Source organism: Rhizobium atlanticum (genome assembly GCF_030182485.1).
Lineage (GTDB): Bacteria > Pseudomonadota > Alphaproteobacteria > Rhizobiales > Rhizobiaceae > Rhizobium.
This window is the reverse complement of sequence record NZ_JAQJCJ010000011.1, coordinates 113,487-169,822: the sequence shown is the minus strand read 5'-3', so window position 1 is coordinate 169,822 and position 56,336 is coordinate 113,487. Positions and strand designations below refer to the sequence as shown.

The following is a 56,336-nucleotide window of genomic DNA, read 5'->3' as shown; positions in this document are numbered from 1 at the left end:
AGCTTCACGCTGAATTATGCGGCCTATGAGGCTGAAGTGCTGCGCGGCGCGCTGCTTGCCGTTCCCAAGGGCGAGCTCGAGGCCGGCCGCGCCTTCGGGCTGTCGCCCTGGAAGCTCACCCGCCGCATCTGGCTGCCGCGCGCCCTTCGCATTGCCCTCCCGACCATTGCCGGAGAGATCGTCATGCAGTTGAAGGCGACGCCGCTCGCTTTCACGGTGACGGTGATGGACCTCTATGCCGTCGCCAATAAGGTTCGTCAGGACACGCTGCTCGTCTACGAACCGCTCATCGTCGTCACTCTCTTCTATCTCGCCCTGACTGCCGTGATCGCCCGCGTCTTTCGAAGTCTCGAAGCGCAGGTGCCGGTTCGCCGCTAGGCGGAGCTCGCCATATGTTTTGAAAAGCCCGGCGCCGGTAACGGCGCGACAGCCTGAATGGAGACTACCTCATGAGCACAACGCGAATTCTCGACGGCGGCATGAGCCGCGAGCTTCTGCGGCTAGGCGCCGAACTGAAGCAGCCGGAATGGTCGGCGCTGGCGCTGATGAATTCGCCTGAGGTCGTGCGGAAGGTGCACCAGGAATTCATCGCCGCCGGCTCTGAAATCATCACGACGAACAGCTATGCGCTCGTGCCCTTCCATATCGGCGAAGACCGCTTCCAAGAGGAGGGGCCGGCGCTGATGCGACTTGCAGGTCGTCTGGCGCGGGAGGCTGCCGATGCCGTGACCGGCCGGAAGGTGCTCGTCGCCGGATCGCTGCCGCCAATCTTCGGCTCCTACGAGCCTGAGAATTTCCAGCCTTCCCGAGTGCAGGACTATCTCGAGGTGCTGGTCGAAAACCTCGCTCCCTTCGTCGACCTATGGCTCGGTGAGACTTTGAGCCTGATTGCCGAGGGCGAGGCCGTTCGCAAAGCGGTGGCGGCATCGGGCAAGCCGTTCTGGATTTCCTTCACATTGGCGGATGACGAGGCGGCGATCAGGGGTGGCGCACCGAAACTCCGCTCCGGCGAAAGCGTCGAGGATGCCGCGTCCTGGGCGGTGTCATCGGGTGCGGCGGCTTTCCTGTTCAATTGCAGCAAGCCTGAGGTCATGCAGGGCGCGGTCGAGACGGCGGCACGGGTGTTCCGGGAGAGGAACGCCCAGATCGAAATCGGGGTCTATGCCAATGCCTTCGAAGGAGAAACCGGCGAGCAAGCCGCCAACGAGGGCCTGCACGATACACGTGACGACCTGAATGACGACGCCTATTCGCGCTTTGCCTGCTCCTGGGCCGAAGCGGGTGCCACGATCATCGGCGGCTGCTGCGGCATCGGCGCTGCTCATATTCATCGCCTCAACGGGATGCTTTCGCGCTGAGGTGATATCTTGGCCGCGAGTAATCGTCGCCGTGCCGCTGCTCAAACCTTCATCGTTTGGAGATATGTGACCATGGCGCAAGTCGCTCATTCCGCCTTCGGCGACGGGCGTCTGTCATTTCTTTTGCGAAGCTTGCCGTTCTCCTATTCACGGCTTATATAGTCATAATAGTCATTCTGGTCAGGAGGTGGGCCATGCAGTCATCACGGCAAGGCGACGAAAGCTGGACCGTGGCCAGCGCGAAAGCGAAGCTTTCTGAGGTGATCGAACGCGCGCAAGCCGCGCCGCAGACAATTACACGCAACGGCAAGCCGAGCGTCGTCGTTGTCTCTGCGGAGGAATGGCAACGCAAGACCGCCCGCAAGGGGACGCTGGCCGAATTTCTGATGGAGTCACCGCTGCGTGGCGCCGATCTGGATCTCGAGCGTGAACGCGACGAACCACGCGATAGCGAACTGTGAGACTTCTGCTGGACACCAATGTCCTGTCCGAGGTCACGAAACCGAACCCCGATGCGCGCGTCCTGGGGTGGCTGGATGGGCTCGACGAGGATCGCTCCTTCATCAGCGTCGTGTCGGTCGCAGAAATCCGCCGCGGTGTCGCCCTCATGGACAAGGGACGAAAACGTGACGTGCTGGCCGATTGGCTTGCTCGCGATCTGCCGCAGCGTTTCGAGCGGCGCATCATCCCGGTGGACGAAGCGGTGGCCCTGGCTTGGGGAGATCTGATGGGCCACGCAAAGCGGAGCGGCCGTGGCTTGTCATCGATGGATGGGCTGATCGCTGCGACCGCGGTTGCTCACGATCTTACCCTTGCGACGCGCAACACCAGGGATTTCCAAGGTTTGGGAATCGAGCTCGTTGACCCATGAGTCGGGTGAAATGCTGCTGATCCGTGGGCTGATGCAAAGGTTGCTATAGAGCCGGCGGCACGGGCCGCCCGCAAAGCATCCGTCAATGCAATCCAAACAGGGTCAGCAGCTCTTCACGATGACGAACGAATTCCGGCGCGCTGCGGTCGCGCGGACGCGGCAGATCGATGTCGATCAGACGTGGCTCGCCTCCCCTTTCCCGCGGCAGGATCAGGATTCGATCGGCGAGATAGATCGCCTCCTCGAGATCATGTGTGACGAGAATGGTGGTCACGTCCTCGTCACGCCAGATGCGTGCGAGCTCCTGCTGCATGCCGATCTTTGTCATCGCATCGAGCGCGCCGAGAGGTTCATCGAGCAGCAATATCTCCGGCTGGACGGCAAGTGCCCGGGCGATGCCGACGCGCTGCGCCATGCCTCCCGACAGTTGCCGGGGATAGGCGGTCTCGAACTGCTGCAGGCCGACGAGCTTGACATAGCGGCGCGCCCGCTCCCTCGCCTTTTCACGCGTCAGACCTCTCGTTTCCAGGCCGAAAGCCACGTTATCAAGTACGGTGAGCCAGGGAAGAAGGCGCGGCTCTTGGAAGATGACGGCGCGCTCGGCGCCGACGCCTCGTATCGCCTTGCCGTCCACCAGCACCTCTCCGCCGTCGGATTCCTCCAGACCTGCCAGAACCCGCAGCAGCGTGGTCTTGCCCGATCCGCTGGCGCCGACGATGGCGAGGCTTTCGCCGGAGCGGATATGGAGATTGATATCCTTCAGAACCTGCAGCGGTTTGCCGTTCAGCTTGTAGGATTTGGAGAGGCGACGGATCGTCACCTCCCCGCGGCGAATGTCCTCAGCGACGCTCATCACGCCTCCTCAATTGCTCGCCGGTTTTGCATCGGCCGTATACAGGATGTCCTTGGCCGCCAGTTGGCCCTGCTTCAGCTTGCCTTCGCGAACCAGCACGTCGATCCAGAACTGGATGTCGCGCTCGACCGGGAGACCGCCGGCGCGCACGCCGTAGCCACGGAAATACTGCGCAATATCAGGATTCTCGCCGCGTTCGGCCAGCGCCTTGGCCAGGATCTTCTTGGTTTCCTCGGGATGCTCGCGGGCATAGTCGAGGGCGCGGGCTGACTGTTCGACGAAGATTTTCGAGGCTTCCGGATGTTGCTTGATGAAATCGCGGCGCAGGACGACGAAGCCGCCGGCAATGTCTCCCAGCACGTCGGTATCATCGAAAACCGGGCGCAGGCCGCCGTTCTTCAGCGCTGCACCCTCGAAGGTTGTTTGCCAATAACCGAAGGCGGCGATATCGACCTGCTTGGAGCGCAGTACCTGCTCGAGCTGCGGCCCGGGAACGACGACCTGGTTGGCGGAGTCGCTCGGCAAACCGACCGAATGCAATGCCTCGCGGATCGTGTAGTCGAGATGCGCGCCGAGCGTGTTGACCGCGATGCTCTTGCCGACGATGTCCTTGATCGTTTTGATCGGGCTGTCTTCCAGCACGTAGAAGGTCGACTGCACCTCGTCATTGATGCCGTTTGACGGATAGGCGGCGACGAAATCATTGCCGCCGATGATCGAATTGAGGACGGCGGAGGTGGCGGCGCTGCCGATCTCGACGTCGCCGGATGCGAGAGCGATGAGAGACGCAGGGCCGCCCTGGGCATAGCCGACATTCTCAAACGTGATGCCGGTGTCTTTGAAATAGCCGAGCGCTTCGGCAAGTTCATGGGCGGCAAGACCGCCCTGGCTGGCGAGGTAGCGCAGCTTCACCGTGTCGGCGGCTGCGGCCGGCGTGGCAAGACCGAGAGCGATCACAGCCGGCAGGAGAAGATTGCGGGGATGGAATGTCATGGAATGTCCTTTCGGAAGAGGAAAATCGGGGGAAGCGGGTTACGTGCTCGGCTGAGACCAGCGGCAGAGACGGCGCTGCAGGAGAACGAGCAGGGCATTCGCGGCAAGCCCCAGAAAGGCGAGCAGCAGGATCGCCGCAAACATCAGCGGGATCTGGAAATTGTACTGGGCGTTCATCACCTGAAAGCCGATGCCCTTATTGGCGCCGATCATCTCGGCAGCGATCAGCAGCAGAAGCGCCGTCGTCGCCGAAAGTCGCAAGCCGACGAAAATCGCCGGGACGGAGGCTGGCAGAATGACGCGGCGAAAGACGGTCAGCGGTCCGGCGCCATAGGTGCGAGCCATTTCTATGAGTTTCTTGTCCACTTCCTTGACGCCGCCGATCGTGGAGAGCAGCACCGGAAACAGTGTCGCCCAGAAGATCACGAATATCTTGGAGGTTTCACCGAGCCCGAGCAGCAGGATGAAAACCGGATAGAGCGCCAGCGCCGAGGTCTGCCGGAAGAGCTGCAGGATTGGGTCAAGCGCCTGTTCGACCAAGCGAAACTGGCCCATGAACAGACCGAGCGGAATACCGACAAGGACGGCGAAGGCGAAGGCGGATCCGGATCGCTGCAGGCTGATGGCGATATCATCGAGCAAGGCGCCATTGGCAAGATTGGTCCACAGCGCCGACAGGATTACGTTCAAGGGCGGGAAGACAGCGGGATTGATCCAGCCCCTGGTGCTCGACAGCTGCCAGAGCACGAGGAAGCTGATGAGCAGACCGTAGCGCGGCAGAAATGCCGCGAGCACTCCGCGTATATGGGAGGCCAGAGCGGAACTATTGCTTTTGCTGCTTTTCAGTCGGCCGAAGCTTCTCGGAAGAGCCTGGTTGATTTCGTAGGCCATGGGTTTCTCCTCACTCCGCTGCCTCAAGGACGGTGCGTCCGGCAGCCCAGCGGTTTGTCGGGAAAGGCAAGCCGAGATTTTCCCGGAGCGTCTTGCCTTCATAGGCAGTGCGGAACAGGCCGCGGCGCTGGAGTTCCGGGATGACGAGATCGACAAAGTCGTCGAGCGCCGTCGGCAGCCAAGGCGGCAAAATGTTGAAGCCGTCGGCCGCTTCGTTCTCGAACCATGTCTGCAGCGTATCGGCGATCTGCTCTGCCGTGCCGACGATGGTGTAGTGGCCGCGGGCCGATGCGATCCACTGATAGAGCTGGCGGATGGTGAAGTTGTTTTCGTCTGCGATCTGGCGGATCAGGGCCTGGCGGCTCTTCATGCCTTCCGTCGGCGGTGCAGGCGGCAGCGGCCCGTCGAGATCATAGCCATGCAGGTCGAGCGTGCCGCCGGTCAGGCCGTTGAGGAGGCCGATTCCATCTTCTTCGAGGATGAGCGAGGTCAGGCGATCATACTTCTCGCGTGCCTCCGCCTCGGTCCTGCCGACGAAGGCGGATACGCCGGGCATGACCAGGATATGATCGGGATTGCGGCCGAGTCCGCGGGCGCGCGCCTTGATATCCCGATAGAACTCCTGGGCGGTTTCGATATGCTGATGGGCGGTGAAGATGACTTCAGCCGTCGCGGCGGCGAGTCCCCGGCCGTCCTCCGATTGGCCGGCCTGCACAATAACGGGATGCCCCTGCGGCGAGCGCGATACGTTGAGCGGGCCGCGTACGCTGAAATGCTCGCCACGGTGGTCGGTGTCGTGCAGTTTCGCCGGATCGAAGAAGACGCCGGTCTCCTTGTCGCGGATGAACGCGTCATCCTCGAAGCTCTCCCAGAGTTTGCGGACGACGTCGACATGCTCGGCGGCGCGGCGATATCGTTCGGCATGCGGAAGCTGGGTTTCTCGGTTGAAGTTTTGCGCCGTGAGGTCGCCTGTCGTGGTGACGACATTCCAACCGGCGCGCCCGTTCGAGATCAGATCGAGCGAAGCGAACTTGCGGGCTGTCGTATAAGGTTCCTCATAGGTGGTCGAGGACGTCGCGATGAAGCCGAGATGGGTGGTGAGAGGCGCAAGGGCGGAGAACAAGGTGACGGGCTCGAAGCCGGCCACGCGGGCGTTGCCGCCTTCACGCGCTCCACCGAAGCCAACGGCCAATCCATCGGCCAGGAAGTAGGCATCGAAGAGGCCGCGTTCCGCCGTCAGGGCGAGCTGCTTGTGAAACTCGAAACTGGTCGCACCGTCGACCGGCTGATCGGGATGCCGCCACGATGCAACATGCTGTCCACCGCCGGGAAGAAATGCCCCAAGCCTGATTTTCCGCGTCATTTCGCATCCTCTCCGTTCGTCGTTGGCCGTCGGAATATTAATTACGTACTCTATAAATTTAATAGAGAAACATCATTTCGTAGTTTCGGGGGAAGAGTGAATAGATTTGCGGGATTGGGCTCAAACTGGAAATCAACATCGAAGAGCACAACGAGGCATAGCTCGTCCTGCAGCGGCTCTTCGATGTGCACGCGGGCAGAGCCCAGCGAGCGTGCTAAGATTTAAGGAAGCACGTGGCTCGGCGCGAGTTCCCGCAGGAAGTGTCGGCGGCGATCAATGCGCGTCGTGTACGGGTATCAGCCCCGTTTCGGCCGAGCCGGGGCATGCTCCAGGCCAGTGGCGGCTTTCTTCAGGCAATCGAGGTAGCGGTCGCGGTTCGCAATGCCGTCGTCGCGCGGCGTGACCAGGCAGAGCGTTGCGGCCGCATGACCCTCCTCGCCCCGCACCGGCACGGCGAAACAATGGGTAAAGCTGTCGACGATGCTGTTGAACGTGAAGAGACCTTCTCGCTCGGCCTGGCGGACCTCGACGATGAAGCTTTGCGGATCGAGCCATTCGCCGTTAGGCAGACGAAAATCCTGCGACGGAATGAAGTTCAGAATTTCCTGATCCGACAGATGCGCGACCAGCAAGCGCCCGGAGGCCGTCCACGGGATCGGCACCGACTGGCCGATATCCGTCGAAATGCGGAACGGCCGCGCGCCTTCGCGCATGCGCACGACCGTATATTTGTTTCCGTCCAGCATGCAGAACTGCGCCGTCTCCCGCGTTTCGTCGGCGAGCTGTTCCAGCGCGGCCTCGCATTCGCGGGTGAAATCGAAATGGTTTTCATAGGCGGCGCCGAGGAAATAGAGTTTACGGCCGAGATAAACTCGCCCCTCGCCGCCCGTGAATTCCAGAATGCCATTGCTCAGCAACAAGTTGACAAGCTCGTAGACCGATGAGCGCGGTGCGCCGATCTGCGCTGCTATTTCATTCGGCTTCAAAGCCTGTCGCTTCTGGCGCAGGAAATCGAGGATTTCGAAGGCCCGGTCGAGCCCGCGGGCACGCTTGCCGATCGCTTCGTCCTGAATTGCGTCCATTGCTGTCGATCCCAATTTCTGTTCGGCCAAGCTTTTCAAACCCTCTGCCGCATCTGTCAACCGATCCTTGTAGTTCCCGGTCGACGAAAATTTTTTTCATCCCTCTTGCGAGGCGGAAAAATCCGCATAAGATCAACGCGTCCGGTATTTAGATCATATGTACATTATATTGGACAAAAACAGATGGCAAGCATTAACGCTGCCACACAAAAGGGGATCGACATGAAAAATTCTGAAAACAGCATTTCCGCCCCGCGTCGCCGTCGCCTTCTCGCCGGCGCTGCCGCTGCTGCCACCCTGTTCGTTCTTTCCACCGGCTCGGCCTCGGCTGCCGCCAATTGCATCAAGGGTGACAGGAAGGCGCCCTTCACGATCGGCTGGGCGAATATCTATTCGGTGCCGACCTGGATGAAACAGACCGAAGGCACGATTACGGCCGAAGTGGAGGAGCTGAAGAAAGCGGGCCTGGTGAAGGACCTGATGATCACGGATGCGCAGGGCAACGCCCAGACGCAGATCCAGCATATCCAGTCTATGATTGATGCCAATGTCGACGCCATCGTCGTGATCGCCGGTTCCTCCACGGCGCTCGACCGCGTCATATCGGATGCCTGCGACAAGGGTATCGCGGTGGTGAATTTCGACAGTCTGGTCAATACCGACAAGGTGACGGCGAAGATCAACACCGATTCCAACGAATGGGGCGCGACGGCGGCCAAGTGGATGGTCAGCCAGCTCGGCGGCAAGGGCAAGATCATCGTCATGAACGGCCCGGCCGGCATTTCGGTGAGCGACGACCGCCGCAAGGGCGCCCAGCCGGTTCTCGATGCCAATCCCGGCATCCAGGTGATTACCGAAACCAACACGGAATATAATGTCGCGCCGGCACAGGAAGCGATGACAAGCCTGCTTTTCGCCAATCCGGAAATTGACGGCGTGCTGTCGCTCGGCGGCGCCTTGTCGGCCGGTTCCGTTCTTGCCTTCGAGCGTCAGGGCCGCGATCAGGTGCCGACAACAGGCGAAAATGCCCGCCAGTTCCTCGAGCTCTGGAAAGAGAAGGGATTGAAGGGCTGGGCGACGATGCAGCCCAACTGGCTCGGGGCGCTCTCCGTCTATACGGCGGTCCAGGCGCTGCAGGGCAAGGATGTCCCAGCCTTCGTCAAAGTGCCGCTGCCTGTCATCGACGACAGCTCGATCGGCAGCTATCTCGCGCGCGCCGACAAGTTCCCGGCTGACGGCTATATCTACTCGGACTATGACAAGGCACTCTTCGACAAGCTGCTGAGCAAGTAATCCGCGTTGGGGAACGTCGTCATGACGGAAGAAAGCCCCCTGCTGGAAGCCCGGCAGGTGTTCAAGGGGTTTTTCGGCAACCCCGTCTTGAAGGGCGTCGACATCGCCCTTCGGCCGGGCAGGGTTCATGCCCTGCTCGGCGAAAACGGCGCCGGCAAGTCCACGCTGATCAACCTCCTGTCCGGCGCGCTCCAGCCGGACGGCGGGTCAATCCTGATAGACGGCCAACCGGTCGGCCGTTTCAGCCCGGCGGCGGCCCGCAAAGCCGGTATTGCCGTAGTACAGCAGGAGCTGAGCCTGACTGCCAGTCTCTCTATTGCCGAAAATATCGGACTCGGCGCCTTTCCGCGCCGGTTCGGCCTCATCGATTACCGAGCGCTTTACCGCGGCGTGCAGGAGGTGTGCGACGTGGTGGGGCTCAGCGAGCCGCTCGACATGCCGGTCGCCGATCTCGCGCTCGGTCGCCGCCAAATGGTGGAGATCGCCAAGGCGCTGTTTCGCAAGCCGCGCGTGCTCATTCTGGACGAGCCTACCTCGTCGCTCTCGGCCCATGAAGCCGGCGTCCTCGCCCGATTGATCGAGACGCTCAAGGGGCGCGGCATGGCGCTCCTCTATATTTCCCACCGCCTCAACGAGGTGCAGGCGCTCTGCTCGCATGTTACGGTGCTGAAAGATGGTGGCGTCACTGCAGATCAGTCGCTTTCCGGCATCGATGGCGAAGGGCTGGTGCGTCTCATGGTCGGCCGCGAGCCCGGCGACCTGTTCCCGCCGCGCGGGGCCGCCACGCCCGGTGTCATGCGCATCAGCGTCGAAGGCTTTTCCGCTGGCATGGTGCAAGACATCGCCTTCTCCGCCCGCGCCGGCGAGATCGTCGGCATCGGCGGGCTTGTGGGTCAAGGGCAGGAAGATCTGCTGCTTGGCCTCTACGGCGCCATTCCGGCCGCAGCCGCCCGGGCGGATGTCTCCGGCAAATCGGGCCTGCCCGCCGATGTCGGCGAGGCGAATGCCGCGGGCATCGTCTATGTCCCGGCCGACCGCAAGCATGAGGGGTTGGTGCTGCCGCATTCCATCACATCCAATCTCATCCTGCCTTCGCTCGGACGGCTTGCCGCCAAGGGCCTTCGCGACCGGCAGGCGGAAACCGGCCTCGTCGCCGATCTCGCGCGCCGGCTGACGATCAAGGGTGATACGGCCCGCCCGGTGCAGGCGCTTTCCGGCGGAAACCAGCAGAAGGTGGCGCTTGCCAAATGGCTGCCGCTCGATCCGTCCGTTCTGCTGCTCAACGATCCCACTCGCGGCGTCGACATCGAGACCAAGCGGGAGATCTATCTCATGCTCCGCGCCTTCGCCGCCGAAGGGCGGCTCGTCATCCTCGCCAGTTCCGATACGCCCGAACTCGTGCATCTCTGCGATCGTGTCGTTGTTCTCCGCGAAGGACGCGTCGCGGCGATGCTGTCGCAGGATGAGATCAGCGAAGGAGCGATCGTCGGTGCGGCCATGGGCGTCACGACCAAGGCACAGGGAGAGGCGGCATGAACACCAATTCCCAATCCCGGCTCTATCCCTCGATCCAGATGCGCCGCAATCGCGGCCTCGCCGGCCTCTACCTTGTCGTCACGGCCTTTCTCATCCTCTATGCGATGCTCTTTCCCGGCATCCTTTCGATCGGCGGCTTCTCGAAGTTCACGCAGAACTGGTTCCCGCTCGCACTCGTCACCATGGCGCAGGCGCTGCTCATGCTGAACGGCGGCATCACATTGGCGATCGGGCCGCTCGTCAGCCTCGGCGCGGTGATCGCCGCGACGACGATGGAAGGGGCGCTTGGTGTTCCGGGTGGCATACTCGCGGTCGCCGCCGCCGGCCTCGCGATCGGCGCCGCCACCGGCGCCATCGTCACCTATTTGAGGCTTCCTGCGATCATCGTCACGCTCGCCGGCTCCTTCATCATCAGCGGCGTCGCCCTCATCCTGCTGCCGCGGCCAGGTGGCGCCATTCCCGACTGGTTGTCTACGGTGCTGGCCGGCCATACACCCATCGCCTTTCTGATGCTCGTGGGGATCCTGGCGCTGTGGAAGCTGTTTCTCGCCACGCCGCTCGGCCTCGGCATCTATGCGGCCGGCGACAACCCGGTCGGCGCATTCCGTTCCGGCGTGCCGGTCGAACGGGTGAAGGTCACGGCTTTTGCGCTCTCCGGTCTGCTGGCAGCGCTGACCGGCCTCTTCGTCGCCGCGCAGACCGGCTCCGGTGATCCTGTCATCGGCACGCCCTTCACGCTGAACTCGATCGCTGCCGCCGTGCTCGGCGGCGTCGGCTTCCTCGGCGGCAAGGGCACGATGCGCGGCGCGGTTTGCGGCAGCCTGCTCCTCTCGGTCATGATCAACGTCATGTTCTTCCTCGGCTTCCCGCCCGTCGCGCAATATGTCGCTCAAGGCCTGATCATCGTCGGCGCGGTCGCCGTTCCGGAACTTCTCGGCGCGTGGAGGGCAAGACGTTGAACATCATCCGATCGACGTTCCGCAACCCGCCGCTGCTGACATTTCTTCTGGTGGCCCTCGTCTGGATCGTCGCAAGCTTGACGCTGCGCGGCTTCGGCGCCTACGGCCATTTGCGCTACCTTCTCGAGCTCGCCGCGGTGATCGGCATCGTCGCCGCGGGGCAGACGCTCGTCATCCTGATGGGCGGCATCGATCTTTCCGTCGGCGCTGTTATTACAGTCACGGCCATCCTGCTGCCGCTGATTTCGCCGGCATGGGATCCGACCGGCCTTGCCGGCATCGCGGCGGCGCTTGCCATCGCCACCGGCATTGGCTTGATGAACGGCGCAGGTGCCACCTATCTCCGCGTCCCGCCGATCATCATGACACTTGCCATGGCGACCTTCCTGCAGGGCCTGCTCGTCATCGTCGCCGGCGGCAGCGCCGTCACCGTCAGCAATCCCGCAGTCATCATGCTCGGGCAGTCGCGGCCGCTCGGCATTCCCTCCGGCATCCTTCTGTGGCTCGCCGTGGCGGTCGTCGTCCTGCTGCTCGTCCACCGCATGCCGATCGGCGCCCGTTTCCTCGCGCTTGGAGCCAACCCGCTGGCGGCCCGGCTTTCCGGCGTCAGCGTCACGCGCAACACACTGATTGCCCATACCCTGTCGGGCTTTTTCGCAGGGGTTGCCGGCATTCTGGTGCTCGGCATGAACCGGCAGGGTTATGTCGGCATTGGCGATCCCTATCTGTTGACCTCGATCGCCGCCGTCGTGCTCGGCGGCACTTCAATCCTCGGGGGGCGCGGCACCTATGCCGGGACCATTCCGGGAGCGATCCTGCTGGTGACGGCGACGGCGCTGATCACCGTCGTCAACGCCTCGCCCGGCTGGCGGTCGATCATGTTCGGCACGCTGATCCTGGCGCTTCTGCTCGTTTCGGGTCGCGAGGCGCGCCGATGACGGGACGCTACGATGGGCCGGTGATCGACCCGCACCACCATCTCTGGGATCTCGGCCTGCAGCGTCATCCCTGGCTTCAGAAAGCGCAGGAGACCGGTGAAGAGATGGTGTTCGGGAGCTTGGCGCCGATCCTGCGCGACTACGGCATCGACGATTATCGCGCCGACGCCGCTCGTCAGAACATCGTTGCGACCGTCCATGTCGAGGCCGGCTGGTCCGTTGCCTACCCGCTGGAGGAGAGCCGTTGGCTGGATGGCCTCGACCGCGGCTCCGGGGTGGCGCACCGTTATGTCGCCGGCATTGCCCTCGACCGGCCGGACGCCCTGCGCCTGATCGAGGCGGAGGCTGAAAATCCCAATGTCGTCGGCATCCGCGATATTCTCAGCTGGCATGCCGATGCAGCGAAGAGTTTTGCGTCGAGTCCGGATCGCATGAGCGATCCTGTCTGGCGGGCGGGGCTTGCGCATGCCACGCGGCTGGGGCTGGTCTTCGACCTGATGCTTTATCCCTGGCAGATGGATGAAGCGCTTGAGCTCGTACAGGCCTTTCCGGAGACGCTTTTCGTCCTCAACCACGGCGGAAGCCCCGTCGACCGGACGCAGGATGGCATGACGCTCTGGCGCCGCGGCCTGCGGGCACTCGGTAAAGAACCCAACATGCGCCTGAAGATTTCCGATCTCGTCGCCTACGACAATAACTGGACGCTTGAGAGCCTGCGGCCGGTGATCGAGCATTGCCTCGATTGTTTCGGGCCTGAACGTTCGATGTTTGCGAGCGATTTTCCGGTCGCAGGTCTGCACGCCTCTTTCGACGAGGTCTATGAGGTTTTCCGTACGGTCGCCTCGCGGCTTTCTCCGGACGACCAGCGCGCCCTGTTCTTCGCCACCGCCAACGATACCTACCGTCTCGGGATCGCCGACCCGGCCGACGCCGGGAGGGGCTGCCATGTCTGACCTTCATGCTGTGTGGGAAAACGTGCTGATCGATGAGCGGGTGCGGGGCTTTCCGCCGGGTCATCCACCGCTTCCGCTCTCGGAAATCGGCAAACAGGGCTGGAAGCCTTATGACGGGAGGATGGCTCTGCCGCTGATCTCGCTCGACCGGCAGGCCTTCTCTGCCAATGTCGACCTGATGATCGCTTATGTAAAAAGCCACGCTGCCGAAATCGCGCCGCATGCCAAGACGCCGATGTCGACGGCGCTCGCGGACGCGCTTGTGGCGGCTGGCGCCTGGGGCGCCACGGTCGCCGATATCCGCCAGGCCGCCGTGCTGCTCGAGGCGGGACAACGCCGCCTGATCCTTGCTAACGAGATCGGCGGGGCGGCAGCCGCCCGACGGCTCGCGGCTTTGCTCGGCCGGTATGCCGATGCCGAACTCCACATCTTCGTGGATTCGGCAGCACTCGTCGAAGCGCTCCGGTCGGCGTGGCGAGAGCGTACGGACCTGCCGCCTCTGGGCCTGCTGGTGGAGCTCGGCGCGGGTCGGGCCGGCATCCGCAGCGCCGCTGCCGCTGAGGCAGTTCTCGATGCAATTCTTGCCGCCGAGACGTCGACCTTCCGGTTGAGCGGCATTGCTGCCTATGAAGGTGCTGCCGCGACCGCCGATGCGGCAGAGACAATTGTTCGCATCGAGGCTCTGATGGCAATGACGGCGGATTTTCTGTCGAAGGTGCGCGCCCGCACAGGCCCTGACCGACCGCTTCTTGTGACATCAGGCGGCTCGGTGTTTTTCGATCTCGTGATCGCCGGGCTTTCAGCCGCGGTTGCCGCCGATCCGGCCTGCCGGCTGATCCTGCGAAGCGGCGCCATCTTCTTCCACGATCACGGCGTCTACGAGCGCGGCCTTGCCGGCCTCGATGCGCGCGGCGGCTTCCGTATCGGCCGCGAGACGCTTTCGGCGGCGGCGGGTTTTCGTCCGGCGCTGCGAGTCTGGGCGGAGGTCCTGTCGCGGCCGGAGCCGCGGCTTGCGATCGCAGGCATGGGCCTGCGCGACGTGGCGATGGACCAGGGGCTGCCGCGGCCGCTGGCGCTCTATCGCGATCGGTCATATCTCGGCGACCTCAAGGGCGCCGAGGTTTTCCGCCTCAACGATCAGCACGCCTTCGTCGCTCTTCCCGAAGGGAGCGACGTCTGCGTCGGCGACGTCATCGAGTTCGGCATCTCGCATCCCTGCACCTGCCTTGACCGCCACGCCATTCTCTATGGTCTCGAGCCAGACCATTCGGTGACGGCCGCCTATCTCACAAGCTTCGGCTGAATTCTCCCTTCAAAAGCAAGAAAAGGAAAACCTGCCCATGATCCAACGTTATCAGAAAGGTTCGCGAATGAGCCAAGCCGTCAGCTATGGCGGTCTCGTCTATATTGCCGGCCAGGTCGCGGAAAATCGCAAAGCTGGGATCGAAGAGCAGACTCGCGATGTGCTCGGCAAGATCGACGCTCTTTTGAAGGAAGCCGGTACGGACCGCTCGCGTCTGATCGCCGTCAATGTTTTCCTGCCGGCAATCGTCGATTTCGAGGCGATGAACGGCGTCTATGACGGCTGGATCGACATCGAAAACCCGCCGGCGCGCGCCTGCACCGAAGCACGCCTCGCCGATCCCGATTTGCGCGTCGAAATGACCGCGATCGCCGCGCTCTGAGGGCGAAGTAACCGCCCGGACTGGAGACATGATGCACAGCGGCATTGTCAATTCGATCGACTTCTCGCGCGAGGGCCGGCAGGCCGGCCAACTCGCCATTCCTTATTCGGTAGATCGTTCGCCCTATTATCAGATCCGCATCCCGGTCCTCCATCTCAGGAATGGCGAGGGCCCGTCTCTGCTGCTGATGGCGGGCAACCACGGTGACGAATACGAGGGTGAACTGCAACTCGGCCGGCTGATGCGGCTGTTGGACGTTACGGAAATAAGCGGCGCCGTCACCATCCTGCCGATGGCGAACCTGCCGGCGGTGATGGCGGCCAAGCGCTGTTCGCCCTTCGACGGCGGCAACCTCAACCGCGCCTTTCCTGGCGATCCTCTGGGATCACCAACAGCGCGGATGGCGCATTTCCTCGAACGTGAACTCTTTCCGCGCCACGATGTCGTGCTCGACCTGCATTCGGGCGGCACGTCGATGGCGCACCTGCCGTGCGCGCTGATCGAGCGACAGGCCGATGCCGCCCGCTTCGAGCGGTCCGTGTCGCTGATGCGGGCGCTCGGCGCGTCCTATGCCTTCATCGCCGATAACGGGCCGGCGGCACCGACATCGATGGGTGCTGCGGCACGGGCCGGAATAATCGGTCTTTCCGGTGAGTTCGGCGGCGGCGGAACCGTGACTCCCGCGACAATGGCCTTCACGGCGGCGGCGATCGACCGCCTGCTCGTGACGCTCGGCATCGTCGAACGCCCGGTCCTCTCCCGCGCTCCGTTCCCGGAGCCGGGACCGTTGCAGCTGCTTTCGCTGTCCCGGCACAGGCAGGGCATCTACGCCAATCGCAGAGGCTGGTTCGAGCCTGCCGCCGCCCTCGGCGCCACCGTCTCGGCCGGCGATCTCGCCGGATGGTATCACGACCTGGAACGCCTTGAGCAGCCGGAGGAAGAGCTGCGTTTTGCCGAGAGCGGCATCGTCATTTCCCATCGACTGCATTGCGACAGCCAGGCGGGCGACTGCCTGATCCAGGTTGCCGAGCCCATCGCGGCCTAGGTGATAGAGGCGACTGCCGCCCTGACCCAGTCGAGCCGTTTTGCCGGGATGAGGCCGTAATTGTAGAAATTCACGCCGTCGGCGCCGGCATCGACGGCGGCCTTGGCGCGGGCGGTCAGCACCGCGGCTTCGCCGACTTCGGGATAGAAGACACGCAGGCCGACCCCGAGGAATTTCTCCGATCCAAGTGCCGCCCGGCCGGTGCGGATGACATCACCGACGGCATTGGGCTCCATGTCGTAGCAACAGAGAATAGCCCCGTCGCAGAGCCTGCCGACCGCTGCAAGATCGACGCCGCCGAGCCAGCCATCCTTCAAGTCGATCAGCACGATACGGCTCGCCGGATCGGCCGCCGCCTTGATCTCGCCGATCAGACTGGTCACAGGTTCGCTGCGCCAGGCGAGATAGGCATAGAGATCGGGATGGCTGCGGAAGGCATCGATGCCAGCTGCCGGAAAATCCGGGAACTGCCGTTCCGGCACGGCCCGTTCGCAGAGTTCCGCAATGAAGCCCGCCACCAATCGCCGCGCGCCTTCGACCGGAACGCCGGACTTTACGGCGCGCGTAGTGCAATGGTCGCAGAAGCAGAGCGACAGCAGGAAATCGTCTTCGGCATTCAGGCCGACACCATCTTTTTCGTGATGGTATTCATGCGCGAAGCCCATGAAATTCGGGCTTTCGAGTTCCACCATGTCGGGCCGGTAATTCACCGTGATATCGCGGACAAGGGTGACGGCATAATCCCGCGCCGCCGGGCTGGAGGGGCAAAGATTGTAATAGTTGGGATTGCCGAAGGCGTTGCGCGTCACGTGGGCGGGATGCAGCATGCCGAGGCGGCTATTGTGCAGGCAGACCGTCCAGCAGGAGACCTTGAGACCAGTCGCCTCCCGATCCCTGACGAGTGCTTCCAGCATATCGCCGCGCTCGGTCACATTGCTGGCGATCAGCGGCCGGATCACCTTGTCCTGCCACAGGCTTTCATCCGGCCAGAAGTAGACCGTCCCGTCCTCGGGAAAATAGGCCTTCTGCTGCGGGCTGCGCGGCTGCAGGAAACGGCCAGCATGATAGGAGGTCGCCAGGCTGACCGTGGTGAGGCCCGCCCGGCCGGTAAGCTCGGCGGCAAACGCGTCGAGTCCCTGGTCCTGGATGTCCCAGGGGTAAGTCCACATGGATAGATGCATGGCGCGCTCCCGTCAAATCTGTCCACTTTATAGAACATGTGTCCATAATAGTGTCCAGACCGATCTTAGAGCATGAGCCCTTGTAGCCCTCCGTCGTTCGTCAGATGTCGACGACGAGGCCCTTGGCTTTCAGCACCGGCGCCAGATTGCTGACCTCGACGACCGATTTGCCCGCCTTGTAGGCACCGGGCATAGCCGAAGATTCAGATCGCCCGGTGTTGTGATTTTCGCAGCACGGCGCGCCGACTGATGGGGTCAGACGAAGTTTTGATGGAGCGCAATCCGCGCCCTGTGGGGACATAGCGCCGGACGCCGTGATGGCAGCCGGCGCTATTGAGACCAAAGCGCTTAAGGCCCGTAGGCCCTCAATCTGCGATCGATAGTAGTCTCGAGTTAGACAAGTTTGAATGTTTTTCGTGTCGCTTCAACTTTGCCCTTCCTGTCATCCAGTTTTATGGCAATCCAGAACTCAGTTTTTTCGTCGAATGGGCCGGCATCTAGTTCCGGTTTAACAATGAGCGACAACACTTTGTCTGTGCTCGTCGCGGAGCCGTCGGTATCTATCTTGATTTTATAGGTTTCTTTCTCGTCGCTGCCAGTTGGGTTTGAAACGTCGTCACTCCCGTCTGGCTGAGTAGAGATATAGACATATATCTTGTTGCTGAGACCAGAGCCTATTATTTTAAAGGGCGTTCGAACAAGTAATGGCGCAACGACGGTCTCCGGCTCGAGGCGCTCGATTTTAACTTTAGGGTTTGCGGCGGGCATATGATCCTCCCTCATCCGTCTTAACTTGGATTACTCGTTATCGCCTGATCTTCGAGGAATGAACCCGCCTGATCTTGACATCACGCCACCGGAACGGGACAAGGCGCCGCCCGATCTGGACATCGCGCCGCTCGCCACCCCACGGGGGTCAGAGGAAACCTCGGCCGACAGAAGGATTTGCTCGAGGGTTCCTGTTTCAGCATCCAGTCTCATCGAGACGTCGCCCTTGTCATAAATCCAGACCCTCATGTCCTTGGCGAGTGCTCCGAATTGGGAGCCAAGGCCGGTTCGCGCGCTCGAACCAGGAGCCCGATACAATCTGTCATACTCGATATCGCCACCCACGTTCCTCGGCGGCGGATCGTCAGGGTCGGCTCCCGGGCCGTGGACAACGAAGATCGCTGGTCGACCAAGTTCAACGAACGCCCCCTCGAAGGAGAAGGCGAAGATTCGCGCCAGAACCGCGTCAGCTGCACCAAGCTGGTCTCTCAGAAAATTATTTCTTCCCGCTATTGGTACGCTTAGATTCTGATAAATGGGGCCTCCTCTAAGGATCAGATCGCTCAGCGGACGTCCGAACAGATGTATCGATGATATGCCTAGTAAAGTTTCATTGTCTGCCACTTCTCCCTCCATCTCTGTGATCATTGACTCCTAGCTGATGTCGACAGCAGAACTTTCTCGCGATAGCTCATCTTCGGAAGCTTCAGATGATCTCTCGGCAGCAATATTCGCGCAGAGTGAAAATGGCTGCGATGCTCGCTACCCTTGAGAGGCGCGCCGGCGTGTAGCTGGCCGATCGCCCGTTGCCCGAAATTTCCGGTGATGATCCCCGCGAATTGGCCGCCACTTTCCTTCCGATCAACTGCAAGCATCGTTTCCGCGACGTCGCCGTAGTCCAGAAAATCGGGTGCGAGAGCCCACAAGGTTTCGGCCAGATATGTGCCGGCGATGTCTCGTGCATCGAGCAGCGCTTCGACAAATCCATCCGGGTTCCGCCCAAAAGCGCGGTCGAAAGCGTGCTGTACGGGTGCCTCGGCAGTCGGATCGAACTCGGCAATATCGGAGAGATCTTCGACGGCCCGCGAGATAAGACCTCGCGCCACCAGGCTCTCGTGGAAGATATCGACGAGTATATCGAATACCGCACCGGTTAGCGGTTGCGAGAGCTCGTGTTCGTCCTTCCAGCCACGAGTGAACTCGGCCATCGTCCGTTTGTTGTTTGCCGAACGAATTTGGCGATGCGGCGAAAATTCCGAAAAACGCGCCAGGCGATTTGCCCGGTAAAGGTTGCCGCACGTCTCCTCAAGAACATTATCGATCACCGATGGAAAATGCATGGCAGCGATCAGCGACACGCAGTCGGAGAAGGCCTCCTGGAAACCGAGATATTCCGGATACTCGGTTCCCGGGCGCGGTACGCCGAGGACGCTGAATATGATCGCGTGTCCCACCTCGTGGGCGATGACGTCGAAATCCAGGCTGAAGGGGAGGATGCGCCCGTCCTTCTCGAACTGGCTGCCGACTTCAAGAAAGCCATAGCCGTACTGAGCATTGTCCCACTGCGGCAAAATGGAGATTTCCAATCGGTCGTAATGATCGCGAAAATGCCACGTAAGCGGCTGGCCGAGATAGCGCTCCCAGACATCGAGTGTGAACCGGACGCAGCCGAAGACATGTGCGGCTTCGAAACCGGGCATCGAAGGTCGGAGATGGTCGAAATTGCCGCCCCCGTCGGGATTGGCCGGCTCGAGGATTTTGCCGGTCCAGGGCGGAAGGGACATATACGGCGTTCCGAGCGGGCCGTGGTTTACGCCATAGGGAGAGATTTTGCCGACCGGCTCAACAACAAACATGCGATCGTCGGCCGGACCAGCGGTCAGGCTGCCCAACGGAGACGACACTTCGACAATCTCGGGACTGGACCGAGCATCTTCAAAGGGAGGCTGCACAAAAAGTCTGAACCGGGTGCCCATCCGCTCCCCCCTCAAAAGACTTTCATGATTGCCAGTTTAAGTTGACATTCGACGCTCGCGGCAGATTTAGCAAGTAATAAAATAGTATTAGGGGCGTTATTCAGACAGAGAAACCAGTTTCAAATAACGCGGGTGGCTGCGGATGGGATCGAGATCGGAATCATTCTTGAACCAGAGCCGCATTTCGATACCGACTTGCGGCATCCAGACTTCAAGCAAGTCTATCGCCCGATCGATCTCGCCAAGCAGTGCATAGGTGCAGGCGGCGTTGTACTGAATGTTTATGTCATCGGGATCCGTCGCCAGGGAGCGCGCCAACCATTCCAGTGCGGTGTCGCGAACACCGAGGAAGGCAAGGGCCGTCGCTCCGAGGCAGGCAACATTGGCATTCTCCGGATGGAGCCGCAGTTCCTCTTCCGCCCTTTTCAACGCGATCCTCGCATAGCTGCTGGCCTTGTCTATTTGCCCGAGTGAACGCAAGACGTTCACAAGCATGATCGGTGCACCATAGTCGGCAGGTTTGATTTCCATCGCCCGCTGAAAGTGCGTAGCCGCAAGTTCGAACTGACCGTCGGTCACGCAAAATTCGGCATAGTAGCGGTTCGCCTCGTGGCAATTGGCGTCGAGCGACAAAGCTTGTTCGAATGCGGAAACTGCCTCGGTGCGATTGCCGGCCACCGCCAAAGCAAATCCCTTGGCCGCATATGCCTCCGCCAGATTGGGATCGATAACGAGCGCCGTCGCCGTGTTTGCAAGAATATCCTCCACCGGAATTTCAGCGCCGAACTGCGACCGCAGGCGCGCATCGCAGACCGCGATGCCGGCATAGGCGCGGGCATAACCCGGATCCAGTTCGATGGCTCTGGCGAAGCTCTGCCTGGCCATCAGATGGTTGGAGCGTGAGGCAATATGGTAGTATTCGCGCCCCCGGAGGAAATGCGTATAGGCCTCAACGCTCTCTGTCGGCGCCTGCTCGATTGCTCGCTTCTCCTCCGGCAGCAGCTTGACCTTGAGCTGCCCGACGATTGCCTTCACGATCTCGTCTTGCATTTCGAAAATGTCGGTCAGGTCGCGGTCGTAACGCGCGGCCCAGACATGGCCGTCGCTCGCTGCTTCAATCAATTCCGCATTGATCCGGACGTGGTTTGCTGCCTTGCGGACGCTGCCCTCCACGATATAGGCAACGCCGAGTTCGGCAGCGATACGTTGGAGGTTTTCGCTCCGGCCTTTCCACGTAAAGACAGTGTTGCGGCTTAGGACGAACAGGCCTGAAACATTCGACAGATCAGTGATGAGATCTTCGGTGATGCCGTCGCTGAAGAAATCCTGCTCCGGATCGTTGCTGATGTTGGCGAATGGCAGAACTGCAACCGACGGCTTGTTGACGGGCGCCCGCGTGTGTCCGCCTGCCGTAAGCGGAATCTCTTCGCTGGAGGGGCCATTGCCCCAATCGGCAAAATAGACATGGACCGGCCGGGATATATTCTTGACGGTCATGGCACCCTGGTCTGCGAAATCAAGGCCGAGCTTGTTGGCGACTTCGTGGCGCACGGCCGCCGAACAGGCAATACCGCCAGGGGCTGCAAGAGCTTGCAGCCGGACCGCGACATTAATGCCGTCCCCATGAAAGTCATCTTCATCGAAGACGATGTCGCCGAGATTCAAGCCTATGCGGAACGCAAAGTGCCTGTCCGCTGGAATCCCTATGTTGCGCTCCAGCATGCCGCGCTGGATTTCGACAGCGCAGCGTGCCGCACTCAGCACGCTGCCGAATTCGACCAGAAAACCATCACCCATGACCTTGATTATATGTCCGCCATGGGTTGCGACAGCAGGATCGAAGAGTTCCCGTCGATGCTGACGAAGGGCGTTGAGCGTCTCCTCTTCATTGGCTTCCAGAAGACGGCTATAGCCCACCACATCGGCAGCCAGAATAGCCGCCAGCCGACGTTCAACAAGCTCTGCGCACATGCCCGTCTCCTCAACGCGCTGGTGGCAATACTATTCAGTTCAAGAAGCTAGCCAGTAATGTTGCCGGACGATTGTATTACTGACAACTAAAATCTCCCGCTCGGTTGTAAGAGCCGCCGGAGCCGCTTGATGATTTGAGTGGAGCTTCAGAATTGATGGTGCGGCCCCTCATAACGAGAGGCCGCCGGTTCCGGCATCGTCAAGTTTTCGCAGCGGCGATGCTCTCCCGCAGGATAAGCCTGCTGCGGATGACGGTACGCAGCTTTGCCGGGTTTTGCGCCCGGCCAATGGTGTCGAGCAGGAGTTCCACCGCCGCGCGGCCCATCTCTTCCACCGGCTGCTCGATCGTTGAGAGTGGCGGCGCGGAGAATTCGCAGACCGGCGAGCCGTCGAAGGAGACGACGGACAGATCATCGGGAATGCGCAAGCCTGCACGCTTGATGCGGCTGATGAATGAAATGGCCATGTCATCGCTGGTGGCGATAACCGCCGTTGGTTTTTCGGCCAGCTTCGTGAAATCGTCCGCCGCCTGAACGCCGATGTCGAAGCCGTGCTGATAATCGAGGCGACCGCCCGAGCGACGCACCGCCTGCCGTGGCAAGCCGGCTGCATCGAGCGCCTCGAGCACGCCGCCATAGCGCTCGACATCGTGATAATTGCCTTCAGGGCCGGCAAGATAGAAGAACCGCCTATGTCCCAGCCGGACCAGCTCGGCCGTGACGTCGCGCACAGCCTCGCGATCGTTGGTAACGACGCTCTGCAGGCCCGCATCGCTCATGTCGAGCAGCATCGACACGATCGGCAGGCCGGAATTTGCCAGCGAACGCCCCTCGACCTCCGGTAGCTTCGAAGACAGGATGATGGCGCCGCGCACGCTGCCGCCGAAAGCGAGATCCAGAATGTGTCGCTCGGAGGCCTCGTCGCGATCAAGGTTTGCGATCATCAGGTTATAGCCGCGTTGGATCAGCGTCTTATTGATGCTCTGCAGGACCTGAGGAATGATTTGGGAGACGCCATAATAAAGCGATCCCGGCAGGATGATCATGATGATGTTGGATTTTCCAACCCTCAGGCCGCGCGCCATCGCGTTCGGCGTGTAGCCGAGTTGCCTGGCGGCCGCATTGATCTTCGCGCGGGTCTTCTCGTTGACCCGTCCGGGATTGGCCAGCGCCCTGCTGACCGTCGATATCGCGACACCGGCGAGCCGCGCAACGTCAGCCATCAACGCGCCGGACGGCTCTTCTGCCGCCACATCTTTGTTTTTATTCACCTTTAATTCCGCCTCCCGGATGCTTCGATTTGCGATTCTAAGGCAGGTGACGATTTATAGCAAACGTTTGCCAAAAATCGCTTGCTTAAAAAACCAGCTTGGCTATCATTTGGGCATGGCAAACGATTGCCGTTTTTAATGCTTTGAAAATGCATGATTTATGGAATGCGTAGCCGCCGTTTCGCATGCAGATGGATCGTGCCTTGAGAATGGATAAGTTATGGCGACTGACAACAGACTACGCTTCGGCGTCGATCTCGTGACGTTCTTCCATCCCGGCTTCTGGGGCGTCGGCAGCCATGATGCGATTGTCGACCATGCACGCGCCGCGCCGCGCGCCTTCTGGGACAAGATCCTCGACAGCGTCCAGGCTTCCGGCGTCACCGGTGTCGAGTTGACTTTCTCTCCCTTCAACTGGCAGGACTCGATCAAGACCTATGGTTCGATTGACGGCTTTGCCGCCGAACTGGCAAGGCGCGGGCTGACGCTTTGCAGCGGCTTCTTCGCAGAGCTCGAGGCAGCGGGAGACTTTACCGACCCTGAAGCCCAGCGCGCGCTGATCAACAAGGCGGAACAGTATGCCGATTTCCTGAAAGCCTGCGGCAGCGATATCATGGTGATCGGCGCGCCCTTACGCCAGACCCTCGGCGCCCAGCCGGTGCAGTTCCATGACTTCGACCGTGCCAAGGCAATCGCGGATTTCCTCAACCGGCTCGGCGCGATCCTCCATGGCAGGGGCATCCGGCTGGCGCTGCACACGGAGGCGCATTCGGTCTTTGCCGGCGCGCGCGACGTCGACCTGATGATGCTGCTGACCGATCCGGCCTATGTGCATATGTGCCCCGACACGGCCCATATCATCGTTGCCGGCTCCGACCCCGTCCAGCTCGTCGATCGCCATCACGAGCGGATGATCATCGCTCACTGGAAGGATGCGATCGGTCCGATGCCTGCCGACACCCCGATCGACAAGCACATCCACGAACGCCATCAGCCCTATTTCTGCGGCTTCGGCCTCGGACGGGTCGACTGGCCGGCCTGGATCCGGCTGCTGCGCGACCGGGCCTATGAAGGCTGGGCGATCCTAGAACTCGATGCCGCGCCGGATCCGGTCCGCGACATTGCCAACGGGCTCACGCTCGTCCGGCAGGCGCTCCTGCCGATCTACCGCTGATATCATTTCGAAGACAATAAACGCCCCGCCAAGAGGGCATTTTCAAGAGGTGGAACAATGAAGACCATGATGAAGCTTTTTCTTGCCGGCGTGGCTTTCGCCGGTTTCTTCGCCGCGGCGCATGCCGAGGACAAGCCGACGATCGAGATCATGTCCTCCTGGACGTCGGGCGGCGAAGCCGCGGCCCTGAACGTCATCAGAAGCGAATTCGAAAAGCGCGGCGGCGTCTGGAAGGATTCCTCGATCGCCGGTTTCGGCGCGGCCGATGCCGCCTTCCAGAACCGCATCGTTGCCGGTGACGCGCCGGGCGCCAAGCAGGGCGTCATCGGTCTTGCCGCCGCCGATTTCGTCAGCCAGGGCCTGTTCAATCCAATAGACGACGTAGCCGCCGCCGGCAAATGGACCGATGCCCTGCCGAAATCGATCCATGACCTCATTTCCTATGATGGCAAGGTCTATCTCGCTCCAACAGGTGCTCATGGCGAAAGCTGGGTCTTCTATTCCAAGGAAGCCTTCAGCAAGGCCGGTATTTCGCAGGAACCGAAGAGCTGGGACGAGTTTTTCGCCGATCTCGACAAGCTCAAGGCCGCCGGTATCATCCCGGTCGCCTGGGGCGGCCAGCCCTGGCAGCAGACCAAGGTCTTCAACATGATCCTGCTCTCCCAGGTCGGGACCGACGGTTTCCTGAAGATCTACGCCGACAAGGACAAAGGCGAAGCCTCCGTCGAGGGCGTGAAGAAGACGCTCGCAATCCTCGGCAGGCTGCGCGGCTATGTCGATGCGGGTGCGGCCGGCCGCAACTGGAACGACGCAACCGCCATGCTGATCACGGACAAGGCCGGCGTGCAGTTCATGGGCGATTGGGCCAAGGGCGAATTCACAGTTGCCGGCCAGGAGCCGGGCAAGGATTATGGCTGCATGATCGCTCCTGAATCCAAGGGCATGGTCTATATCGCCGACGCCCTCTGGTTCCCGAAGACCGGCAACGCCCAGACCGACAAGGCGCAGAAGCTTCTCGCCGAGGTCGTCATGGACCCGACCGTCCAGGTCGAATTCGCCCTCAAGAAGGGCTCGGTTCCGATGCGCTCCGATGTCGACAAGTCGAAACTCGATGCCTGCGCCCAAAAGGGTCTCGAGCTGATGAGCGCCGGCGCCATCGTGCCGGATCAGGCGATCGTGCTCACGCCCCAGCAGGTCGGCGCGCTCGACGATTTCGTCGACGAATATTGGAGCGGCGGTTCGAACGACGCGGGGACCGCTGCCGAAAACTTCTTCGCCATCTTCGAGTAGGATCGTGCCCGTGGCGTCAGACCGACCCTGACCGCCACGGCTGCCGGCCGCCGCGTGCTACGCGGCGGCGGAGTTTCGCTTTCCATCCGTCAAAGAGTTGGCCGATGTCCGTCAAACGCAAGCGTAATCTTTCCGCCACCATCGCCCTCTTGCCGACTTGGTTCGCCGCGGTCGTGGTCTTCATCGGTACCATGGCCTGGTCGATCCGGCTGTCCTTCACCAACTCCACACTCTTTCCGTCCTCGACCTATGTCGGCTTTGCACAGTATGCGAAGCTCTTCGCTTCCGCCAAGTGGCTCGCCTCGCTGCAAAACGTCTTGATCTTCGGCGTCCTCTATGTGGCCGGCTGTCTGGTGCTCGGCTTCTTGCTGGCCGCAGCACTGGACCGCAAGATCCGCTTCGAAAGCGCCTTCAGGACGATCTTCCTCTATCCCTACGCCATGTCCTTCGTGGTGACGGGGCTGATCTGGCAATGGATGCTCAATCCGACACTCGGCATTCAGGCGAGTGTGCGTTCGCTTGGCTGGGAAAGCTTCGTCCTCGACTGGGTGGTCAATCGCGACATGGCGATCTATGCGCTGGTGCTCGCCGGCGTCTGGCAGGGCGCGGGGCTCGTCATGGTGATTGCCCTTGCCGGCATACGTGGCATCGAGGCCGAGCAATGGAAGGCGGCGCGCATCGACGGCATTCCCGTCTGGCGCATCTATGTCTCCATCATTCTGCCCCAGCTCGGGCCTGCGCTGGCGGCTGCCGGCATGCTGCTCGCCATGGGCGTGATCAAGACCTACGACATCGTCGTCGCCATGACCAATGGCGGCCCCGGCAATGCGACCGAAGTGCCGGCGAAATTCATCATGGACAATCTGTTCGGGCGCCAGAACCTCGGCCTTGCCACAGCAGGCGCGACGGTGCTCGTCCTCGGCGTCGTCTTCGCAGTCGCGCCGTTCCGTTACGCGATGCACATGCGCAACCAGGCAAAGGGAGGGGCGTGATGAACCAGCCTTACCCGAATGGGCCGAAGCCGGCACGGATCACGGCGGGACGCATCGGCCTTTATAGCTTCTTGGTCGGCGCTGCGCTTTTCTTCCTTCTGCCGCTCTATACGATGGTCGTCACTTCGCTGAAGTCGATGGACGAAATCCGGCTCGGGCAGATCTTTGCCCTGCCTGCCACGCTCGATTTCTCCGCCTGGGTGACCGCCTGGTCGGGCGCCTGCATGGGAACCGTCTGCGTCGGCATTCGTAGCGGCTTCTGGAATTCGGTGGCGATCACCGTTCCATCCGTCGCGCTCTCGGTCTTCATCGGCGCCGTCAACGGCTATGCGCTGTCGCTCTGGCGGCCGCGTGGGGCAAATGCGCTCTTCGGCCTGCTGATGGCCGGTGGTCTGATCCCCTATCAGATCTTCCTCTATCCGATGGTTCGCGCCATGGCGAATATCGGTCTCTATAATTCGCTCGCCGGCATCATTCTCGTCCATGTCATCTTCGGACTGACGCTGGTGACGCTGCTTTTCCGCAACTATTTCGTCAGCGTGCCGGAGGAGCTCTGCAAGGCGGCGCGCGTCGACGGCGCCGGCTTCTGGCGCATCTTCTTCGAGATCATGCTGCCGATCGCCGTGCCGATGGTGGTCGTGGTTTCGATGCTGCAATTCACCGGCATCTGGAACGACTTCCTGCTTGGCCTCGTCTTCGCCGGCCGGGACAACCTGCCGATGACCGTGCAGCTCAACAACATCGTCAACACCACGATGGGCGAGCGCACCTATAACGTGAATATGGCGGCGACGATCCTGACCGCCATCGTTCCGCTCGCCATCTATTTCCTGTCCGGCCGCTGGTTCGTGCGCGGCATCGCCGCCGGTGCAGTCAAGGGGTAACGTATTCCATGCAATCTGCTGTCTCCGTCAAGGATCTGAAGATCGCCTATGGCGACCATACAGTGATCGAGAAGATGTCGATCGATATCGCGCCGCGCGAATTCCTGGTGCTGCTCGGCCCTTCCGGCTGCGGCAAGTCCACGCTTCTGAACGCCATCGCCGGGTTGCAGGACATTACTGCAGGCGAAATCTGGATCTCGGGCAAGAATGTCAGCTGGGAGGAGCCGAAGGACCGTGGCATCGGCATGGTCTTCCAGTCCTACGCACTCTACCCGCGCATGTCGGTCCGCAAGAACCTCTCCTTCGGGCTTCGCGTCGCAGGCCTGCCAAAGGCCGAGATCGAGGCACGCGTCGCCCGCACGGCCGCGCTCCTCCATCTCGACACATTGCTCGACCGGCGTCCTGCCGAGCTGTCCGGCGGCCAGCGGCAGCGCGTCGCCATCGGCCGGGCACTGGTGCGAGAAGTGGATGTGTTCCTCTTCGACGAGCCGCTGTCGAATCTCGACGCCAAGCTGCGCAACGAATTGCGCGTCGAGATCAAGAAGCTGCATCAAAGCCTCGGCAACACCATGATTTACGTGACCCACGATCAGGTCGAGGCCCTGACGCTCGCCGACCGCATCGCCATCATGCGCGACGGCGTGATCCAGCAGCTTGCTTCGCCGGCCGAGATCTACCGCCGTCCGGCCAATCTCTTCGTCGCCGGCTTCATCGGTGCTCCGGCGATGAATTTCGTCGAGGGCCGGATCGAGCGCGGCGGCGGAGCACCCGTCTTCAGAAGCAACGGCCTAACCGTCGACCTCACCGACTATGCCTTCCGCACGGCTGCCGTGGAAGGACCTGTTACGTTAGGCTTTCGCCCTGAGCACCTTGTGCTCGACGGGGCGGCAAGCGGGCTTCCCACGATTGCTGGCCGTGTTTCCGTCGTCGAGCCGATGGGTTCGGATGCCATCGTCTGGTTCGACTGGGCGGAGCACAGTCTCTCCCTTCGTTTCATGGGCGACGTCGACTTCAAGCCCGGCGATGCCATGGCTCCGGGCCTTGATATCACCAAGGCGTCACTCTTCGCTGCCGATGGATCGCGGCTTTGACGCGCCATTCCTTTGCTTTCCCGCAATTTCGGATGTGCTTTGCGCTGCATCGAGGAATTGCTCCAGGACAGGATTTGAAAAGACATGTCTGAGATCGTTTATGATGCGCTGGTGATCGGCTCCGGCGCGGCGGGTTCCTTCGCTGTCAAAGAGCTGACGGCCAAGGGCCTGTCGGTGCTGCTGCTCGAGGCTGGGCCGGCCGTCGGCCCCAGGGATTTCGACCCGGCACGCAAGAAGGCGCCGGCAAGCAGCATCAATATATGGGAGCGTGCGCGCGCCACCCTGAAGGGCCAGCCGATCCAGGCGCGGGCGGCCTTCTTTACCGAGCGCTTCAGCCACTTCTTCGTCAACGATCGCAAGAACCCCTATACGACGCCGAAGAACGAGCCCTTTCTCTGGATCCGCGGCCGCCAGGGCGGCGGGCGCCTGCACAGTTTCGGCCGCGTGCTGCTGCGCTGGACCGACGATGATTTCAAGATCCGATCGCGCACCGGAAAGGGCGTGGACTGGCCGATCTCCTATGACGAGCTTGCGCCCTTCTATGACGAAGTCGAGGCCTATCTCGAGCTCTACGGCAACAAGGACGATGTGCCGACCTTGCCGGACGGCGTCTATGCGAAGCCGGCAAGCCTCACGCCCGCCGAGCAGATATTCAAGCAGGCTGTAGAAAGCCGCTGGCCGGACCGGCGCGTCATCTCCTGGCGCTATATAGCGCCGGACGCAGAACGCATGCCGCGACCGCTGCGGGACGCAAAGGCGACCGGCCGGCTGACGGTCCGTTATGACGCCGTCGTGCGTCGCATCACCACCGACGAAAAAACCGGCCGCGCCACCGGTGCGGAATTCATCGATCGCAACACGGGCAAGGTTTCGACGGCTCGCGCCGCGACAATCGTGCTTGCGGCCTCGCCGATCGAGAGCGTGCGGCTGCTGCTGAACTCGGTATCGGCAAGACATCCTGACGGGCTCGGAAACAGCTCGGGCGCGCTCGGGCGCTATTTCATGGATCAGCTTCCATGCCTTGCCTTTGGCTCCTTTCCCAAGGCGAAGGGTTGGGCCGTCGACGATTCCGCTCCTGTCGATCCCTTCTACAATCCGTCCGGTGGCATCTTCATCCCGCGTTTCGACGAGGGTGACGCCGCCCGCGGCGATTTCGACTATCAGGGCAGCATCGGCAGGGCGCCGGTTTCAGAGGATGCCGATGCGCGTCTCGCCTTCTTCGGCTTCGGCCGCATGTTGCCCTATGCCGATAATCGCATCACCCTCGATGGCAAGCGCAAGGACGCCTGGAACATTCCGGTGCCACACATTCGCTGCGTCATGCAGGAGGAGGAGCGGCGGCTGCTCCGCCGGCAGGAGGAGACGTTGATCGCCATGGTCAAAGAGGTCGGCGGCGATCTTGAATTCATCGGATCGCCCACCGGCCTCAAGGAGATGGGCAGAGGCGCCTTTCCCGACGCCGATGCCTTCAGCCGCTTCATGTTCCGCACATGGTTCCGCAAGACCATGTGCATGGGCGCAGCAATCCATGAAACCGGCGGTGCGCGCATGGGCGAAAGCCCGGAAGCTTCAGTGCTCAATCCCTACAATCAACTGTGGGATGCTCCGAACGTCATCGTCACCGACGCCAGCGCCTTTCCGGGCAGCGGCATCGCTGGCACGACGCTCACCGTCATGGCGCTGACCATCCGCGCCTGCCGCAACTTTGTCGACCACTACCGAACGGGACTGCTCTAGGCACGCCTCCATCTCGTGTAGGCGGCGTCTAAAAAGTTCGCCGGCATGTGGAGTGGCGAAAGAGGCGAACAAGTGAACGAGCTGTGGGTTATCCAACCGTCACACTAACTTTGCAGTGACATGCTCCTGTCAACTGAGCAGGAAGGGAAAGCCCATGTCTAAAACACATCAGGACCAGCTCAGCCGGATAAAGGCCGAAATCGCCGACAGCTTCGATGAGGAGCTGGAAATGCAGCTGGAGGAAGACCGGCTGGACGATCTGGTCGTCGAAGGAATGACGGAACCGGCGGAGCAGACGCTCGATCGGAAGATCTATTTCCGCGAGCTTTTCCGACTGCAGCACGAACTGGTTCGGCTGCAGGATTGGGTTCAGTACAAGAAGCTGAAGGTCGTCGTGCTTTTCGAAGGCCGGGATTCGGCCGGCAAGGGTGGCGCGATCAAGCGCGTAACCCAAAGGCTCAACCCGCGCGTCTGCCGCACAGTGGCACTGCCTGCGCCGACCGAACGGGAGCGCCATCAATGGTATTTCCAGCGTTATGTCCCGCATCTTCCCACCGCCGGCGAGATCGTGCTCTTCGACCGCAGCTGGTACAACCGCGCCGGCGTCGAGCGCGTGATGGGCTTCTGCACCCCTGACGAACTCGAGGACTTCTTCCGCTCGGTGCCGGAATTCGAACGGATGCTCGTCCGTTCCGGCATCGTGCTGATCAAATACTGGTTCTCGATCACCGACGAGGAACAGGAATTCCGCTTCAAGATGCGCATCCACGATCCGCTGAAGCAGTGGAAGCTTTCGCCGATGGACATGGAAAGCCGCATCCACTGGGAGGAATATACCAAGGCCAAGGAAGAAATGCTGGCGCGCACACACACCAAGGAGGCGCCCTGGTGGGTGGTGCAGGCCGTCGACAAGAAGCGGGCGCGGCTGAACTGCATCGCCCATCTTCTTGATCAGATTCCCTACGAGGACGTGCCGAAGCCTGAGATTCAGCTGCCGGATCGTATCCGTCATGCCGACTACATCAGGGCGCCGGTTCCGGCTGATATGTATGTGCCTGAGCGCTATTGAAAGCATAGCCGCAACAAGTCGGCTTCCGAAGCGTTGAAACCGAGACCGCATGGTCACTGGACCGTGCGGTCAACGCGTGTTTCCCAACGGCTGCATCGTGAGGTATAAAAACTGAGCGTCCTTCGGCCGATAATACGGAGATGACGGGAGGTTGGTCATGACCGGCTTTTGGAGATTAATCGTTCAGGAGGTTGTGCTCTCGGCGATTCTGGCGGCCGGCAGTGTTATCGGCCTTCCCAAGCTTGCCAACCCGAACGCCAGTGCCGATTATCCTTTGGCAGCCGTGGTTTTTCTGGCGATGTCAGCGGCCTTGGTGACTTATGAGCTTCTGACACGGAAGCCATCCTGATGCCCTCGTTTACCGGCCGGTTGGCGCAGCCAACAAGGTGCGGCCGACCGACAGATTGCGCCAGCACGTCCGGCAAGCTCGTTACGCCGCGCTAGAACACGGCCTAACGATTGCACCGCCGCGGACGTCAGGCCGCGATGTCAGCCATATGGTTCAGCTCCTCGTCGGCATCATCCGGCAGCACCAATCCGGCAGCAGCGAGATTCTCCCTGAGATGTCCGAGCGACGACGTGCCGGGGATCAACAGGATATTGGCTGCGCGGCGCAACAGCCAGGCGAGCGCCACCTGCATCGGCGTGGCGCTCAGGCGTGCGCCGACATTGGAGAGTGTGGACGATTGCAGCGGCGTGAAGCCGCCAAGCGGGAAGAACGGCACATAGGCGGTGCCCTGACGGGCGAGCTCGTCGATGAGCCGGTCGTCGTTCCGATGCGCCAGATTGTACTGGTTTTGCACACAGACGATCTCGGTGATCCCGCGGCCTTCGGCGACCTGTTTCGATGTGGCGTTGCTTAAACCTATGTGACGGATCAGACCTTGCCGCTGGAGATCAGCCAGAACCGTCAGGGGTGCTTCTATCGAGCCTTCGGCCGGGCTATGCAGGTCAAATGCGATCCGGAGGTTGACGACATCAAGCACCTCGAGGCCGAGGTTGCGAAGATTGTCGTGAACCGCCTGCGTCAGTTCCTGGCGCGAGAAGGCCGGAATCCAGGACCCGTCCGCGCCGCGCCGCGCGCCGACCTTGGTGACGATGACGAGATCGTCGCCATAGGGATGGAGCGCTTCACGGATGATCTGATTGGTCACGTGCGGGCCGTAGAAATCGCTGGTATCGATATGGTTCACGCCGCTTGCGACCGCCTCGCGCAGCACCGCCAGAGCGGCGCCGCGATCCTTGGGCGGGCCGAACACGCCGGGTCCTGCCAGCTGCATGGCGCCATAGCCAAGTCGCCTCACCTTGCGGTCGCCGATATTGAATGTGCCGGATTGATGGATCATTGACATGGTCGCGCTCCTTTCAACAGATGAGATTAAACTTACTCCTTGGCGGTGCGTGTGATAATTGGGTACAATGCGCACGGGCCGTGCGGAGTGGCGAACAGTGAAAGCAGACCTGAGTGACCTCAACGCCTTCGTCGCAGTGGCGCGGGCGGGTGGTTTTCGCGAGGCAGCGCGCGCCAGTGGCAGCAGCGCCTCCTTCTTGAGCGAAGCGGTGCGTCGCCTGGAGGCTGATCTCGACGTCAGGCTCCTCAATCGGACGACGCGTAGCGTCGTTACGACCGAAGCGGGCAAGGGTCTGCTGGAGCGGCTCGGCCCTGCTTTGACGGAGGTGGAGGCCGCGCTCGACGTAGTCAACAGCTTTCGCGACAGGCCGGCTGGCTCGCTGCGGCTCAATGTGCCGGTCAGCGCTGCGCGGCTGGTGCTGCCTGCCATCATCCCGCCATTCCTCGCCGCCTATCCCGACATTCGCCTGGAGATCGTCGCCGAGGAGAGCTTTGTCGACGTGCTCGCTGCCGGGTGTGACGCCGGCATCCGTTATGACGAGCGGCTGGAGCAGGATATGATCGCGATTCCGATTGGTCCGCGCCACCAGCGCTTTGCCACTGCGGCATCGCCTGCTTATCTCGACCACCACGGGCGGCCGCGACATCCGAGGGAACTCCTTGATCACGCCTGTTTGTTGGGCCGTTTTGCCAGTGGTGCGCTGACGACACCATGGGAATATGAGCGGGACGGCGAGGTGGTGCGGGTCGAACCGACCGGCCCATTGATCGTCAGAGTCGGCGGGGCGACCGATCTATCCGTCGACGCGGCGATAGCGGGCACAGGAATCATCTGCATTTTCGAGGATTGGCTGCGTCCGCATTTCGACAGCGGCGCACTTGAGCCCGTCCTCGAGCCGTGGTGGCAGCGCTTTTCAGGACCGTTTCTCTATTATCCCGGCCGGCGTCTGGTGCCTGCGCCGCTCAGGGCATTCATCGACTTCGTCAAGGCATCGGCCAACTGGGTTTGATGTCCGTCGGCGAGCCTCCGCGCCTAGCGTCAGAGCGTGACCTCGGCGTTGTCGCCCATATCCGGTTTGCTGTTTGTGACCGCTGCGGCCGCCATTTTGATATAGCTGATGATGGTGCCGGGGCTATCCCAATATTCAGCCGAAGACGGGGTAACCTTGAGGATGCGGATGGAGGGATCGTCGGGATTGTCCCACCATGCCTTTGCCGGCGTTGCCCACAATTCACGGATCTTTTCGCGGTCGTTCTGCACCTCGGCCGTCCCCGACACGGAAAGATATTTCTGCGCCTTGGTGTCGGCAAAGGCCAGGCAGACGTTCGGCCAGCGGGCGACCTCGTCGTCCTTGTTACTGGCGAGATCAGTCAGAAAATAGACCGCGTTTTCAAGCTGCGCGCTATAGGCGGACATCGGCCGGGCGCGCAGATTGTCACCGTTGCGGGTCGTCAACATGCAGAACCCTATTCGGTCGATTAGTTCCCATACCCGCGTCGCGTCATCCTGCTCGGCCATCGTCATCTCCATTTGTGCGAAAGACGGAGTAACCATCTGCTGAAGCCGATGTTCCCGAGGTTTTAGGTGGCCAACTCCCGGAAGGTGATCGAATAACGCAGCCGATCGACAAGCGGGATGGAATGCTCCCAGAGCGTTCTTGAGGCGCCGGCCATGATATAGGCGGAGCCGGGTTCAAGCACGAGCGATCGCCGCTGCCACTTGTCGCCGTTCCGGCGCCTCAGCCTGAAGGTGCATGACGAAAGCAGGGAGATGCCGACGACGCGGCCGAACACGGATTTATCCCTGTGCCAGCCGATAGGCGCGCCGGGTGCGTATTCCGTCACGAGAGTATGTTCGAGCGCCTCCGGCGCGATATCCGCGAAGCGTGCGGCGATCTCCCGAATGGGGAGCAGCAGTGACGGTATTTCCCCTGCGCTGACTATCGAAGTCGTATTTCCAGCCGAATGAGACCGTTCTGCGTTTGCCTTCGAACCCGTGGAAGTCGAAGGCTTTGAACGGCAGGGCCGGTATCGCTTCGAGAACTGAGCGCTGCAGATCGACGGGCACAATATCCTGGGTATATCGGAAACCCTCGGGAAAGCCGTCGTCGGCCGCGCCAAAGAGATCCTTCTGTGCAATCACGGTCACCGCTCGTTCCTCAATGCACGCTCGGGGTTTCCATGACCGTCGCGAAGTCTTCTGCGACCAGTTCGCTGACTGCTATCAGGATTTCCTCTCGCGAAAAGCCCGACGTCAGTGCCCGCTGAATCAGATCCTGCAAATCCGGCTCAACGACATCGCGGCAATCCTCGAGGCGTTCCTCCGAAACGGTGAGGCTATTCAATTCGTCCATTGTCTATCCTTTCGGGAAATATCACCGCTGAGACCGGGGCAGGATTCTAACGCGCGGCCGTCCGATTGGGCCCGACCAGCAGCCCTTCGCGCTGCATCTTCTTGCGTGCAGCCTTTCGCTGCCGGCTGATCGCCTGCGCTTTTTCCCGGACGCGGCGTTCGGACGGTTTCTCATAAGCGCGCCGTTCCTTCATTTCGCGGAACAACCCTTCGCGCTGCATTTTCTTCTTCAAGGCCCTAAGGGCCTGATCGACATTGTTGTCTCTGACGAGTACCTGCATGTCGAATTCTCCTTGTTGGATGATGTGTCGATCGTCTTTCAGCCGAACTGCGACCGCAATCGCAGTCGCTGTGTTTCGTCGTTCGATAGAAATCCTCTGCTGGCCGCAGCCTGCACTATCGTTCGTTATTGGGGTTGCCTGTGGCGCGCCGGCTGACGCACACCGCCGATCCTTTGCGTCCGTTGACGATTGGGCACTGCTTCAGTGACCGATGGGATCGGATTCGGCTCTAGAAATAGGTGGCGGCGATAGGGATTGCAATGGTGTGCAGGCACCATAAGCAGCACCAGAAAAACGCCGCCGTTACCTAGTCGCCGCAGAAGTTCCTTCAAGTTTACCGCGTGTAAATTGCTCCAAATTGCATCAAATTTGATTGAAGCGACGTACGTAATAGTCGTTTTATAAAGCGGCGCCACACGTTATAGGTGAATTTTAACCTTTCGTTAAATAACCCGTTGACTTGTAGTATTAATAGGTTGTTAAAGAAGCCGCTCTCAAAGGTCAAATGGCCCCATAGATATACAATTTTAGGAGAAACTAATGGCTTCGCCGATTCACGCAACTGATGATAGTGCAACATTTCAAGAAACTGACGTAATTTCCGGAAATCTGCTTTCCAACGATTCATCCGATAATGGCCACCTGTTTCTGCGCGCCTTTGATGGCGCCAGCGTTGGCGCCAAGGGCGGCATGAGTCAGGTCACCGAAATTCAGGGTGAGTATGGCACGTTCTTCGTCAAGCCGGACGGCAGCTATACCTATGTTCTGAGCGATGCTGCCAAGATCGGGTTCACCAACGGCGAACTGCTCCAGGAGAAGGTATCGTACAAGATCTCCGACGGCAGCGGCCACACTGACGTTGGCCTTTTCACCCTGAACATTCAGGGCGTCACCCAGGTCAAGCCGATTGCTGTCGACGACGTCTACAGCTTCACCGAAGGCAGCCCCATCGGCGGCAACGTTCTCGACAACGACATTGCCGGCGACAACGGCAAGATGTTCCTGCGTCAGTTCCTGACCAAGCAGGTAGACAGCCACAATGGCGCCGTTACTGATGTTCAGGGCACCTACGGTACGTTCCACGTCAAGGCCGACGGCTCCTTCACCTACGATCTGACGGCCGATCTGAATGCAGGCCAGACCTACACGGAAGTTCTGCGCTACTACAAGATCTCCGACGGCGAAGGCCATACGGACACTGCCAAGGTGACGCTCAACATCCTTGGCACGGACGCTCATCCCGACGGCGTCGGTGTTTGATCCGCAGCAGTAGATCAGCGAGACAAGATGCCCGCCGCGCAATCGGCGGGCTTTTTGTTGCGCCGCTCTTGACGCCAGCGTTGGCAGACATAACCCTTTTTAGCTAGTTCTTATAAAAGGAAGGCGGGCGTAGTCTCGATGTTCGGAGGACACGCCCTTGACCGAACACATCGAACCCAAGCAAATCGAATCGGACGATCTGACCAAAGTCTGGTCCGTAACCGAGTTCTGCGCTCGCCATCGGATAGATGTCGAGGAGCAAGCGTTGTTGCTCAAACTCTTCGGACCATTCGCGACAGCCTGCGAATTGCTCCATAATGCCAAGCGTGCGCCTCGATACCGATGAGGTCCGCGCTCGCCGACCGGCGATATTCCCCGCTTCCTTAGTCTAGTCGATCTCGACGTGCCATCTCCGTGGACCGGCAGAAGCGTCGCCCGATCGGGTGACGTTCGTTGTCGCGCTCCTGAGCGATTGGTGAATTCCCCTCCGTCGCTGCAAGCTGGAGCGACCCTCGATGACTTTCCGATCGGACAATCTCCTGAATTGCTCCTCACTCTCTGCACAAAATCTGCAATCCGGCGCGGCATCTTGCCGTCATGAGAAAAAACGACATCCCGCCACGCCTCACATCGCCAGCCTTGCCGGATCGCCTGCGCAAGGACGGGTGGTGGCTGACTGAGGGCCTCTCTGCCGAGGGAAGCTTGGGAAGTACGCTCATCGTGATCGAAAATCGGCGTCTGCGAGAGGAGCTCCAATGGACACAGCCGACATCCTGACACAACCGATGCCCATCAAGCGTGGCAACGGCCGGGTCGCCACGCTGCTTGCGCTGGTGGCGCTTGCCGACTTTTTGATCTTTGGCCACGCGCCCGGGATCAATCTTTTCCTCTTTGCGGTCGCCGTTTGCGCAGGCATTCTGTTTGCGTCTCGGAAAACGCCGTCGCCAGCGAAAGCGGCGCTGCTGGTGGGCTTTCTGGTCCTGGCTTCGGCGCCCCTGCTGGAAGCGTCCTCACTCATGGGCGTTGCCTTTTGCGTCGGTGGGCTGATGTCGGTCGCTCTCGTCAGCGCCAAGCTGATGCCTCGGCGGCTAGCAGCTCTGCCGCCAGTGTTTCTTCGGTTCGCTCTCATCATTCCTTTGCGACTTATCGAAAGTATCAAGAAATATGTGACGACGCCGGGCAGACGCCTCTCCCTTGTCAGCGTTCGTCGGGGCATCGGTCTCTGGATCATGCCTGTCGTTCTCGCAGCGGTCTTCGTGTCTCTCTTTGCGGCTGCCAACCCGCTTATCGAGATCGCGCTGCGGAGCATTGATTTTGGTGTTCTGCTGCAGTTCCTCGATCTTTGGCGGATCGGCTTCTGGTTGATGATCGCCATCGCGGTTTGGGCGATGCTGCGGCCGCGCCTGAAGCGTCGCATTGCGCGGTCACAGGCCAGCAGGGCCTTCATGATAGTGCCCGCCAGAAATGCACTACTCGGCCACGCGTCGCTGCTGCGGTCGCTCGTCCTGTTCAATGCCGTCTTTGCGGTGCAGACACTGCTCGATCTCGTCTATCTCTGGGGCGGCGCGGATCTGCCGGATCACATGAGCCATGCCGAATATGCACATCGCGGCGCATATCCCCTGATTGCGACCGCGCTTCTGGCCGCCGGCTTTGTCCTCGTTGCTATGCGACGCGGCGGCCCCGGCGATTATAGTCCGCTCATCCGCGGCCTTGTCCACGCCTGGATCGCTCAGAACGTCCTTCTCTGCTTGTCATCGATGCTGCGCCTTGGACTTTACGTCGAAGCTTATTCGCTGACGGAACTGCGTGTCGCCGCCGGTCTCTGGATGGCGCTCGTCGCCATCGGTCTCGTGCTCATCCTGCTGCGCATTCTGCTCAACCGATCCAACCAGTGGCTGATCGCCGCCAACCTCGCCTCCCTCGTGACGGTTCTCTACATCAGCGCCTTCATCGATTTCCCGGCATTCATCGCCCGCTTCAATGTCGCTCACAGCCGGGAAACCAGCCAGGAAGGCCCGCCGCTCGACCTGCTTTACCTTTCCTCACTCGGCCCTTCCGTCATTCCGGCGCTCGATCTTTATCTCAGCGTGCTGCCGGCCCACGTGGTCGACAAGAGGAACGAGGCGCTATCGATCCGCTACGATCTCGCGAAGGATCTGGAGTTGCAGCCGCGCGGTTGGCGTAGCTGGACCTTCCGAGCGGCACGGCTGGAGAGCTATCTTCTGACTGCTGCTACCATTGCAAGATCGAACGAGAACGATAACAACAGGTAGGACAAACCAACGCAGGACTGGTGATGGCGCCGCGCATTCTCGTCGTCGATGACGAACCTCACATCCGCGATGTGATCTGTTTCGCCCTTGAACGCGCCGACCTGGCATCGATGGCAGTGCGCAACGGCACCGAGGCGATGGCGGCCTTCCGCCGCGGCAATATCGATCTGATCATTCTCGATATCGGCATGCCCGGTATGGACGGTCTGGAAGTCTGCCGTCAGATCCGCTCGACTTCAGGACTGCCGATCCTGTTTCTTTCGGCGCGCGATGAGGAGATTGACAGGATATTGGGCCTCGAAATCGGCGGGGACGACTATGTAACGAAGCCCTTTAGCCCGCGTGAACTCGTGGCGCGGGTGAAAGCGATCCTGAAGCGCAGTGGCAATGAGGCGGGGCCTGACAGGCGCCACGCCACGCTCGTCGCCGGCGAGCTAAGCCTGGATCGCGCCGGCAGGACCGTTATGTTCGGCAAGAGCGCTGTTGCGATGACGGCGCTCGAATTCGCCATCCTGGACGCATTGCTGTCACGGCCCAGTATGGTCTTCAGCCGCGAGCAATTGATGGAGGCGGCCTACGGCGCCGGCACCTATGTCGCCGATCGCACGATCGACAGCCATATCCGCAACATCAGGGCCAAATTCGCTGCCGCCGGCGGCTCGGGGGTCATCGCAACGGTTCACGGCATCGGCTTCAAGCTCGGCGGCGACATCGGGAGGAAGGCGTGATGCCGGCGCCGAAGGTCAGGGTGAAATGGCGGCCGCCGCTGGCGCTGATCGTCTATGCGGTGCTTCTCACCGTGATGGCGCTGCCTGTTTTGATCGTCATCTGGTTTCGCGCCACGGAGGCGAGCGCGAACCGAATGGAGCCGGTGGAGATCATCGCCCTCGTTGTCGTTCTCGTGCTGACGCTCGCCGTCGCCTATGTGCTGACGCGCACCATCACCGGTCCCATCGACGCCCTGATCGCCCGGACGGATGAGATCGCCCGCGGCGGCAAGGCAGCAATCCGTCCGCTTGAAAGCTATGGGACGCGGGAGATCGCCGTGTTGTCGCAGAGTTTCCTCGATCTCGCGGGAAAACTGGTCGACCGCACCGAATATGTCCGCTCCTTTGCCGCACATGTGTCCCACGAATTGAAATCGCCGCTGACTGCCATTCGGGGCGCGGCGGAGTTGTTGCGTGACGATGATGCCGAGAGGCCGATGACGAAGGCGCAGCGCCTGCACTTTCTGGACAACATCGTCGCCGACGCTATCCGTCTCGATACGTTGCTGCAGCGGCTGAGGGAACTTGCACAGGCGGAAATGCCGATGACCGGGGGCGGAAGCAGCATTGCAACCGTCATTCCCTTATTGCGCCAGCGATTTCCTGCCCTTGATATCTTAGGAGCAGGAGATACGGAGGCATTGATTGCGCTTCCAGAGGAGGCCGCCGATATCGTCTTCGCCAACCTTGCCGACAACGCTCTTCAGCACGGCGCCGCGCTGCTTGAATTCACCGTGTCGTCCGATGCCCGAACGGCCCTCATTCATGTCCGTGACGACGGCGGCGGTATTTCCCAGGAAAACCGCGATCGTATTTTTCAGCCGTTCTTCTCGACCCGGCGTGAAGAGGGCGGCACCGGCATGGGCCTCGGAATTGTCCAAGCCATGCTGGGCTCTCACGGCGGCACGATCCGCCTTCGGCCGACGACCGGCGCCGGCGCTGAGTTCGAAATTGCGATACCCTTGCTATCCCAGCGGGCTGAAGGGGGCGCCGTCAGCTTTTCAGATAGCTGACGACGGCATCGGCGATCATTCCGCGATGGCGTTCGATCGTTTCGCCGTCCGAGAGATTGCGCCGGAAGATCGTGCCGAATGTGTAGCGGTTCGAGACGCGAAAGAAGCAGAAGGCGCTGATCATCATATGGATGTCGATCGGGTCGGCCTTGCGCCGGAAGACGCCCTGGTCGAAGCCGCGCTCCAATATGCCGGCAATGGTTTCGATGACGGAGACGTTGAGATCGCGGATCGCCTCGGAGCGAAGCATATGGGCGGCATGATGGATGTTCTCGATGCTGACGAGGCGGACGAAATCGGGATTGGCCTCGTCGTGATCGAAGGTCGTTGAAATCAGTGTCCGCAGCGCCTCTTCCGGCTCGAGATTGGAGAGATGCAGGTCCGATTCCAGCGAGCGTATCTTGCGGTAGGACTGTTCGAGCACGGCAAGATAGAGCCCTTCCTTGCTGCCGAAATAATAGTAGATCATACGCTTCGAGGTGCGCGTCTTCTCGGCGATCGCGTCGACGCGGGCGCCAGCGAGCCCATGGGTCGAGAACTCCTTGGTTGCGACGAGCAGGATATCCTCCTTCGTCTGCTGTGGATCGTTCTTCCGCCCGTTTTCGCCCCGTTCCGTCATGAGCCTGATTACCGCACTTTCTAATCTATTGGTTTGTCTCTCGAACTCCGGCTTTCGGCTTCACTCGAAGCAAGTGTCTTCTGGACCCGTCTCCGCCAGTCTTATTCACGTTGCAGGCATGTTTCAATAGATGCCGCTTGACATACGAACTAGTTAGTACATTTTGGAGAAGCGAACAGTGGAGGAATTGATCGCGACGCTAATATTTGGTCACGACGTGCATTCGCGGGTCTGACGACGGTCGGCCGGCAAGGGCAAGGCTACGCTTGGGAGGAGCGAATGACCCGTATCATCGAATTTTACTTCTTCGCGCTGAAGGTGACGATCGCGCTGCTGCTGGCAGGTATGGTCGTGCTGGTTTTCGGCAATGTCGTACTTCGCTACGCTTTCAACCAGGGCATCACCTCTTCGGAAGAACTGTCGCGCATTTTTTTCATATGGCTGACTTTCCTCGGCGCCGTCGTGGCGATGCGTGAGCATGCCCATCTCGGCGTCGACTCCCTCATCATCCGCCTCCCGAAACCGCTCGCGAAGCTTGCAGTGCTCCTCGGCTATGGAATGATGCTGGTCGCCACCTGGCTGATGATCAGCGGCAGCTGGGCCCAGACGCTGATCAACCTTCACGTCTCGGCCCCGGCGACTGGCATTTCGATGGGCGTTTTCTACGGCGCGGGGCTCGCCTTTGGCGTGCCGGCCTTTTTCATCCTTCTCTGGGACGCTTTTGCCATCGTGACCGACCGCATCGACGTGACGACCGCCGGGCTTGTGCGCGACAGCGAGGAACAGGCGGCACTTGAAGATCCCGCGCAGACGGCCTTCCCCGTTCTGAAGCCGAAGCACTGAGGAGCGCGTCATGACTGTCACGATCTTCCTCGGCGCCCTTCTCGGTCCGATGGCGCTCGGCGTTCCGATCGCCTTTGCCCTCATCATCACAGGTGTGGCGCTGATGATGTATCTCGGCATGTTCGATGCGCAGATCGTCGCGCAGAACGTGCTGAACGGCGCCGACAGCTTTCCGCTGATGGCCGTGCCTTTTTTCCTTCTCGCCGGCGAGGTGATGAATACCGGCGGCCTTTCACGCCGCATCGTCAATCTCGCCATGGCGCTGGTCGGCCATATCAGGGGCGGCCTCGGCTTCGTCGCCATCTTCGCGGCCTGTGTGCTGTCGAGCCTTTCCGGATCGGCCGTCGCCGATGCGGCCGCGCTTGGCGCCCTGCTCTTCCCGATGATGCTGAAATCGGGCCATGATCCTGCTCGCGCCGGCGGCCTGCTCGCTTCCGCCTCGATCATCGGCCCGATCATCCCGCCCTCGATCGGCTTCATCCTTTATGGCGTCATCGGCGGAGTCTCGATCACCAAGCTGTTCCTGGCCGGCATTTTCCCGGGCCTGATGATCGGTGCGGCCCTCTGCGTTACTTGGCTGATCGTGGCGCGCAAGGAGCAGTTCGCCCTGCCGCCGAAGCAAAGCGGCGCGGTGCGGATGAAGGCGTTCGCCGAGAGCATCTGGGCGCTGATGCTGCCCGTCATCATCATCGTCGGCCTGAAGTTCGGCGTGTTCACGCCGACTGAAGCTGGCGTCGTCGCGGCGGTCTATTCGCTCTTCGTATCGATGGTCGTCTATCGGGAACTGCCGCCGTCGCGGCTGTTCGAGGTCTTCGTCGCGGCCGCGAAAATCACCTCGGTAGTGATGTTCCTGGTGGCCTGCGCCGCCGTTTCGGCCTGGCTGATCACCGTCGCCGACGTGCCCGGCGAACTCGCGTCTCTCGTCGAACCGCTGATGGACAATCCGACGCTGCTGCTGCTTGCCATCATGGTGCTGATCGTCGTCGTCGGTACCGCCATGGACATGACGCCGACGATCCTGGTGATGACGCCGGTGCTGATGCCCATCATCAAGCAGGCGGGGATCGATCCGGTCTATTTCGGCGTGCTGTTCATCATCAATAATTCGATCGGGCTGATAACGCCGCCAGTCGGCACGGTTCTCAACGTCATCTGCGGCGTGTCGAAGCTTTCGATGGAGGATCTGATGAAGGGCGTCATCCCCTTCATGATCGCCGAACTGATCGTTCTCTTTCTGCTCGTCCTTTTTCCCACACTGGTGACCGCGCCGGTCGCTTGGTTCGGGCACTGACTTCGCCTGTGGCGATGGAGTTTCAACGCGGCCGGAGGGAGATGCCGGCCTATCCTGGGAGGAAAACATGCTGAAGAGATTGACGAAAATGGCGCTGGGACTGGCTCTGCCGATTGCGCTTCTGGCAAGCGGCCCTGCCGTGGCAGAAATCCGCGAGCACAGCCTCAAATTCGCCGCCGCCAACAATAAGGGCCATCCCCAGGTCATGGGCATGGAGAAGTTCGCCGAGCTGGTGAAGGAAAAGAGCGGCGGCAAGATCGAGGTCAAGCTGTTTCCGGGCGGCGTGCTCGGCGGCGACGTCCAGACGGTGTCGGCGTTGCAGGGCGGTGTCATCGAGATGACGGTGCTCAACGCCGGCATTCTCGCAAGCAACGTCAAGCAGTTCGGCGCGGTCGACCTGCCCTTCCTCTTCAACAGCGGCGAAGAGGCCGACAAGGTGATGGACGGCGCGTTCGGCACCGACCTGATGAAGCTCCTGCCCAATACCGGCCTCGTCGGTCTCGGCTATTGGGAACTCGGCTTCCGCAATCTCACCAACAACCGTCATCCCGTCACCAAGCTCGAGGATATCAAGGGCCTGAAGATCCGCACGATCCAGTCGCCGATCCCGATCGAACTTTTCAACAGCCTCGGCGCCAATGCGGTGCCGCTGCCCTATACGGAACTCTATACCGCGCTTGAAACCGGCACCGTCGATGGTCAGGAGAACCCGGCCGCCAACATCATCAACGCCAAGTTCTTCGAAGTGCAGAAGTACATGACGGTCACCCGTCACCAGTACAATCCCCAGATCGTTCTCATCAGCAAGAAGTTCTGGGATGGCCTGAACGATGAGGAAAAGGCGGTCTTCCAGTCGGCGGCGACGGAAGCCCGCGACTATCAGCGCAAGGTGTCCAGAGAGAAGGATGCCAACGCGATCGCGGAAATCAAGAAGACCGGTATGGAAGTCGTCGAGCTCAGCCCGGAAGAAACGCAGAAGATGCGCGACGCCGTCAAGCCGCTGATCGACAAGTTCACCGCTCAGATCGGCGCGGAGACCGTCACGCAGCTCTTCAAGGAGCTCGACACGGTTCGCGGCAAGTAAGCGAATCAGGGCCCGCAGCGATCCTGCGGGCCTTTACCATCATGAGAGAAACGGAACTGACGTATGGCCGAGACACTGCTGAAACCGTTGAAGGCCGGGCTGATCGGCTCCGGTATCCAGGCTTCGCTGACGCCTGCCATGCATATGGAGGAAGGTGCGGCCCAGGGGCTGGACTACGATTATGAGCTGATTGATCTCGTCAAGCTGAATGCCTCGCCTGCCGATCTTTCGCGGCTGGTCGCGGATGCCGAAGAGCGTGGTCTGGCCGGCCTCAACATCACCCATCCCTGCAAGCAGCTCGTCATTGCCCTGCTCGACGAGCTGTCGCCGGAAGCCAGGGCGCTCGGCGCCGTCAACACCGTGGTCCTCAAGGACAGCAGGCGCTTTGGGCATAATACAGACTGGTGGGGCTTTGCCGAAAGCTTCCGGCGCGGGCTGCCGCAAGCCGATCTTTCCTCGGCCGTGCAGCTTGGAGCAGGCGGAGCGGGTGTCGCAACCGCCTATGCGATCCTGACGCTCGGCCTGAAGAGGCTGACGGTATTCGATCGCGAGCATGAGCGTGCCATCGATCTGGCGGAAACGATGTCCGCGCTCTTTCCCAGTGCGTCGATCGCCGCCGGCAGCGATCTTGCTGTCGCGATGAAGGCGGCTTCCGGCTTGATCCATGCGACGCCGACCGGCATGGCCAAATATCCCGGCACGCCGCTTCCGCCCGAACTTCTGGAAAGGCGGCATTGGGTCGCCGAAATCGTGTACTTCCCCCTGGAGACCGAGCTATTGTGGCAGGCGAGGCAGCGTGGCTGCCGGACGCTCGATGGCGGCGGCATGGCGGTCTTTCAGGCGGTTGGCGCCTTTCGTCTGATCACCGGCAAGGAGCCTGACGCCGGTCGCATGCTCGCGCATTTCAAGACCATGACGACTTAACGCTACCCGCAAGGACCACTGCGATGAAGACATCGATTGCGACTGTTTCGCTGAGTGGCGACCTCCGCGACAAGCTGGAGGCGATCGCCAAGGCCGGCTTCGACGGCGTGGAGATATTCGAGAACGACTTCCTGATCTTCGATGAAAGCCCGAAGGAGGTCGGCCGGATCGTGCACGATCTCGGCATGGAGATCACCCTCTTTCAGCCGTTCCGCGATTTCGAAGGCATGCCCGAGCCGCTGCGCAGCCGCACCTTCGATCGCGCCGAGCGCAAGTTCGACATCATGCAGGAAATGGGTACCGACCTCGTCCTCGTCTGTTCGAATGTTTCGCCGGCTTCGCTCGGTGGTCTGGACCGAGCGGCGGCCGATTTTCATGAACTCGGCGAGCGCGCCGCGAAACGCGGTCTGCGCGTGGGCTACGAAGCGCTTGCCTGGGGCCGGCACATTCATGATCACCGCGACGCCTGGGAGATCGTCCGGCGGGCCGATCATCCGAATGTTGGCTTGATCCTCGACAGCTTTCACACGCTGTCGAGGAAGATCGAAGTCAACTCGATCCGGTCGATCCCGAAGGAAAAGATCTTCATCATTCAGCTTGCCGACGCGCCGTCGATCGACATGGACCTGCTCTATTGGAGCAGGCACTTCCGCAACATGCCTGGTGAAGGCGACCTGCCGGTACTTGATTTCATGAAGGCTGTGGCGGCAACCGGCTATGACGGCTATCTCTCGCTGGAGATCTTCAATGACCAATTCCGCGGCGGTTCGCCGAACGCGATTGCTGTCGACGGTCGTCGTTCGCTGATCTATCTCGGAGACCAGGTGAAGCGGCAGCAGCCGGAGAGCGCCCTGCCGGTGCCCGCCATGCCGCCACGCGCTGTCGTCGAGGGCATCGCCTTCATCGAGTTCACTGCCGATGAAGACGAGGCGCCGGAACTGGAAGCGCTGTTTGCGAGCCTCGGTTTCCGCAAGGCGGCCAAACACAAGACCAAGCGGGTAACGGTCTTCCGCCAGGGTGCCATTAATCTCGTCGTCAATACCGAGCGGAAAGGTTTTGCCAGCGCCTCATATGCCGTGCACGGCACTTCGGCCTACGCCGCCGGGCTTATGGTCGACGATGCCAAGGCGGCCTTGCAACGCGCGATGGCGCTCGGCGCCGAACGCTTCGAACAATCGCTCGATGCCGGCGAGATCGAGATGCCGGCGGTGCGTGGTGTCGGTGGCGGCGTCCTCTATTTCCTTGACCGCAAATCCGAGCTTGGCCGCATCTGGGAGATCGAATTCGATGCGATCGAGGATGATGTCGCTTCGCAGCCGGCGGGACTGCAAACGATCGATCATATGGCGCAGACGATGAAATACGAGGCGCTGCTGACCTGGCTGCTGTTCTACACCTCGCTCCTCGAGGCTGAGAAGACGCCGATGGTTGATATCGTTGATCCCTCCGGCATCGTCCGCAGCCAGGTGGTGGAAAATCGGGAAGGTTCTTTGCGCATCACCATGAACGGCGCGGAAAACCGCAACACGCTGGCCGGCCGCTTCATCGCCGAAACCTTCGGCTCCGGCATCCAGCATCTCGCCTTCAGGACCGACGACATCTTCGCCACCGCCGCTGCCCTTGCCGCAAACGGTTTCATATCGCTTACGATTTCGCCGAACTATTATGACGATCTCGAAGCCCGCTTCGGCCTCGACGCCGAATTTGCCGATCGCCTTAAGGCCAACAACATCCTCTACGACCGCGATGATTATGGCGAGTATTTCCAGCTCTACAGCCCGACCTATGGCGAGGGTCTGTTCTTCGAGATCGTCGAGCGGCGCGGCTATCGCGGGTATGGCGCCGCGAACGCCATTTTCAGGATCGCAGCGCTGAGGAAACATCTGAGGCCGGCTGGCCTGCCCCGGGCCTGAGAGGCCTCAGGCCGAGGTTCGCAGCATCAGTTCGGCATTGAGAAGAATGCGACCCGCCGGTGCGGCGGGCCCCTCCCCTTCGCCGAGCCGTTCGAGCAGCAGTTCGATCGCTAGCCTGCCGATCTCGTTATAGTTCTGCGCAACTGTCGTTATCGGCGGGCAGGCGTATCGGGACAGTGGATGGTCGTCATGTCCGGCGACACGCAGGTCATGGCTGGCGCCGTGGCCAACCTTGAGGCCCTGCTGGAAGGCGGCGGCGATGACGCCGAAAGCGACGCGGTCGTTGGCGCAAAGCACGGTTCGCGTCGGGAAGCCTTGGCCAGACGTCAGGATGCGGGTTGCCTCCTCGAAGCCGAAACGCTCGAAATCCCAGCTCTTGCTATCCGCAAGCTCGACAATGCTGGGCGCCATGCGGAATTGCTCCATCGCCTCCAGGTACGCCGTCTGGCGTGTCAGGGCGTTGGTGTTAACATGTGGCATGCCGAAATAGCAGGGCGGCTCGCCCGAGCGGCAGAGATAATCGACGATCAGGCTGAAACTCTGGCGATTGTTGGTGCCGACGAAGGAAGACGTCTCATCGAGCGGCGAGTCCACATAGATGAGGGGTACGCTGCGGCCGAGCTCGTCGAGCGTCGCATGATGGGACTCGACGCCGAGCGGCGCGATGATCGCGCCGGCGACATTCATCGATTTCAGCGTCTTGATCGCCCGGTCTTCCATCTCGGCCTTGCCGTCCGAGGACAGGACGAAGGCTAGGAAGCCGGTCTCATTGGCGATCAGTTCGATGCGGCGGGTGAGCGCCATGTAAAAGGGATCGGTAGAGTTGGGAATGATGACGCCGAGGATGTTGCTGCGCCGGCGGTTGAGATTGACGGCGAATATATTCGGCCGAAACCCCGATTTTTTCAGCGCCTGCTCGATCGTCTCCCGGGTCTTTTGACGCACGGACATCGGATCGCTGAAATATTTGGAGACGGTGGGACGTGACAGGCCGACGAACTCGGAAAAGTCCTCCATGGTTTTGATCGTCTTTCCCACCATCTGATCTCCTGACACGGCACCTCTGACGGTTTCTAGATGACTCATCGCTCAACGAAAAGCGATCCCCCGACGGAACGAGGATAACGGCAATAGTTCGGACCTAGTCAGCTGAAAACTGCACTTTCATCGTTGCCGGATCAGCGGATTTCTTGGTGATGAAAGGCAGCACTTCGCCGAGCGGCAGACGATGGGAAACCAGTGCAGCCATCGCGCCTTTGTCCCTTCGGAGGATGTCGAGGGCCTCAGGGATGTTGCGGTTCAGCGAATGGGAGCCGGCGAAATGGATCTGGCGTCGAAAAAGCTCGAAGGGCGAAATGGAAATGCGCTGGTCCGGTGCGCAGACCCCGAAGACAAGAACCGTACCGCCATCGGCGACGAAGTCGATCATGCCTTCGACGACCCGAGCGATGCCGGTCGCATCGGCGACGAAATCGAAGGCCCGGAGGAGGCCTGAAAGTGCCGCGGATTCGGGGACGGCCGTCTCCAGCCCCAGCTTTTTCGCAAGGGCAAGCCGCCCCTCATTGATATCGGCGACCATTACCAGTGGAACGCCCTTGGCTTTCAGGGACAGCGCCAGCAGCAGCCCGATCGGCCCGGCGCCGAAGACCAATGCGTTTTCCGGTACCGCGGGACCGGCTTCGAGGCCGGCGCTGCCAAGGCCGTTTAAGACGCAGGCGAGCGGTTCGGCGAGCGCGGCTAGGTTGAAGTCGAGGTCGCCGATCTCATACAGATGGTCGGTCCTGACCAGGCTGTATTCAGCAAAACCGCCATTCTCCGTAACGCCATAGGCTTTCAGGTCGCGGCAGAGATTGGTCAGTCCCTTGCGGCAGGCCCGGCACTCTCCGCAGGGAAGATTGGGATCGACGACGACCCGCGCGCCGACGGCAACACCGGAGACATCGCCCGCGACCGCCTCGACCACGCCGGCATATTCATGGCAGGGAACCAGAGGGAAGCGACCCTCTCCGTAACGGCCATGGAGGACGTCGATATCGGTATGGCAGAGGCCGGCCGCGCGCACGCGCACCAGCGCATGGCCGGGCCTCAGTTCCGGCAGCGGCAGCGCCGTGGTGACCGCGACGCCCTTTTCGGTATAACAAATGGATTCCATCTCGCTGGCTCCTGGATTGCCTGGCTGCGGGAGAGCGATCAACTCATCCAGTTGCCGCCGTCGACATTGTATGTCTGGGCGAGAATATAATCGCTATCGGCGGAGGCGAGGAAGACGGCCAGACCCTTGATGTCGTCAGGTGTGGCGAAACGGCCGATCGGAACGGATTTGGCAACCGCTGCCTTCTTCTCACCCGGCTTCAAGCCCTCCCACTTGGCGAAATGGGCATCGACGACATCCCAATGCTCACCGTCGACGACGCCCGGTGCAATCGCATTGACGTTGATGCCGTGTTTCACGAGGGCAAGTGCGGCCGACTGCGTTGCCGAGATGATGGCGGCCTTGGAAGCGCAATAGAGAAGCACCAAGGCTTCGCCGCGACGGCCGGCCTGGCTTGCCATGTTGATGATCTTACCGCCCCTGCCCCGCTTGATCATGACGTTCGAGACTGCCTTCATCATGAACAGCGGTCCCTTCAGATTGATCGAGAAGACGCGGTCATAACTTTCCTCGGTGATGTCGTTGACCGGTGCCATGTCGAAGATGGCGGCATTGTTGATCAGAATGTCGATGCCGCCGAACTCGGCATCGATCGTATTGACGACGGCATCGATCGCAGCAAGATCTGTAACGTCAAGCTGCATTGCCTTGGCTGCGGGGCCGATCGCAGCGGCGGATCTCGTCGCCCGTTCGATGTCAATATCGGCGATGACGACTTTGGCGCCCTCTTTGACGAAGGCTTCGGCGAAGCCCAGTCCGATGCCGCGTGCCCCGCCGGTAATCAGGGCGATCTTGTCTTTCAGTCTCATGTCTGTCTCCATTCAGCCGGCGTAGAGCCGGAAGATCCACGCGGCGCCCGTCCTGTCTGTTATCGGATCCGGCAGCCAGAAGGTTCCGGCAGCAGCGCTGCCGGAACCTCTCCGGGAGGAACTCGCGGCAGCGCCCGCGAGCACGAACTCACTTTGGGTAGCCTGCCTTTTTCATGTCGCGCTCGACCTGGTTCTGGGCGTTGTCGAGAGCGGCATCGACGGATTGCTGGCCGGACAATGCCGCACCGATCTGTTGACCGACAATGGTGCCGATGCCCTGGAATTCCGGAATGGCGACGAATTGCACGCCGGTATAAGGAACAGGATCCTTGGTCGGCTTTGCCGGGTCGGCCGAAAGTATTGCCTTCAACACCGTATCGGCAAAGGGGGCCGCCTTCTGATATTCAGCCAGGGCGTAAGTGGATTTGCGTGTGCCGGGCGGCACAGCGACCCAGCCTTCCTTCTCACCCACCATCTTCACGTAGTCCTTGGAGGTCGCCCATTTCAGGAAGGATTTAGCCGCATCAAGTTTGGTCGAGGTGGCTGGAATCGCCAGGTTCCAGGACCATGACCAGCTCGAGCCGTTGGCGGTGACGGCGACAGGAGCGCGGGTGAAGGCGATCTTGTCGGCGACCTTGCTCTGCTTCGGGTCATAAACGCGGCCGGCAGCCGAGGTCGCATCGATCCACATTGCGCAATGCCCGGTCGAAAACAGCGCCTGGTTTTCGTTAAAACCGTTACCGATCGCGCCAGGAGGACCGTATTTGGTCATCAACTCGACATAGTCTGTAATTGCCTTCTTCCAGGGCTCGGAATTGATCTGCGGTTTCCAATCCATGTCGAACCAACGCCCGCCATAGGAGTTGATCATCGTGCCGAGGAACGCCATGTTCTCGCCCCAGCCAGGCTTGCCGCGCAGGCAGATGCCGTATTGTTCCTTGGACTTGTCGGTCAGCTTGGCCGCATATTCCTTGATCTGATCGTAGGTTGGCTCATCCGGCATCTTGATGCCCGCGGCGTCGAAGAGATCCTTGCGATAGAGCGTGAACGAACTTTCCGTATAGAAGGGCACGGCATAGAGCTTGCCGTCGACGGTCAGCCCCGTCTTGATCGGGGCGAGCAGATCGTCATAGTCGTAATCGTCGCCGAGGTCGCCAACGGGCGCCAGCCAGCCTTGCTTGCCCCAGATCGGTGCTTCGTAACCGCCGATCGTGATGATGTCGTACTGGCCGCTCTTCGTCGCAATATCGGTGGTTACCTTCTGGCGCAGGACGTTTTCCTCCAGAACCACCCAGTTGAGCTTGTTGCCGGTCTCCTTTTCCCATTCCGGCGACAGTTTCTGCATGATGATCATGTCGCCATTGTTGACGGTGGCGATCGTCAGTTCATCGGCGCCCGCCATCCCGGCGGTGAGCGCGAGGCAGGCGACGGATGCAGAAAAGATGCAAATGATCTTGCTCATGATTTCCTCCTCCACGATGTCACGCATAATATTACATGCGTAAACTTTGTATCGGCTTCTCAAGATCTGTTGTCAAGCGCGTTCCGCTCACTTATTCTTCTGCTGGATAGAAGCAACAGACGTGCAAGTCCAGCGGCGTTGCGTCATTTTGCAATGCACTGGAATCAAAAATAAGTTTCTGCGGTGCAACATAAATATTGCCGTGCGTAAACTAATTCTTGACGAACTATGGAACGGCGCGATAGGGCGGGATGGCGCGGAAGCGCAGGCATTGATCGGCCCGCATGAAGGAGATTGCAGATGCCGTCACGTCCCAAGGCACTTGCGCCAGAGGCGCTCGGACCGACGATCACAATTGGCGAAATTCTGGTGGAGATCATGGCGGCCACGGTCGGCGCCGGCTTCCTCGAGCCGCAATCGCTAACCGGGCCCTATCCGAGTGGCGCGCCGGCCATTTTCATCGATCAGGTCGCGCGCATGGGCGGTGCCAGCGGCATCATCGCCAGCGTCGGCAAGGATGATTTCGGTCGGCTGAACATCGAACGCCTGCGACGGGACGGCGTCGACGTCTCTGCCGTCGCCGTTAAAGAGGACTGGCCGACCGGCAGCGCATTCGTCCGCTATCGATCCGACGGGGCCCGCGACTTCGTTTTCAACATCGCCAGATCCGCCGCCGGTCAGATTGCTTTGACGCCGGCTGCTGAGGCTCTGGTTCAGCGCGCCGGCCATGTGCATGTCATGGGAACGGCACTTTCCATTCCCGGCGCCCGCGAGGTGATCCTCTACGCCATCGAGACGGTGCGCGCTCGCGGCGGCTCGGTGTCTCTGGATCCCAATCTCCGTAAGGAACTGCTGACGGATGACGGCACGCTGGAAAGCTTCGACAAGGTGCTGGCCACGGCCGACCTGTTGCTGCCATCAGGCGAGGAGCTTTTCACGGCTGCTGGAGTAACCGACGAGGGCGGGGCTGTCGCAAAGCTGCTGGAGAGCGGCATCGGCGAGATCGTTCTGAAGCGGGGCGAGCAAGGCGCGTCCTTCTTCGGCCGCGACCTCGCGCGCGTCGATTGCGCCGCTTTCGCTGTCGAAGAGATCGATCCGACCGGTGCCGGCGACTGCTTCGGCGCGGCCTATCTCACCTGCCGCCGCAAGGGCATGGCTCCGGAGGCCGCCCTCCTCCACGCCAATGCGGCCGGTGCACGCAATGTAACCCGGCTCGGTCCCATGGAAGGTGTCTCCACCCTTGCCGAGCTCACGGCGTTTATTGCCGAGACCCCCAGGAGATAGACGATGGACCGGATATTGACCCGCCTTGCCGCTGCGCGGCGCGAAGGCACCCCCTTCGGCATTACTTCCGTCTGCTCCGCCCATCCCTTCGTCCTCAGGGCCGCGATCCGGCAGGCAGTGCGCGACGGCGGGCCGGTGCTGATTGAGGCGACCTGCAATCAGGTCAATCATCTCGGCGGCTATACCGGCATGACACCGGAAGACTTCATCCGCTTTGCCGAGCGCATCGCCGCCGAGGAAGGGCTCGACCGTTCGCAATTGATCTTCGGCGGCGATCACCTCGGTCCCAATCCATGGCGCAAGGAAAAGCCGGAGGCCGCACTCGCGAAAGCCGAGGCCATGGTCGAAGCCTACGTCCGAGCGGGGTTCGGCAAGATCCATCTCGATGCCTCGATGGGCTGCACCGGCGAGCCGGCCGCACTCGATGATCGCACGATCGCCGAGCGCGCCGCAAGATTGGCAGAGGTGAGCGAAAGGACAGTGAAGGCGATTGGCGCGCCGCTGCCGCTCTATATTCTCGGCACCGAGGTTCCGGTGCCGGGCGGCGCCGATCATGCCCTCGAAGAACTCCGGCCGACCGCGCCGGAGGCTGCCCGCTCGACGATCGCCATTCATCGCGAGATCTTTTCGCAGGCGGGATTGGAAGACGCCTTTTCCCGCGTCATCGCTTTCGTCGTCCAGCCGGGCGTCGAATTCGGCAGCGAGAACGTAATCGGCTACAGGCCCGAACTTGCGACTGAATTGACCGCACTTCTCGACGAGGAACCGCAATTCGTCTTCGAGGCTCATTCTACGGATTATCAGACGCGCGATGCGCTGACGCGGCTGGTGCAGGACGGCTTCCCGATCCTGAAGGTCGGCCCCGGCCTGACCTTTGCGTTGCGTGAGGCCGCCTATGCGCTCGATATGATCGCCTCGGAGATGGTTGCCGGTTACGGCAACAGGCCGCTTGCGGCCGCGATGGAGGCACTGATGCTGGCAGCACCCGCCGACTGGCAGGCCCATTATCACGGCGACGAGACGGCTTTGCGTCTGCAGCGGCACTATAGCTACAGCGATCGTATCCGCTATTACTGGAACAGGCCCGAGGCCGAAAAGGCGTTCGAGAGACTGCTCGGCGCACTGGGCGGAAAGACGATCCCGGAGACGCTGCTGCATCAGTATCTGCCGCAGCTTTCGGCGGCCGAAGCCGGCGATCCAGAGACTATATTGATTACCGCGGTCGACCGTGTGCTGGCCGATTACCAGAGCGCCTGCGGCACGGCACCGTGAATTTTTCCGAGCAACAAGAGGAGCCCGGCCGCCGGGCGGAGAACCCGCCCTCCCCTCTCCAACGCTTACCGCGTCGTATAGCCGCCATCGATAACAAGCACCTCGCCGGTGACATAGCTTGCCGCGGCCGAGCAGAGGAACAAGGCTGCACCCGCCACCTCCTCCGGCTGCCCGACACGGTCCATCGGCGTCATGCTGCGCCAGGTCGGGAACCAGTCGGGATTGGCGATGCCGCCGCGCGACATATCGGTCTCGATATAGCCGGGCGCAATGGCATTGACGCGGATGTTCTCGGCGGCGACCTCGCTTGCCAGGCTCTTCGTCATCATGTGGACCGCCGCTTTGGAGGCGTTGTAGGCGACCTGGTTCTGCGGAATGTTGGATATGATGCCGGAGATCGAGCCGATATTGAGGATAACGCCGCCGCCCTGGCGCCGCATCGGTGCAAGTGCTGCGCGGCAGGCGCGGAAGACGGCATCGACATTGACGGTCATGATCTCGCGCCAGATGGCATCGGAGAATTCCCCACTGTCGCCATGAATGGCGATACCGGCATTGTTGACGAGGATATCGAGCCGGCCCGCCCGTGAGAGGGTCTCAGTGACGAGCGCATCGGCGGCATTATCTTTCATCATGTCGGCGGCGACGAAATCGCAATCGACCCCGGCTTTGGCCACCCGCTCGTCCGCCGCCGCGTTGCGGTTTCTTCCGCTGATGAAGATTTTGGCGCCCGCCTCCCCCAGTGCTTCGGCGATCGCCAGGCCGATGCCGCGCGTGCCGCCGGTCACCAGCGCCACCTGTCCGTCCAGGCGAAATCTGTCGAAGATCATGGCCGTTTCCTTTCTCTGGCTACTAGGGGGGCGGCGCATCGCTCAGATGTCGGTGCTCTGCGGTAGAATGACGAGGTCACGGATGGTGACGTTGCGTGGGCGCGTGAGCATGAAGAGCACCGCTTCGGCCACTTCTTTGGGCTCCATCAAGCCACCGGCGGCGAGTGCCTCGTCGAGCTTCTCCTGCGGCCAATCGCTGAGAAGGGCGGTCACGACAGGGCCGGGTGCTACGGCGCCGACCCGCAAGCCGTGCTTGGCGACCTGTCGCCTGAGGGTATGGACGAAGGCCTGGACCGCATGTTTGGAAGCCGTATAGATCGGCTCCCATACCACCGGGATCATCCCGGCGACCGAACTCGTCAGAATGACATCGCCGGTCTTGCGTTCGACCATATGCGGCAGGACGGCGTGCACCGAACGGAAGGCGGCGTTGATGTTCAGGTTGAGCATGCGATCCCAGGCGTCGGGGTCGCCGTCAAGCACTTCGCCGCCGATGTAGGAGCCGGCATTGGCGTGGAAAATGTCCAGCTGGCCCGCTTTCTCCAGGATAGCAGGCATCATTTGCCCCACGCTTTTAGGGTCCAGAAGATCGATGACCAGGGGAATAGCCTGTTCGCCGAGCTTCGAGCAGACATCTCTCAATGCTTCTTCGTTGCGGTCGATCAGCGCGACCCGCGCGCCTGATGCAAGCATGGTCCTGGCGCACTCCAGGCCAATACCCGACGCGGCCCCGGTAACAGCCGCGACTTTTCCAGACAGATCCTGTCCCATTTTCTTCCTCTGCTTTCCTGTTGATTAGGCCCGGCCGTGCGAAATACGCGATCGGCGTGCCAGCGAGTCCACGATGACGGCTACGGCAAGAACGGCCCCCGTGATCATGTAACGAAGCGATGACGACAGATCGAGGAGCGTCAGACCGCTCGCGATCGACTGAATGACGATGATGCCGAGAAGGGCCGAGTAGGCACTGCCGCGTCCGCCGAACAGGCTGGTGCCGCCGATGACCGCCGCAGCGATGGCGTTGAGATTGACGTCGCCGGTGCCGGCCTGCTGACTGGCCGTCGCCAATCGCGCCGCCGAGAGCACGCCGCCGGTCGCGGCCAGCAGGGCGCACATGACGAAGGCGCCGGCATAGATACGCGGCACATTGATGCCGGAGCGGCGGGCCGCCTCCCTGTTGCCGCCGACGGCATGCATGGAGCGCCCCCATTTCGTGCGGGTCAGCGCATAATTCATAGCCGCGACGAGGCCGACGAAAAGGCCGAACATCCAGGGAATTCCGCGCGACTGGTTGAGATAGAAGGCTACCGCTTCCAGGGCAACAGTGAT

56 protein-coding genes and 2 pseudogenes (2 of these 58 cut by a window edge) are annotated in these 56,336 nt (G+C 61.2%); 33 read left to right on the top strand and 25 right to left on the bottom strand.

The features are described 5' to 3' along the window. The 4 genes from PH551_RS17690 to PH551_RS17675 all read left to right on the top strand — a co-directional run. Positions 1–378, top strand: the 3' portion of a protein-coding gene (locus PH551_RS17690) for an ABC transporter permease (protein ID WP_085780723.1). It extends 312 nt beyond the left edge of the window; only the last 378 of its 690 coding nucleotides appear in the window; the start codon falls outside the window, past its left edge; the stop codon is at positions 376–378. 71 nt (positions 379–449) lie between these two features. Further along, positions 450–1,358 carry a homocysteine S-methyltransferase family protein gene (locus tag PH551_RS17685; RefSeq protein ID WP_285193989.1) on the top strand — a complete coding sequence of 303 codons (909 nt, stop codon included), beginning with the start codon at positions 450–452 and terminating at the stop codon, positions 1,356–1,358. A gap of 194 nt (positions 1,359–1,552) precedes the next feature. Continuing rightward, entirely contained in the window at positions 1,553–1,819 is a 267-nt protein-coding gene (locus tag PH551_RS17680; protein WP_085780725.1) for a type II toxin-antitoxin system Phd/YefM family antitoxin, read from the top strand. After that, complete coding sequence (locus tag PH551_RS17675; RefSeq protein WP_285193988.1) at positions 1,816–2,229, top strand: type II toxin-antitoxin system VapC family toxin; 414 nt, start codon at positions 1,816–1,818, stop codon at positions 2,227–2,229. The genes PH551_RS17680 and PH551_RS17675 overlap by 4 nt, the downstream gene beginning before the upstream one ends. An 82-nt stretch (positions 2,230–2,311) precedes the next feature. Here the strand turns inward: PH551_RS17675 and PH551_RS17670 are convergent, their stop codons facing one another. From PH551_RS17670 to PH551_RS17650, 5 genes are all read right to left on the bottom strand, one after another. Beyond that, entirely contained in the window at positions 2,312–3,082 is a 771-nt protein-coding gene (locus tag PH551_RS17670) for an ABC transporter ATP-binding protein (RefSeq protein WP_285193985.1), read from the bottom strand. 9 nt (positions 3,083–3,091) lie between these two features. Beyond that, entirely contained in the window at positions 3,092–4,075 is a 984-nt protein-coding gene (locus tag PH551_RS17665; protein WP_085780728.1) for an ABC transporter substrate-binding protein, read from the bottom strand. 39 nt (positions 4,076–4,114) lie between these two features. Then, on the bottom strand, positions 4,115–4,966 hold the full coding sequence (locus tag PH551_RS17660) for an ABC transporter permease (protein ID WP_285193981.1): 852 nt from the start codon (positions 4,964–4,966) through the stop codon (positions 4,115–4,117). Positions 4,967–4,976: 10 nt separating this feature from the next. After that, a complete protein-coding gene (locus tag PH551_RS17655; protein ID WP_085780730.1) occupies positions 4,977–6,329 on the bottom strand; it encodes an LLM class flavin-dependent oxidoreductase in 1,353 nt (450 codons plus the stop codon). A 296-nt stretch (positions 6,330–6,625) separates the two neighbouring features. Further along, the gene (locus PH551_RS17650) at positions 6,626–7,411 is read right to left on the bottom strand and encodes an IclR family transcriptional regulator (protein WP_285193979.1); all 786 of its coding nucleotides are present in this window, start codon (positions 7,409–7,411) and stop codon (positions 6,626–6,628) included. Between the two features lie 222 nt (positions 7,412–7,633). On the opposite strand from PH551_RS17650, the gene PH551_RS17645 reads away from it, so the two are divergent. Genes PH551_RS17645 through PH551_RS17610 form a run of 8 tightly spaced genes read left to right on the top strand, consistent with a single transcriptional unit; the run spans position 7,634 to position 15,820 of the window. Next, a complete protein-coding gene (locus PH551_RS17645; protein WP_285193977.1) occupies positions 7,634–8,704 on the top strand; it encodes an ABC transporter substrate-binding protein in 1,071 nt (356 codons plus the stop codon). A 21-nt stretch (positions 8,705–8,725) separates the two neighbouring features. Beyond that, positions 8,726–10,240: a sugar ABC transporter ATP-binding protein gene (locus tag PH551_RS17640; protein ID WP_285193976.1), complete on the top strand. Its 1,515-nt coding sequence runs from the start codon at positions 8,726–8,728 to the stop codon at positions 10,238–10,240. Continuing rightward, positions 10,237–11,199, top strand: a complete 963-nt coding sequence (locus PH551_RS17635; RefSeq protein WP_085780733.1) for an ABC transporter permease — start codon at positions 10,237–10,239, stop codon at positions 11,197–11,199. Before PH551_RS17640 ends, PH551_RS17635 begins: the two co-directional genes overlap by 4 nt. Further along, positions 11,196–12,137, top strand: coding sequence for an ABC transporter permease (locus tag PH551_RS17630; protein WP_285193974.1), 942 nt, complete (start codon positions 11,196–11,198; stop codon positions 12,135–12,137). The genes PH551_RS17635 and PH551_RS17630 overlap by 4 nt, the downstream gene beginning before the upstream one ends. Then, positions 12,134–13,090: an amidohydrolase family protein gene (locus tag PH551_RS17625; RefSeq protein ID WP_285193973.1), complete on the top strand. Its 957-nt coding sequence runs from the start codon at positions 12,134–12,136 to the stop codon at positions 13,088–13,090. Before PH551_RS17630 ends, PH551_RS17625 begins: the two co-directional genes overlap by 4 nt. Next, complete coding sequence (locus PH551_RS17620) at positions 13,083–14,393, top strand: alanine racemase (protein ID WP_285193972.1); 1,311 nt, start codon at positions 13,083–13,085, stop codon at positions 14,391–14,393. Before PH551_RS17625 ends, PH551_RS17620 begins: the two co-directional genes overlap by 8 nt. 37 nt (positions 14,394–14,430) lie before the next feature. Further along, positions 14,431–14,775, top strand: a complete 345-nt coding sequence (locus PH551_RS17615; RefSeq protein WP_088394588.1) for a RidA family protein — start codon at positions 14,431–14,433, stop codon at positions 14,773–14,775. A gap of 31 nt (positions 14,776–14,806) precedes the next feature. Continuing rightward, positions 14,807–15,820: a succinylglutamate desuccinylase/aspartoacylase family protein gene (locus tag PH551_RS17610; RefSeq protein WP_285193971.1), complete on the top strand. Its 1,014-nt coding sequence runs from the start codon at positions 14,807–14,809 to the stop codon at positions 15,818–15,820. Here the strand turns inward: PH551_RS17610 and PH551_RS17605 are convergent. The 7 genes and pseudogenes from PH551_RS17605 to PH551_RS17575 form a co-directional block, all read right to left on the bottom strand. Beyond that, complete coding sequence (locus PH551_RS17605) at positions 15,817–17,001, bottom strand: hypothetical protein (protein ID WP_285193970.1); 1,185 nt, start codon at positions 16,999–17,001, stop codon at positions 15,817–15,819. The two genes, PH551_RS17610 and PH551_RS17605, sit on opposite strands and share 4 nt — an antisense overlap. A 100-nt stretch (positions 17,002–17,101) precedes the next feature. Continuing rightward, positions 17,102–17,185: pseudogene (locus tag PH551_RS17600) on the bottom strand (4-carboxy-4-hydroxy-2-oxoadipate aldolase/oxaloacetate decarboxylase); the annotation flags it as partial. Between the two features lie 209 nt (positions 17,186–17,394). Further along, positions 17,395–17,769: a hypothetical protein gene (locus PH551_RS17595; protein ID WP_285193968.1), complete on the bottom strand. Its 375-nt coding sequence runs from the start codon at positions 17,767–17,769 to the stop codon at positions 17,395–17,397. Positions 17,770–17,799: 30 nt separating this feature from the next. Beyond that, positions 17,800–18,405, bottom strand: a complete 606-nt coding sequence (locus PH551_RS17590) for a hypothetical protein (RefSeq protein WP_285194037.1) — start codon at positions 18,403–18,405, stop codon at positions 17,800–17,802. Positions 18,406–18,413: 8 nt separating this feature from the next. Then, positions 18,414–19,745, bottom strand: coding sequence for a gluzincin family metallopeptidase (locus PH551_RS17585; RefSeq protein ID WP_285193967.1), 1,332 nt, complete (start codon positions 19,743–19,745; stop codon positions 18,414–18,416). A 96-nt stretch (positions 19,746–19,841) separates the two neighbouring features. Continuing rightward, the gene (locus PH551_RS17580; protein ID WP_285193966.1) at positions 19,842–21,716 is read right to left on the bottom strand and encodes an adenylate/guanylate cyclase domain-containing protein; all 1,875 of its coding nucleotides are present in this window, start codon (positions 21,714–21,716) and stop codon (positions 19,842–19,844) included. A 199-nt stretch (positions 21,717–21,915) separates the two neighbouring features. Further along, on the bottom strand, positions 21,916–22,986 hold the full coding sequence (locus tag PH551_RS17575; RefSeq protein ID WP_285193965.1) for a LacI family DNA-binding transcriptional regulator: 1,071 nt from the start codon (positions 22,984–22,986) through the stop codon (positions 21,916–21,918). 220 nt (positions 22,987–23,206) lie between these two features. Between PH551_RS17575 and PH551_RS17570 the strand changes: the two genes are divergently transcribed. The 8 genes from PH551_RS17570 to PH551_RS17535 all read left to right on the top strand — a co-directional run bounded on the left by PH551_RS17570 (position 23,207) and on the right by PH551_RS17535 (position 31,572). Next, positions 23,207–24,160 (top strand): sugar phosphate isomerase/epimerase family protein, encoded by a 954-nt coding sequence (locus tag PH551_RS17570; RefSeq protein ID WP_285193964.1) that lies wholly within the window; start codon positions 23,207–23,209, stop codon positions 24,158–24,160. 57 nt (positions 24,161–24,217) lie between these two features. Next, positions 24,218–25,450: an ABC transporter substrate-binding protein gene (locus PH551_RS17565; protein WP_285193963.1), complete on the top strand. Its 1,233-nt coding sequence runs from the start codon at positions 24,218–24,220 to the stop codon at positions 25,448–25,450. Between the two features lie 104 nt (positions 25,451–25,554). Then, on the top strand, positions 25,555–26,442 hold the full coding sequence (locus tag PH551_RS17560) for a carbohydrate ABC transporter permease (RefSeq protein ID WP_285193962.1): 888 nt from the start codon (positions 25,555–25,557) through the stop codon (positions 26,440–26,442). Then, positions 26,442–27,326: a carbohydrate ABC transporter permease gene (locus PH551_RS17555; RefSeq protein ID WP_285193961.1), complete on the top strand. Its 885-nt coding sequence runs from the start codon at positions 26,442–26,444 to the stop codon at positions 27,324–27,326. The genes PH551_RS17560 and PH551_RS17555 overlap by 1 nt, the downstream gene beginning before the upstream one ends. Before the next feature lie 8 nt (positions 27,327–27,334). Beyond that, positions 27,335–28,417 (top strand): ABC transporter ATP-binding protein, encoded by a 1,083-nt coding sequence (locus PH551_RS17550; RefSeq protein WP_285193960.1) that lies wholly within the window; start codon positions 27,335–27,337, stop codon positions 28,415–28,417. A gap of 84 nt (positions 28,418–28,501) precedes the next feature. Beyond that, positions 28,502–30,154 carry a GMC oxidoreductase gene (locus PH551_RS17545; protein ID WP_285193959.1) on the top strand — a complete coding sequence of 551 codons (1,653 nt, stop codon included), beginning with the start codon at positions 28,502–28,504 and terminating at the stop codon, positions 30,152–30,154. A 154-nt stretch (positions 30,155–30,308) separates the two neighbouring features. Then, positions 30,309–31,223: a polyphosphate kinase 2 gene (gene ppk2 / locus PH551_RS17540; protein WP_285193957.1), complete on the top strand. Its 915-nt coding sequence runs from the start codon at positions 30,309–30,311 to the stop codon at positions 31,221–31,223. A gap of 157 nt (positions 31,224–31,380) precedes the next feature. Then, complete coding sequence (locus tag PH551_RS17535; protein ID WP_285193956.1) at positions 31,381–31,572, top strand: hypothetical protein; 192 nt, start codon at positions 31,381–31,383, stop codon at positions 31,570–31,572. A 127-nt stretch (positions 31,573–31,699) separates the two neighbouring features. On the opposite strand, the gene PH551_RS17530 is transcribed toward PH551_RS17535, so the two are convergent. Next, positions 31,700–32,575: an aldo/keto reductase family oxidoreductase gene (locus PH551_RS17530; protein ID WP_285193955.1), complete on the bottom strand. Its 876-nt coding sequence runs from the start codon at positions 32,573–32,575 to the stop codon at positions 31,700–31,702. A 97-nt stretch (positions 32,576–32,672) separates the two neighbouring features. Between PH551_RS17530 and PH551_RS17525 the strand changes: the two genes are divergently transcribed. Next, positions 32,673–33,584 carry a LysR family transcriptional regulator gene (locus PH551_RS17525; protein WP_285193954.1) on the top strand — a complete coding sequence of 304 codons (912 nt, stop codon included), beginning with the start codon at positions 32,673–32,675 and terminating at the stop codon, positions 33,582–33,584. A 29-nt stretch (positions 33,585–33,613) separates the two neighbouring features. Here PH551_RS17525 and PH551_RS17520 read toward each other — a convergent pair whose 3' ends face one another. The 4 genes and pseudogenes from PH551_RS17520 to rpsU form a co-directional block, all read right to left on the bottom strand. After that, positions 33,614–34,093 carry a pyridoxamine 5'-phosphate oxidase family protein gene (locus PH551_RS17520; protein WP_285193953.1) on the bottom strand — a complete coding sequence of 160 codons (480 nt, stop codon included), beginning with the start codon at positions 34,091–34,093 and terminating at the stop codon, positions 33,614–33,616. Positions 34,094–34,155: 62 nt separating this feature from the next. Next, positions 34,156–34,723: pseudogene (locus tag PH551_RS17515) on the bottom strand (alpha-ketoglutarate-dependent dioxygenase AlkB). 10 nt (positions 34,724–34,733) lie between these two features. Then, on the bottom strand, positions 34,734–34,928 hold the full coding sequence (locus PH551_RS17510; protein WP_097599081.1) for a hypothetical protein: 195 nt from the start codon (positions 34,926–34,928) through the stop codon (positions 34,734–34,736). 46 nt (positions 34,929–34,974) lie between these two features. After that, complete coding sequence (gene rpsU, locus PH551_RS17505; protein ID WP_285193952.1) at positions 34,975–35,208, bottom strand: 30S ribosomal protein S21; 234 nt, start codon at positions 35,206–35,208, stop codon at positions 34,975–34,977. Positions 35,209–35,748: 540 nt separating this feature from the next. Here rpsU and rapA2 point away from each other — a divergent pair. The 5 genes from rapA2 to PH551_RS17480 all read left to right on the top strand — a co-directional run bounded on the left by rapA2 (position 35,749) and on the right by PH551_RS17480 (position 40,524). After that, a complete protein-coding gene (rapA2, locus tag PH551_RS17500; protein ID WP_285193951.1) occupies positions 35,749–36,468 on the top strand; it encodes a calcium-binding lectin RapA2 in 720 nt (239 codons plus the stop codon). Between the two features lie 157 nt (positions 36,469–36,625). Continuing rightward, positions 36,626–36,814 carry a hypothetical protein gene (locus PH551_RS17495; RefSeq protein ID WP_285193950.1) on the top strand — a complete coding sequence of 63 codons (189 nt, stop codon included), beginning with the start codon at positions 36,626–36,628 and terminating at the stop codon, positions 36,812–36,814. Positions 36,815–37,223: 409 nt separating this feature from the next. After that, positions 37,224–38,744 (top strand): DUF4153 domain-containing protein, encoded by a 1,521-nt coding sequence (locus PH551_RS17490; RefSeq protein ID WP_285193949.1) that lies wholly within the window; start codon positions 37,224–37,226, stop codon positions 38,742–38,744. Between the two features lie 23 nt (positions 38,745–38,767). Then, positions 38,768–39,472 (top strand): response regulator, encoded by a 705-nt coding sequence (locus tag PH551_RS17485; protein WP_285193948.1) that lies wholly within the window; start codon positions 38,768–38,770, stop codon positions 39,470–39,472. Next, the gene (locus tag PH551_RS17480; RefSeq protein WP_285193947.1) at positions 39,472–40,524 is read left to right on the top strand and encodes a sensor histidine kinase; all 1,053 of its coding nucleotides are present in this window, start codon (positions 39,472–39,474) and stop codon (positions 40,522–40,524) included. The genes PH551_RS17485 and PH551_RS17480 overlap by 1 nt, the downstream gene beginning before the upstream one ends. Here the strand turns inward: PH551_RS17480 and PH551_RS17475 are convergent. Continuing rightward, positions 40,505–41,143 carry a TetR/AcrR family transcriptional regulator gene (locus tag PH551_RS17475; protein ID WP_285193946.1) on the bottom strand — a complete coding sequence of 213 codons (639 nt, stop codon included), beginning with the start codon at positions 41,141–41,143 and terminating at the stop codon, positions 40,505–40,507. The genes PH551_RS17480 and PH551_RS17475 overlap by 20 nt on opposite strands. 279 nt (positions 41,144–41,422) lie before the next feature. On the opposite strand from PH551_RS17475, the gene PH551_RS17470 reads away from it, so the two are divergent. The 5 genes from PH551_RS17470 (at position 41,423) to PH551_RS17450 (ending at position 47,198) form a co-directional block, all read left to right on the top strand. Next, positions 41,423–41,986, top strand: a complete 564-nt coding sequence (locus PH551_RS17470; protein WP_221112961.1) for a TRAP transporter small permease — start codon at positions 41,423–41,425, stop codon at positions 41,984–41,986. Positions 41,987–41,996: 10 nt separating this feature from the next. Beyond that, complete coding sequence (locus PH551_RS17465; RefSeq protein ID WP_285193945.1) at positions 41,997–43,277, top strand: TRAP transporter large permease subunit; 1,281 nt, start codon at positions 41,997–41,999, stop codon at positions 43,275–43,277. A 67-nt stretch (positions 43,278–43,344) separates the two neighbouring features. Beyond that, a complete protein-coding gene (locus tag PH551_RS17460; protein ID WP_285193943.1) occupies positions 43,345–44,361 on the top strand; it encodes a TRAP transporter substrate-binding protein in 1,017 nt (338 codons plus the stop codon). A gap of 63 nt (positions 44,362–44,424) precedes the next feature. Then, positions 44,425–45,285, top strand: a complete 861-nt coding sequence (locus tag PH551_RS17455) for a shikimate dehydrogenase (RefSeq protein ID WP_285193942.1) — start codon at positions 44,425–44,427, stop codon at positions 45,283–45,285. A gap of 23 nt (positions 45,286–45,308) precedes the next feature. Further along, on the top strand, positions 45,309–47,198 hold the full coding sequence (locus PH551_RS17450) for a bifunctional sugar phosphate isomerase/epimerase/4-hydroxyphenylpyruvate dioxygenase family protein (protein ID WP_285193941.1): 1,890 nt from the start codon (positions 45,309–45,311) through the stop codon (positions 47,196–47,198). Between the two features lie 6 nt (positions 47,199–47,204). Here the strand turns inward: PH551_RS17450 and PH551_RS17445 are convergent, their stop codons facing one another. From PH551_RS17445 to PH551_RS17430, 4 genes are all read right to left on the bottom strand, one after another. Further along, a complete protein-coding gene (locus PH551_RS17445) occupies positions 47,205–48,215 on the bottom strand; it encodes a LacI family DNA-binding transcriptional regulator (protein ID WP_085781257.1) in 1,011 nt (336 codons plus the stop codon). A 124-nt stretch (positions 48,216–48,339) separates the two neighbouring features. Beyond that, complete coding sequence (locus tag PH551_RS17440) at positions 48,340–49,350, bottom strand: alcohol dehydrogenase catalytic domain-containing protein (RefSeq protein ID WP_285193940.1); 1,011 nt, start codon at positions 49,348–49,350, stop codon at positions 48,340–48,342. Between the two features lie 38 nt (positions 49,351–49,388). After that, positions 49,389–50,159: an L-iditol 2-dehydrogenase gene (locus tag PH551_RS17435; protein ID WP_085780782.1), complete on the bottom strand. Its 771-nt coding sequence runs from the start codon at positions 50,157–50,159 to the stop codon at positions 49,389–49,391. 148 nt (positions 50,160–50,307) lie between these two features. Beyond that, positions 50,308–51,621, bottom strand: a complete 1,314-nt coding sequence (locus PH551_RS17430) for an ABC transporter substrate-binding protein (RefSeq protein WP_085781258.1) — start codon at positions 51,619–51,621, stop codon at positions 50,308–50,310. 300 nt (positions 51,622–51,921) lie between these two features. On the opposite strand from PH551_RS17430, the gene PH551_RS17425 reads away from it, so the two are divergent. Together PH551_RS17425 and PH551_RS17420 are read left to right on the top strand one after the other, a co-directional pair. Further along, a complete protein-coding gene (locus PH551_RS17425; protein WP_285193939.1) occupies positions 51,922–52,905 on the top strand; it encodes a tagatose kinase in 984 nt (327 codons plus the stop codon). 3 nt (positions 52,906–52,908) lie between these two features. Continuing rightward, positions 52,909–54,177 (top strand): D-tagatose-bisphosphate aldolase, class II, non-catalytic subunit, encoded by a 1,269-nt coding sequence (locus PH551_RS17420; RefSeq protein WP_285193938.1) that lies wholly within the window; start codon positions 52,909–52,911, stop codon positions 54,175–54,177. 65 nt (positions 54,178–54,242) lie between these two features. Here the strand turns inward: PH551_RS17420 and PH551_RS17415 are convergent, their stop codons facing one another. The 3 genes in view from PH551_RS17415 to PH551_RS17405 are tightly spaced (at most 42 nt apart) and all read right to left on the bottom strand, a layout consistent with a single transcriptional unit that may run on beyond the window. Continuing rightward, the gene (locus PH551_RS17415; RefSeq protein ID WP_285193937.1) at positions 54,243–55,007 is read right to left on the bottom strand and encodes an SDR family NAD(P)-dependent oxidoreductase; all 765 of its coding nucleotides are present in this window, start codon (positions 55,005–55,007) and stop codon (positions 54,243–54,245) included. 42 nt (positions 55,008–55,049) lie between these two features. Beyond that, a complete protein-coding gene (locus tag PH551_RS17410) occupies positions 55,050–55,778 on the bottom strand; it encodes an SDR family oxidoreductase (RefSeq protein WP_085780789.1) in 729 nt (242 codons plus the stop codon). 24 nt (positions 55,779–55,802) lie between these two features. Then, on the bottom strand, positions 55,803–56,336 hold the 3' end of the coding sequence (locus PH551_RS17405; RefSeq protein WP_285193936.1) for a sugar ABC transporter permease. Its footprint extends 726 nt past the window's final position; only the last 534 of its 1,260 coding nucleotides appear in the window; its start codon lies off the right edge, out of view; its stop codon occupies positions 55,803–55,805.

Coding starts and splice junctions, on each gene's coding strand:
- PH551_RS17685 (WP_285193989.1), top strand. CDS start 450: ATGAGCACAACGCGAATTCTCGACGGCGGCATGAGCCGCGAGCTTCTG.
- PH551_RS17680 (WP_085780725.1), top strand. CDS start 1,553: ATGCAGTCATCACGGCAAGGCGACGAAAGCTGGACCGTGGCCAGCGCG.
- PH551_RS17670 (WP_285193985.1), bottom strand. CDS start 3,082: ATGAGCGTCGCTGAGGACATTCGCCGCGGGGAGGTGACGATCCGTCGC.
- PH551_RS17665 (WP_085780728.1), bottom strand. CDS start 4,075: ATGACATTCCATCCCCGCAATCTTCTCCTGCCGGCTGTGATCGCTCTC.
- PH551_RS17660 (WP_285193981.1), bottom strand. CDS start 4,966: ATGGCCTACGAAATCAACCAGGCTCTTCCGAGAAGCTTCGGCCGACTG.
- PH551_RS17655 (WP_085780730.1), bottom strand. CDS start 6,329: ATGACGCGGAAAATCAGGCTTGGGGCATTTCTTCCCGGCGGTGGACAG.
- PH551_RS17650 (WP_285193979.1), bottom strand. CDS start 7,411: ATGGACGCAATTCAGGACGAAGCGATCGGCAAGCGTGCCCGCGGGCTC.
- PH551_RS17645 (WP_285193977.1), top strand. CDS start 7,634: ATGAAAAATTCTGAAAACAGCATTTCCGCCCCGCGTCGCCGTCGCCTT.
- PH551_RS17640 (WP_285193976.1), top strand. CDS start 8,726: ATGACGGAAGAAAGCCCCCTGCTGGAAGCCCGGCAGGTGTTCAAGGGG.
- PH551_RS17635 (WP_085780733.1), top strand. CDS start 10,237: ATGAACACCAATTCCCAATCCCGGCTCTATCCCTCGATCCAGATGCGC.
- PH551_RS17625 (WP_285193973.1), top strand. CDS start 12,134: ATGACGGGACGCTACGATGGGCCGGTGATCGACCCGCACCACCATCTC.
- PH551_RS17620 (WP_285193972.1), top strand. CDS start 13,083: ATGTCTGACCTTCATGCTGTGTGGGAAAACGTGCTGATCGATGAGCGG.
- PH551_RS17615 (WP_088394588.1), top strand. CDS start 14,431: ATGATCCAACGTTATCAGAAAGGTTCGCGAATGAGCCAAGCCGTCAGC.
- PH551_RS17610 (WP_285193971.1), top strand. CDS start 14,807: ATGCACAGCGGCATTGTCAATTCGATCGACTTCTCGCGCGAGGGCCGG.
- PH551_RS17605 (WP_285193970.1), bottom strand. CDS start 17,001: ATGCATCTATCCATGTGGACTTACCCCTGGGACATCCAGGACCAGGGA.
- PH551_RS17595 (WP_285193968.1), bottom strand. CDS start 17,769: ATGCCCGCCGCAAACCCTAAAGTTAAAATCGAGCGCCTCGAGCCGGAG.
- PH551_RS17590 (WP_285194037.1), bottom strand. CDS start 18,405: ATGGAGGGAGAAGTGGCAGACAATGAAACTTTACTAGGCATATCATCG.
- PH551_RS17585 (WP_285193967.1), bottom strand. CDS start 19,745: ATGGGCACCCGGTTCAGACTTTTTGTGCAGCCTCCCTTTGAAGATGCT.
- PH551_RS17580 (WP_285193966.1), bottom strand. CDS start 21,716: ATGTGCGCAGAGCTTGTTGAACGTCGGCTGGCGGCTATTCTGGCTGCC.
- PH551_RS17570 (WP_285193964.1), top strand. CDS start 23,207: ATGGCGACTGACAACAGACTACGCTTCGGCGTCGATCTCGTGACGTTC.
- PH551_RS17565 (WP_285193963.1), top strand. CDS start 24,218: ATGAAGACCATGATGAAGCTTTTTCTTGCCGGCGTGGCTTTCGCCGGT.
- PH551_RS17560 (WP_285193962.1), top strand. CDS start 25,555: ATGTCCGTCAAACGCAAGCGTAATCTTTCCGCCACCATCGCCCTCTTG.
- PH551_RS17555 (WP_285193961.1), top strand. CDS start 26,442: ATGAACCAGCCTTACCCGAATGGGCCGAAGCCGGCACGGATCACGGCG.
- PH551_RS17550 (WP_285193960.1), top strand. CDS start 27,335: ATGCAATCTGCTGTCTCCGTCAAGGATCTGAAGATCGCCTATGGCGAC.
- PH551_RS17545 (WP_285193959.1), top strand. CDS start 28,502: ATGTCTGAGATCGTTTATGATGCGCTGGTGATCGGCTCCGGCGCGGCG.
- ppk2 (WP_285193957.1), top strand. CDS start 30,309: ATGTCTAAAACACATCAGGACCAGCTCAGCCGGATAAAGGCCGAAATC.
- PH551_RS17535 (WP_285193956.1), top strand. CDS start 31,381: ATGACCGGCTTTTGGAGATTAATCGTTCAGGAGGTTGTGCTCTCGGCG.
- PH551_RS17530 (WP_285193955.1), bottom strand. CDS start 32,575: ATGTCAATGATCCATCAATCCGGCACATTCAATATCGGCGACCGCAAG.
- PH551_RS17520 (WP_285193953.1), bottom strand. CDS start 34,093: ATGGCCGAGCAGGATGACGCGACGCGGGTATGGGAACTAATCGACCGA.
- PH551_RS17510 (WP_097599081.1), bottom strand. CDS start 34,928: ATGGACGAATTGAATAGCCTCACCGTTTCGGAGGAACGCCTCGAGGAT.
- rpsU (WP_285193952.1), bottom strand. CDS start 35,208: ATGCAGGTACTCGTCAGAGACAACAATGTCGATCAGGCCCTTAGGGCC.
- rapA2 (WP_285193951.1), top strand. CDS start 35,749: ATGGCTTCGCCGATTCACGCAACTGATGATAGTGCAACATTTCAAGAA.
- PH551_RS17490 (WP_285193949.1), top strand. CDS start 37,224: ATGGACACAGCCGACATCCTGACACAACCGATGCCCATCAAGCGTGGC.
- PH551_RS17485 (WP_285193948.1), top strand. CDS start 38,768: ATGGCGCCGCGCATTCTCGTCGTCGATGACGAACCTCACATCCGCGAT.
- PH551_RS17480 (WP_285193947.1), top strand. CDS start 39,472: ATGCCGGCGCCGAAGGTCAGGGTGAAATGGCGGCCGCCGCTGGCGCTG.
- PH551_RS17475 (WP_285193946.1), bottom strand. CDS start 41,143: ATGACGGAACGGGGCGAAAACGGGCGGAAGAACGATCCACAGCAGACG.
- PH551_RS17470 (WP_221112961.1), top strand. CDS start 41,423: ATGACCCGTATCATCGAATTTTACTTCTTCGCGCTGAAGGTGACGATC.
- PH551_RS17465 (WP_285193945.1), top strand. CDS start 41,997: ATGACTGTCACGATCTTCCTCGGCGCCCTTCTCGGTCCGATGGCGCTC.
- PH551_RS17460 (WP_285193943.1), top strand. CDS start 43,345: ATGCTGAAGAGATTGACGAAAATGGCGCTGGGACTGGCTCTGCCGATT.
- PH551_RS17455 (WP_285193942.1), top strand. CDS start 44,425: ATGGCCGAGACACTGCTGAAACCGTTGAAGGCCGGGCTGATCGGCTCC.
- PH551_RS17450 (WP_285193941.1), top strand. CDS start 45,309: ATGAAGACATCGATTGCGACTGTTTCGCTGAGTGGCGACCTCCGCGAC.
- PH551_RS17445 (WP_085781257.1), bottom strand. CDS start 48,215: ATGGAGGACTTTTCCGAGTTCGTCGGCCTGTCACGTCCCACCGTCTCC.
- PH551_RS17440 (WP_285193940.1), bottom strand. CDS start 49,350: ATGGAATCCATTTGTTATACCGAAAAGGGCGTCGCGGTCACCACGGCG.
- PH551_RS17435 (WP_085780782.1), bottom strand. CDS start 50,159: ATGAGACTGAAAGACAAGATCGCCCTGATTACCGGCGGGGCACGCGGC.
- PH551_RS17430 (WP_085781258.1), bottom strand. CDS start 51,621: ATGAGCAAGATCATTTGCATCTTTTCTGCATCCGTCGCCTGCCTCGCG.
- PH551_RS17425 (WP_285193939.1), top strand. CDS start 51,922: ATGCCGTCACGTCCCAAGGCACTTGCGCCAGAGGCGCTCGGACCGACG.
- PH551_RS17420 (WP_285193938.1), top strand. CDS start 52,909: ATGGACCGGATATTGACCCGCCTTGCCGCTGCGCGGCGCGAAGGCACC.
- PH551_RS17415 (WP_285193937.1), bottom strand. CDS start 55,007: ATGATCTTCGACAGATTTCGCCTGGACGGACAGGTGGCGCTGGTGACC.
- PH551_RS17410 (WP_085780789.1), bottom strand. CDS start 55,778: ATGGGACAGGATCTGTCTGGAAAAGTCGCGGCTGTTACCGGGGCCGCG.